The organism is Streptomyces sp. SAS_281, from assembly GCF_052542855.1.
Genome location: NZ_JBMNDO010000071.1, coordinates 1 through 40,529, shown reverse-complemented (window position 1 = coordinate 40,529; position 40,529 = coordinate 1). Strand labels below are relative to the sequence as shown.

Here is a 40,529-nt window from a genome sequence, read left to right as displayed (position 1 = left end):
CCCCCCCCCCCCCCCCCCCCCCCCCCCGCCGGTGAGCGGGTGTCAGCCGGCCGGCACCGTGACGGTGCCCGTCCCCTCCGCCGCCGCCCCCGTCGCCTCGGCCACCACGCGGTACGGGCGGTCGATGCGCTCGGAGGTCACCGTGAGGGTGTCCCCGTCGCGTGCCACCCGGAAGGTGGCGGCGGTGGCGCCCGCGTGGTCCGGCACCGTCACCGTCGTACCGGCCCCCTCCGCGCCGCCCCCGAAGACGCGCAGCGTGAGTCCGTCCAGCCAGTCGCCGTCCGGACGCTGGTCGTCGCCGCCCCAGGGCAGGACCGCGCCGGGCCGGACGAGGACCGGGAGGCTGTCGAAGCCGTGGGTCTCGTGGCGCCAGACGGGACCGGTGACCGTCTCGCCGGTGAGCAGATGGGTCCAGGTGCCCTCGGGGACGTAGTACTCCACCTGCCCGTCCTCCGTGAAGACCGGGGCGACCAGCAGGTCGGGGCCGAGCATGTACTGCCGGTCCAGGGGGCGGGTGGCCGGGTCCTCCGGGAATTCGAGGAGCATGGGCCGCATCACCGGGACGCCCGTGCGGTGGGCGGTGGCGGCGGCACCGTACAGGTACGGCATGAGCCGGTGCTTGAGCAGGGTGAACTTCCGGGCGACGTCCACCGCTTCCTCGCCGAACTCCCACGGCACCCGGTAGGAGACGTTGCCGTGCAGCCGGCTGTGCGAGGAGAGCAGGCCGAAGGCGAGCCAGCGCTTGAAGACCGCCGGGTCCGGGGTGCCCTCGAAGCCGCCGATGTCGTGGCTCCAGAAGCCGAACCCGGAGAGCGAGAGGGACAGGCCGCCGCGCAGGGACTCGGCCATCGCCGTGAACGAGGCGAAGCAGTCGCCGCCCCAGTGCACGGGGAACTGCTGGCCGCCGGCCGTGGCGGAGCGGGCGAAGAGGACCGCCTCGCCGTGGCCGCGCTCCTTCTCCAGGAGCTCGAAGACCGTCTGGTTGTAGACCTGCGCGTAGTAGTTGTGCATCCGCTCGGGGTCCGAGCCGTCGTGCCAGACGACATCGGTCGGGACGCGCTCGCCGAAGTCCGTCTTGAAGCAGTCGACGCCCTGGTCGAGCAGCAGCCGCAGCTTGCCGGTGAACCACTCGCGCGCGGCGGGGCTGGTGAAGTCGACCAGGGCCATGCCGGGCTGCCACAGGTCCCACTGCCAGACGTCACCGTTGGGGCGCCGGACCAGGTGGCCGAGTTCGGCGCCCTCCGCGAACAGCGCCGACTTCTGGGCGATGTACGGGTTGATCCACATGCTGATCCGCAGCCCGCGCTCCTTGAGCCGGGCGAGCATGCCCTCCGGGTCGGGGAAGACGTCCGGGTCCCAGAGGAAGTCCGACCACTGGTACTCGCGCATCCAGAAGCAGTCGAAGTGGAAGACGGAGAGCGGGATGTCGCGTTCCGCCATGCCGTCCACGAACGAGGTGACGGTCTCCTCGTCGTACGCCGTGCAGAAGGACGTCGTCAGCCACAGGCCGAACGACCAGGCCGGGGGCAAGGCCGGGCGGCCGGTGAGCGCGGTGTAGCGGGCCAGCACCTCCTTGGGCGTCGGACCGGCGACGATGTAGTACTCCAGCGACTGGTCCTCGACGCTGAACTGCACCTGCCCCACCGACTCGGAGCCGACCTCGAAGGAGACCTTGCCGGGGTGGTTGACGAAGACGCCGTAGCCGCGCGAGGAGAGGTAGAACGGGATGTTCTTGTAGGCCAGTTCGCTGCTGGTGCCGCCGTCCGCCTGCCAGATGTCGACGCTCTGGCCGTTCTTCACGTACGGGGTGAAGCGCTCGCCGAGCCCGTAGACGTTCTCGCCGACGTCCAGGGCGAGCTGGGTGATCATGTGGTGGGCGCCGTCGGGGGTGGTGGCGAAGGCGGTGCCCTTGGCGTCGGCACCGGTCAGGCGGCGTCCTCCGGCGTCGGCGAAGGTGAGACCGAAGGGCCCGTCGGCGTCCATGCGCAACGTCAGCGGGCCGCTGGTGAGTTCGGTGACGCCTCCGTCCTGCCGGGTGCGGGCGCCGGAGCCCGCCGGGTCGAGTCCGGGGAAGGCGAAGTCCGGGCCCCGGCGCGCCCTCCCGGCGTGGTGCGTGACGCGGACGCCGATGATCCCCTCTGCCGGGGAGAAGCAGTCGACGGTGATGAGCGGGGTGTTGAGGGTGTCGCCGCGCGCGGCCACCGGTTTCACCGCCGCGTAGGCGGTGAAACGGTCGGCGCTGACGCGCAGGTCGCGGATCTCGGTCGCGTAGGAGGCGCGTACGCCCTCACGCATGAGCCAGAAGCCGTCGGTGAACTTCATGCGGACTCCTTGCCGGGGGCAATGGGAGGGGGAACGGGGAGGCTGCGATGCGTCACGCGCCGGCCCCGGTGAAGCCGAGCCGGGCCAGCCGGACCGTGCCGCGCAGGGCGACGCGCAGGTCGCCGACGCCGGAGGCGGTCAGTCCGGCGTGCAGGGTGCGGTGGTCGTACGGTCCGTCCGTGGCGGGAACCGGGACGGTGACGGTGGAACCGCCGACGGTGATCAGGACGACCCCCTCACCCGAGGCGACCACCTCGACCCCGCTCGTACCGGCACCGAAGTCGCACCGGCGGTACAGGAGTTCGTTGGACTCGGCGGTGGCGGTGACCGCGTCGCCGTCCGTCTTCGCCCGGTCCACGATCGTGGTGCCCAGCTGCTCGTCGTAGTCGGCCGCCTCCAGACCCCGGCCCAGGACCGGGCGCGGCCCGGCCGGTTCGCCGTCGACGGTGACGACTGCGAGGCACCGGATGTCCGTGCTGGAGGCGCCCGCCCGGATCTCGTAGGCGCCGGGCTCGACGGTCCAGCGGCCGTGCGCCACGTCCCAGTGGCCCAGCTCCTCCACCGGCACGGTGAACGCGACGCGCTCCGCCGCCCCGGGAGCCAGGTGCAGCCTGCGGTGCCCGACGAGCTGGCGCAGCGGCCGGGGCACGGAGGGAGCCACCGCCCGTACGTACAGCTGGGCGACCTCGTCGGAGGCGACGGAACCGGTGTTGGTGACGGTCAGCGAGACGTGCAGCAGGTCCCCCTCGCGTGCGGCGGTCAGGTCGCTGTACGTGAAGTCGCTGTAGGTGAGCCCGTGCCCGAAGGGGTAGAGCGGGGTGCCCTCGTAGTAGAGGTAGGTCTGCCGTGAGCCGATGATGTCGTAGTCCAGGAGGCCGGGCAGCTCCGCGTCGGAGGCGTACCAGGTCTGCGGGAGCCGGCCGGCCGGGGAGACGTCGCCGGCGAGCACGCGGGCGAGCGCGGTGCCCGCCGCCTGGCCGCCGTGCGCGGTCCACAGCAGCGCGGGCAGCGTGGCGGCGGCGTCGGCCAGGGCGTACGGGTAGGCGGAGGTGACCGCCAGGACCGTACGCGGGTTGGCGGCGTGGGCGGCGCGCCAGAGGCGTTGCTGCTGGGCGGGCAGGTCGAGGGTGGCGCGGTCCTCGGTCTCGCGGCCGTTGATGTGCGGGTCGTTGCCGACGACCACGATCACGGTGTCGGCGGCGGCTGCCGCGCGGGCGACGGCGTCCTCGCCGCGCTCGGTCACCTCGGTCTCGAAGACGGTGCCCGGGGCGGCGGAATTCTCCTCGTCCGGGGCGGCAACCTTTACGCCGTCGGCGGCGACTGAGACATACCCACCCGTTCCGATGTGCAGAAGGCGGTGACCGCCGGCATGCCCTTCCACCGCCTCCCGCCGGAAGGTCTCCTGGACGACCCAGCCGCCCGGCTCGTCCGCGGAGGCGCGTACATACCCGTCCTCGGCGACCGAGAGGTAGCGGCCGCCCGGCTCCCGCAGGGTGATCACACCGCCGCCCCAGTCCACGAGTGCCAGCTCGGACGGGGTGTCGGCGCAGGTCAGCGGCGGCAGATCGGTGCGTCCCGCGAGCAGGGCCGGGTCGAGGGCGCCCTCCGCGCCGCGCGCCGCGTCCCCGGCCGGGTCCGCCTCGGGGATGTGCAGCCAGCCGTCCGCGCACTTGACGCGGACCAGGTCGGCGCCCTCGGCGTGGATCACCCGGTCGGCGCCGAAGCGCTCGCGGATGCCGTCGAGCGGGGTGGAGCGGTGGATCAGGGTGCCGCTGTACCAGTCGAGCTTGCAGGCGTCCGCGAGGAGCCCGACGACGGCGACGGTCCGGCCGGCGTCCGGGTCGAGCGGCAGCAGCCCGTCGTTCTTGAGGAGTACGGCCGCCTGCTCGGCGGCCTCCAGGGCGAGCGCCCGGTGCTCCGCGGTGTCGAGGGCGTCGGTGTCCGCGTAGGGGTCGGTCTCCGGGTCGAACTCGCCGAGGGCGAAGCGCATGTGGAGCAGGCGGCGGACGGCGGTGTCGATGTCGTGCTCGTCGATGAGGCCGCGCTTCAGGGCGCCCTGGATCCGGCCGGTCATGACGGAGGAGTCCTGGCCGTGGTCGGTGAAGCTGTCGACGCCGGCGCGCAGGGCGGCGGCGGTCGCCTCCTCGTGGGTGTCGAAGTAGTGCTCGGAGTCGACCAGGTTGCTCGGTGCTCCGGCGTCGGAGCAGACGGCGAGGGGCTGTTCGGTCCAGGTGCGCAGGTGCTGGGAGAGCAGCGGCGACACATGGTTGGGGCGGCCGTTCACCAGGTTGTACGCGGGCATCACCCCGGCCACCGCGCCCGCCCGGACGGCGTCGCGGAAGGCCCTGAGGTCGTATTCGTGCAGCACCCTCGGGCGGACCGAGGAGGACGAGGTGTCCCGGTCGGTCTCGTTGTTGTGGGCGAGCCAGTGCTTGAGGACGGGGGCGGTCCGCCAGTAGTGCGGGTGGTCGCCGCGCAGGCCCCGGGTGTACGCGACCGCGATGGCGGAGGTCAGCCCGGCGTCCTCGCTGTACCCCTCCTCGCCGCGCCCCCACAGCGGGTGGCGCAGGAGGTTGACGGTGGGGGCCCAGACGTTGAGCCCGACCCGGTCGTCATGGGCGCGCTTGGTGCGGACCTCGTCGCCGACGGCCTCGCCGACGCGGCGAACCAGATCGTCGTTCCAGGTGGCGCCGAGGCCGACGGCCTGGGGGAAGACCGTGGCCTGCCCCATCCAGGCGACTCCGTGCAGGGCCTCCTGGCCGGTGCGGAAGGCGGCGAGCCCGAGCCGGTCGACCGCCGGGGCGAACTGGTGCAGCATCGCGACGCGCTCGTCGGGGGTCAGGCGCCGGAGCAGGTCGTCGACGCGCTCCGCGAAGGGCAGTCGCGAATCGCGGAAGGGCTGCGGTTGTTCCGTCACGTGCGGGTCCTTCGTCAAAGGTGGGAGGTATGGCGGTGCCGGCGCGTCGTGCGGGCCACTGAGCAGCCTCGGACGATCTTTCGAAGCGCTTCGATGCTCAACGGCCAACCCCGCGCATGTCAAGGGCCGGTGACGGACCTCCGCTTCCGGTTCTCCCGCCCTGCCTCGGGAAACGGTTCGGAAACGCATCGGAGGATTCCGGCAACGAAGTCTTGTGCGACTCAGACCCTTCACTTAACCTCGCTGCAACATCGAAGCGCTTCGACATTGCTTCGATGGGGCGCCCGGCGCCCTGGATTTCCCGGGACGGCGACTCGTTCAGCCGCCGCCCAGTTGAACCGCTTCACCTGGGGCCGGTGACACCGGCTCAGCCAGTAACGCTCCACCTCAGACACAGGAACCGAACGGCGGTCGCCCCGCCGCGTGTCGTCCTGGTGCGCCTCGAAGGGTTGACGCAATGACGCCGAATTCCTCCCCCTCCGCCTCGTCCCCGAGCCGGAGAAGCTTCCTCGCCACGGGCGCGGTGGCGGCCGTCGCCGTGGCCGGCGGGGTACCGCTGCTCGCCGCGTGCGGCGGTTCCGGCTCCGGCGCCGGGAGCAAGGAGGGCACGACCACGGGCAAGGCCCTCAAGAAGGTCGTGCCGAGCTACGTGCCGCTGAACCTGGTCCAGCCCGACGTCCCCGGCGTCAACGGTTCGAGCCCCGGCTTCACCAAGCTCCCCGACCCGCTGGTGGTCTCGGTCAAGTCGGTGCCGGGCAAGGGCTCGAAGTTCCGGGTCATGACCCCGCTCTGGGGCACGGTCCCCAAGAAGAACAACCCGTACTACACGGCCGTGAACAAGGCGGTCGGGGCGACGCTCGACTTCGACCCGCAGGACGGCAACACGTACCAGGACAAGATCGGCGCGGTCCTCGCCGGTTCGGACATCCCGGACGTCATGACGATCCCCGGCTGGAACATGCAGGGGCAGATCCGCAACGCCATCACCGCGAAGTTCGCCGACCTCTCCCCGTACCTCGCGGGTGACGCCGTCAAGAAGTACCCCAACCTGGCCAACATCCCCACCGGCGCCTGGCAGTACTCGGTCTTCGGCGGCAAGCTGCGCGGCCTGCCCATGCCGACACCGATCATCGGGAACGCGATCTTCTACCGCAAGGACCTCATCGGCTCCGGTGCCGTGCCGGCGAGCGCGGACGACCTGCTGGCCTTCGGCAAGGAGTACACCGCCCCCAAGAAGAAGGTGTGGGCCTTCGACGATCTGTGGGTCTGCATCCAGAGGATATTCGGGCTGCTCCCGGACGCGCCGCACTACTGGCAGTTGGAAGACGGCAAGCTGGTCCACAAGGTCGAGACGCAGGCGTACCGGGAGGCGCTGGCCTTCGCCCGCAAGCTCCACGACGGCGGGTACGTCCACCCGGACGCCGAGGCCGGCAAGGACGCCGACTCCAAGATCCGCTTCACCAGCGGACACGTCGTCATGTACAACGACGGCACGGGCGGCTGGAAGGGCATGGTCACCGAACAGGCCAGCGCCAACCCGAAGTTCGACATGCAGGCGCTGGACTTCTTCAGCCCCGACGGGGGCAAGCCGACCCTGTGGCAGGACGACCCGGCGGGCATCTTCACCTTCCTCAGCAAGAATCTGTCCAAGGAGAAGATCGAGGAATTCCTCGCGATCGCCGACTACGCGGCCGCGCCGTTCGGCACCGAGGAGTTCATGCTCACCAACTACGGCGTCAAGGGCACCCACTACACCATCAAGGACGGGAGCCCGACGTACACCCCGCAGGGTGTCGAGGAGGCGCAGCCCTCCACGTTCCTGTTCGTGGCCTCGCCGCCCACCTCCATCGCCTACCCGGACCAGCCGCAGCTGGCCAAGGACTACGCCGGCTGGATGGCGCGCCAGGCGCCGCACATCAAGAAGCCCCTCTTCTTCGGCATGCAGGTGGTCGAACCGCAGCGCTACGCCTCCCTGTACACCCCCTTCGACGACCTCCAGAAGGACATCCGCCGGGGGCGCAAGAAGGTCAGCGACGTCGAGGACGCGGTGAACACCTGGAAGAAGAGCGGCGGCGACAAGCTGCGCGACTGGTACCAGGACATCCTCGACAAGAACGGCTCCGGCAACTGACGCGTACGTACGAGAACGAAGGGGCCGCCGGGCACCGACAGTCCGGCGGCCGGGGTCAGGAGCACGACATGGGGAGCACAGGGTGAAGGCACGGGCCACGGTCGCGGCCGACCCGGGCGGCACCGCCGGCGGGGCGAGCGCCCCGGCCGCCGGGAGCGGCACCGGGGACGGTGACGGCGAGGAGACGAGGAGCGCGGACAGGTCCCGGGCCGGGGGCGTCTCCGGACCCCGGAAGGAACAGGGTGGTATCACCTGGCGGCAGCGGCTGCGGCGGGACCGCACGCTGATCCTGATGACGATGCCGGCCATCGCGCTGCTGCTGGTCTTCAACTACATCCCGCTGCTCGGGAACATCGTCGCCTTCCAGGACTACGACGTGTACGACCTGGGCATCACGGGCAGCCCGTTCGTCGGGTTCGACAACTTCACCCGGATCTTCGAGGACTACCGCTTCTGGGAAGTCCTCGTGAACACGCTGGTCATCTTCGTGACCCAGCTGGTCCTGTTCTTCCCCATCCCGATCGCCATCGCTCTGCTGCTCAACACGATCATGAGCGCGCGGGTCCGGGCCTGGGTCCAGGCGGTCGTCTATCTGCCGCACTTCTTCTCCTGGGTGCTCGTCGTCACCGTCTTCCAGCAGATGTTCGGCGGCGCCGGGCTGGTCGCCCAGTGGCTGCGGGAGCACGGCCACGAGGGCTTCGACCTGATGACCGACCCCGGGTTCTTCAAGTTCCTGGTCAGCGCGCAGGCCGTGTGGAAGGACGCCGGCTGGGGCGTCATCGTCTTCCTGGCCGCGCTCGCCGCCGTCAACACCGACCTGTACGAGGCCGCGGCCGTGGACGGTGCCGGACGCTGGCGCCGCATGTGGCACGTCACGCTGCCCGCGCTGCGCCCGGTCATCGCGTTGCTGCTCGTCCTGCGGGTGGGCAGCGCGCTCAACCTCGACTTCGAGCAGATCCTGCTCCAGCGCGACCAGGTGGGCGCGGGGGCCTCGGAAATCCTGGACACCTACATCTGGTGGACGGGCATCAAGACCGGCGACTTCGGCTACGCCGCCGCCGCCGGCATCTTCAAGGGGCTGTTCAGCGTCGCCATGGTGCTGGGTGCCAACAAGGTCGCCCACATGCTGGGCGAGCAGGGGGTGTACTCCAAGAAATGACAACTCTCCTGGACCAGCGGGCGGACCCGGCGCCCCGTACCGAGACACGCCTCCAGCGCGCCCTGCGCATCGAACCGCGCCCCGTGTGGGAGGAGGAGCCGACGAAGGCCGGCCTCGCCTTCAAGGGCTTCGGGCTCGTCGCGATCTGCGCGGTCATCATCATCCCGATCTGGGTGGTCCTGGTGACCAGCCTCTCCGACACCAGGACCATCAACGACGCGGGCGGCCTGGTCGTCTGGCCGAAGCACATCACGTTCGTCGCGTACAAGGAGCTGCTGAGCGGGGGTGCGGTGACCCGTGCCGCCGCCGTCAGCGTCGGCCTCACCGTCGTCGGCACGGCCGTCAGCATGGTCGTCTCGGTCCTCTGCGCCTACGGGCTCAGCCGCCGCGACTCGTACGCGCACCGGCCCCTGCTCATGACGCTGATGGCGACCATGTTCTTCGGTGCCGGGCTCATTCCCACGTATCTGCTGGTCACCGGCATCGGGCTGAGCAACAGCTACTGGTCCATGATCCTGCCCAGCGCGATCAGCGTGTTCAACGTGCTGGTGCTGCGCGGCTTCTTCATGGACACCGCGCCGGAACTCATCGACGCGGCCCGCATCGACGGGGCCGGCGAGTGGCGCATCCTGCTCCAGATCATCATGCCGCTGTCGCGGGCGGTGATCGCCGTGATCTCGCTGTTCTACGCGGTCGGTTACTGGAGCCAGTGGTTCAACGCGATGCTCTACATCCAGGACAGCGACAAGTACCCGTTGCAGATGATCCTGCGTCAGCTGGTCCTCCAGCACCAGGTGCCGCCGGGTGCGATGGGCGCGGCCGTGAGCAACGGGCAGATCAACAGCCTCGCCGTGCAGATGGCGGTGATGATCCTCGCGCTGATCCCGGTCGCGGTGCTGTCGCCGTTCGTCCAGAAGCACTTCCAGAAGGGCATGCTGACCGGCGCCGTGAAGGGCTGACCGGCCGGCCCCCGCTCCTCCCCCCTCCCCCGCTCTCGGAAGGTGTCCGCCATGCGCGCTTCGTCCGTGCCCACGCCCCGCCGCAGAACCGTGCTCGCCACGACGGCCGTCGTCGCCGCCGCCACCGCCCTCCCCACCGCCGGCACCGCGTCGGCCGAAGAGCGCCGGCACGGCGGCCGGCACCAGCCCCACCGGTGGCGGACGGCGGCGATCGGCGGCACCGGATTCGTCACCGGGCTGCTGTTCCACCCCTCGGTGAAGGGCCTGGCCTATGCCCGGACCGACATCGGCGGCGCCTACCGCTGGGACGCGGTGAAGGCCCGCTGGACCCCGCTCACCGACCACATCGGCTGGGACGACTGGAACCTCCTCGGCATCGAGGCCATGGCCGTCGACCCCGCCCACCCGGACCGCCTCTACCTGGCCTGCGGCACGTACGCGCAGTCCTGGGCCTCCCCCGGCGCGGTGCTGCGGTCCGACGACCGGGGCGCGACCTGGGAGCGGACCGACCTGACCGTGCGGCTCGGCGCCAACGAGGACGGGCGCGGCGCGGGCGAGCGGCTGCTCGTCGACCCCCGCGACAGCGGGGCGCTGTGGCTGGGCACCCGGCACGACGGGCTGCTGCACTCCACGGACCGGGGAGCGACCTGGGCGCCGGCCGCCTTCCCCGCCACCCCATCGGAGACCGGCCAGGGTGTGACGTTCCTCGTCGCGGCGGGCCGGAGGGTCTACGCGGGCTGGGGCGACGGCGGCGGCGCGCTCTACCGGACGGACGGCAGGGGCGGCTGGGAGGCGGTCCCCGGTCAGCCGTCCGGGAGTGCGGCGGTGAAGGTCCCGGTGCGGGCCGCGTACGACGCCCGGGGGCGGGCGCTCTACGTGACCTACGCGGACGCCCCGGGGCCCAACGGGCAGTCCGACGGTTCGGTCCACCGGCTCGACACGGTGACGGGGGTCTGGAACGAGGTGACCCCGGTCCGGCCCGACGCCGCCGCCGGGGACGGCTTCGGGTACGGCGGGGTCGCGGTCGACGCGCGCCGGGCCGGCACGCTGGTCGTCACCACCAACAACCGGTGGGCCCTGGTCGACACGGTGTTCCGCTCCACGGACGGCGGCAGGAGCTGGACCTCCCTGAAGGACACCGCCGTCCTGGACGTCTCGGAGACGCCGTTCCTGCGCTGGGGCGCGGAGCCCAAGTTCGGCTGGTGGACGCAGGCCGTCGCCGTCGACCCCTTCGACTCGCACCACATCGTGTTCGGGACCGGGGCGACCGTCTTCGGGACGCGCGACCTCGTCCACTGGGCACCGGAGATCCGGGGCCTGGAGGAGTCGTCGGTGCGCTTCCTCGTCGCCCCGCCCGGCAAGGGGGCCCGGCTCCTGAGCGGCCTCGGCGACGTGGGGGTGATGTACCACGACTCGCTGACCGCGTCCCCGTCCCGGGGCATGGCCGCGAACCCGGTCTTCGGCACGACCACCGGCCTCGCGGCCGCCGCGCTGAAGCCCTCGTACGTGGTGCGCACCGGCTGGCCTTCCGGCTCCGACGCGGCCGGCGCCTTCTCGCACGACGGCGGCCGGAGCTGGCAGCCGTTCGCCGCCCAGCCCGCGATCGCGCCCTCCGCGCCCGGACCCGTCGCGGTCTCGGCGGACGGCTCGACGCTGCTCTGGTCGTTCGTCCACTGGGACGGCACCAAGTACCCCGCGCACCGGTCCTCCGACGGCGGTGCGAGCTGGGCGGAGGTGGCGACCTTCCCCAAGGGCGGCGCCCCGGTCGCGGACCCGCTCGACCCCCGGCGCTTCTACGTGTACGACACCGACACGGGCACCGTCCTCGTCTCCGTGGACGCGGGGGCGACCTTCACCAGGGGCGCGACCGGTCTCCCCTCGGGCGACGCGCAGTTCAGGATGGCGGCGGCGCCCGGGCGCGGCGGCGACCTGTGGCTGTCCGCGAAGGACAACGGGCTGTTCCGCTCCACCGACGGCGGGCGGACCTTCGCCGCCGTGCCCGGCTGCCAGGCGTCCCACGCGCTGGGGTTCGGCAGGGCCGCGCCGGTGCGGGGCCGCAGGCGGCCGGGGGCGGGCTACCCGGCCGTCTTCCAGACGGGCAGGGTCGCGGACACGTACGACGGTGTCGCGGTGCTGCGCTCGGACGACGCGGGCCGGTCGTGGGTGCGGATCAACGACGACTCCCACCAGTGGGGCTGGACCGGCGAAGTGATCACCGGCGACCCCCGAGTCCACGGCCGTGTCTACCTGGGCACCAACGGCCGCGGCATCCAGTACGCAGAACCCCAGTAAGAAACCGGAGACGCCATGCCGTCCCTGCGCGACGCGGCCCGTGGCCGCATCCTCTTCGGAGGCGACTACAACCCCGAGCAGTGGCCCGAGGAGGTGTGGGAGGACGACGTCCGGCTGATGAAGGAGGCCGGGGTCAACTCCGTCACCCTCGGCGTCTTCTCCTGGGCGAGGATCGAACCCCGCCCCGGCGCCCGCGAGTTCGGCTGGCTGGACCGGCTGATGGACCTGATGCACGCCCACGGCATCGGCGTCGTGCTCGCGACGCCGACCGCGTCCCCGCCGCCCTGGATGGGGGCGCGCCACCCGGAGACCCTGCCGCGCGCGGAGGACGGGTCCATCGTCTGGTACGGCTCGCGCCAGCAGTTCTGCCCCAGCTCGCCGGTCTACCGCCGTTACGCCGCCGCGCTCACCGAGGACCTGGCCGCGCGGTACGCGGAGCACCCGGCGCTCACCGTGTGGCACATCAACAACGAGTACTGCACGCACTGCTGGTGCGACGAGACGGCGGGCCACTTCCGCCGCTGGCTGCGCGAGCGGTACGGGACGCTCGACGCGCTCAACGAGGCGTGGGGCACGGCGTTCTGGAGCCAGCGCTACGACGCGTGGACGGAGATCCTGCCGCCGCGCAAGGCGCAGTACATGAGGAACCCCACCCAGGTACTGGACTTCAAACGCTTCACGTCCGACGCGCTCATGGAGTGCTTCACCGCCGAGCGGGACATCGTCGCGCGGCACACCCCGCACATCCCGGTGACGACGAACTTCATGCCGCTGTGGTCCGGGCAGGACGCCTGGGCCTGGTCGGCCGAGGAGGACATCGTCTCGGTCGATGTCTACCCGGACCCGCGCGACCCGTGGGGCGGCCAGTACAACGCCATGCTGGCCGACATGACGCGCTCACAGGCCGCCGGCCCGTGGATGCTGATGGAACAGGCGGCCGGCGCGGTGAACTGGCGGGGCGTCAACCATCCGAAGCCGGAGGGGCTGAACCGGCTCTGGTCGCTCCAGTCGGTGGCGCGCGGCGCGGACGCGATCTGCTACTTCCAGTGGCGGCAGTCCCGGCAGGGCTCCGAGAAGTTCCACTCCGGGATGCTCGGCCACGCCGGTGAGCGGGGCCGCGCCTTCCGCGAGACCCGGCAGCTGGGCGGTGAACTCGCCGCGATCGGCTCCGCCGTGTCCGGTACGGGCGTGAGTGCCGAGGTCGCCGTCCTGCACGACTGGGACGCCTGGTGGGCGGGCGGCCAGGAAGGCAGCCCGTCCGCGCTCCTCGATTACGCGGAGGTGATCCGGCGCTGGCACCGCGCCCTGTGGGAGAACGGCACGCCCACGGACTTCGCCCGTCCCGACGCCGACCTGAGCCGCTACAAGGCGGTCCTCGTCCCGCACCTCTACCTGCTCGACGACACGGCGATCGACAACCTCGTGGCGTACGCGCGGGGCGGCGGGCGCCTGGTGTGCGGGTTCTTCAGCGGCATCGCGGACGTGGACGACCGCGTCCGGCCGGGCGGCATGGACGCCCGCCTGCGCGAGCTGTTCGGGATCGCCGTCCTGCACGAGTGGTGGCCGCTGGACGCGGACGAGGCCGTGGAGTGCGACGGATTCCGGGGCACCCTCTGGTCCGAGGAGCTGGAGGCGGCCGAGGGCACCGAAGTGCTGGCCGCCTACCGCGACGGCGAGCTCGCCGGGCTGCCCGCGGTGCTGCGCCGGGGCGGCGCGGTCTACGTGTCCACGCTCCCCGAGCCCCCGGCGCTGCGGACCCTGCTGGCCGACGTGGTCCGGGACGCCGGGGTGGAGCCGGTCCTCGCCGGGCTGCCCGAAGGGGTGGAGGCGGTGCGCCGGGGCGAGCTGCTCTTCCTGCTGCACCACCGCCGCGAGATGGTCACCGTCGCCGTGCCCGGGAGGTACGTGGACCTGCTCACCGGGCGAACGGTGACGGAGCGGATCGCGCTCGGCCGCTACGGCGTCGCGGTGCTGCGGAGATCCGCGCCGTGACCGGCCGCACGGACATCGACTCCACCTGGGAGCCGCGCCCCGCCGCCCGCTGGGAGGACGCCTACCTCGGCGGCAACGGCCGGCACGGTGCCATGGTGTACGGCGACCCGGCCGACGACCGCGTGATCGTCAACCACCACACCCTGGTCCGGCCCAACGGCAGTCAGCACGTCCGGCCGCCCGAGCTCGCGGACCGGCTGGACCGGCTCCAGAGCGCACTGCTCGCCGGGGAGACCCTGGCCGCGGAACACTTCGGCGCGGGCCGGCCGCTGGTGTGGGTGCAGCCCTTCCACCCGGCCTTCCAGACCCGCGTGCGGCCGCTGCCCGGGAACGCCGCCGACCCGGCCGCGGCGTACCGCAGGTCGGTCGACTTCGCCACGGGTGAGATCAGCGCCGACTGCGAATCGTGGCGCAGCCGGGTCTTCGTCTCGCGCGCCGACGACGTGATCGTCCAGTACGTCACCGGGCCGGGGCTGGCCGTGGACGTGGCGCTCGACCACGCCCTGCCGGGCGCCCCGCCCCGTCTGGCCGTCGGCCGCAGCACCGTGCTCACCCCCGACGGGGCCCGGCTCACGCTGCGCGCGGGCTACCCCGACAGCGACCTCGCGTACACCGGTGCGACGGTGCTCCGCACGGAGGGCGGGCGGGTGTCGGTGGCGGGCGAGGGCGTCCGGGTCGAGGGGGCGAGGAGCCTGTTGCTGCTCACTCGGGTGCGCCGGCACACGGGCCACCTGGACCTCGCGGCGGAGTGCGCCGCGCTGCCCGGTGACGGGTACGACGCGCTGCTGTCCCGGCATGTGGCGCTGCACCGGCCGGCCTTCGGGCGGGCGGCGCTCACCCTGGACGCGGACCCGGCCGAACGGGCGCTGCCCGGCTCCGAGCTGGTGCGGCGTCCGGACAGCCCGGCCCTGCTGGAGCGGCTGTGCTCGGCGGGCCGCTACCACCTGCTGTCCGCGTCCGGGGCCCTGCCGCCCCGGCTGACCGGGCTCTGGACGGGTGACTGGGACACCGCCTGGTCGGGGGCGTTCACGACGAACGCCAACCTGAACCTCCAGATCGCCTCGGCCGCGGCGGCGGCGCTGCCCGAGGTGTCCGAGGCCCATGCGGCGCTGGTGTACGGGCAGCTCGCGGACTGGCGGGAGAACGCCCGGGCGATCTTCGGGGCGCGGGGCATCGTGGCTCCGTCGCACACGGACGGCGAGTCCGGGCACACCCGCCACTACCAGCGCGCCTACCCGCTGCATCTGTGGACGGCCGGCGCGGACTGGCTGCTGGAGCCGCTGATCGAGCACGCGGAGACGACGGGGGCCGAGGACCCCCGGCTGACGGCGGCGCTGCACGAAACAGCCCTGTTCTACGAGGACTTCCTCACCCGGACGGGCCCCGACGGACGGGTGGCCGTCGTGCCCTCGTACTCGCCGGAGAACCGTCCGGCCAACGCCAGCTGGGGCACGGTCGACGCGACGATGGACCTCGCGGCGGCCCGCCATGCGCTCACCGCGTCCGCCGACCGCTCCCCCGACGGCGCGGCGGCCGAGCGCCGCCGTGCGCTGGCGGACCGGCTCGCCGACTACCGGGTCAACGAGGACGGCGCGCTCGCCGAGTGGGCGTGGCCGGGCCTGATGGAGACGTACGACCACCGCCACCTCAGCCACCTGTATCCGGTGTGGCCGCTGGACGCGATCAACCCGTATGACACGCCCGGGCTGGCCGCCGCCGCGCACCGGGCGCTCGAACTGCGGGGCGCGGAGAACGACTCGGCCCACGGCCATCTGCACCACGCCCTGATCGCGACCCGGCTGCGGGACGGGGCGCGGGCCTCGGCGGCGGTCCGCTCGGTGCTGGCGGGTGACTTCTTCCACGACTCGCTGATGAGCGCCCACTACCCGGCCCGCGATGTGTACAACGCGGACGCTGCGCACGCCCTGCCCGCGGCCGTGATCGAGTCACTGGTCCAGTCGGCCCCGCACCGCCTGGTCCTGCTGCCCGCACCGCTCGCGGGCTGCCCGGCCGGTGAACTGCGCGGTGTCCGGGCCCGGTTCGGCGCGACCCTGGACCTGCGCTGGTGGGCGGACGGCACCGCGACGGCGGTAATGCGCCCGGACCGGGACGCCCGCGTCGAGGTCCGTACGGGCGACGCGCACACCCTCACCGAAGCCTCCGCCGGCTCCCCCTCGGCTCTTCTGGAGCTGACGGCCGGCGTGGACCGCGTCCTGGAACTCCGGCCGCGGTAGCACCTCCCCCCCACCCACCATGGAAGGACGACCATGGCACAACGCACCCTCAGCAGGCTGGCCCTGACCCCGGCGGTGGCGCTGGCGGCCCTCGTCGGCTTCGCCGCCGCCCCCGCCCAGGCGGCCGTCTGGTCCTCGTCGGACCAGTGGGGCACGTACACCACCTCCGACCACTACACCCTGTACAACAACATCTGGGGCTCCGGCGCGGGTGCCCAGTCCATCTGGGCCAATTCCTCGTCGAACTGGGGCGTCTGGGCGGACCACCCGAACACCGGCGGCATCAAGTCGTACCCGAACGCCAAGAAGGTGGTGAACAAGCCGATCGGCTCGCTGTCGTCGCTCACCAGCACGTACAACGTCACCGTCCCGTCGTCCGGCGCGTACAACACCTCGTACGACATCTGGGACAGCGACTACGACTACGAGGTCATGCTCTGGGTCAACTACAACGGTGCCGTGGGCCCGCTGGGCACCTCGCAGGGCAATGTGACGCTGGGCGGGCACACCTGGACCGTCTACAAGGGCGACAACGGCTCCAACCAGGTGTTCTCGTTCCTGCGCACCTCGGACTCCACCTCGGGAACGGTGAACATCCTGCCGATCCTGAAGTGGATCAAGGACACCAAGGGCTGGTGGGGCAACGAGACCATCGGTGACGTCCAGTTCGGCTACGAGATCACCTCGTCGGCCGGCGGGCTCGACTTCCGCACGAACGGGTTCGGCGTCTCGGCGAGCTGACCCGCGCGGCTGAGGAGCCGGCCCCCGCCCGGGGGCCGGCTCACACGTCACACCGGGGCCGGCCCCGTGCTCTCACGCAGCGTCAGTTCCGGTGCGAGCAGCTCGACTTCGTCGGTGCCCCGGCCGGTCAGTTTGGCGACGACGTGCTCGACGGAGCGGCGGCCCATCTCCTGGGCCGGCAGGGCGACGGAGGTCAGCCGCACCGATGCCTGGGTGGCCACCTGCTCGGGGCAGATCGCCACCACCGACACGTCCTCGGGGACGGCCCGGCCCTGCTGGCGCAGCAGGTTGAGCAGGGGCTCCACGGCCGCCTCGTTCTGCACGATGAAGCCGGTGGTGCCGGGGCGCTCGTCGAATATCCGGGACAGGGTCTGGGCCATCGCCGCGTACCCGCCCTCGCAGGGCCGGTGCAGGATGCGCACGCCGGTCTCCTGTGCCTTGGCGCGTATCCCGTCGACGGTGCGCTCGGCGAATCCGGTGTGGCGCTCGTAGACCGCGGCGGCCTCGCCGATGACGGCGATCTCGCGGTGCCCGAGGCCGGCCAGGTGCTCCACGCAGAGGGCCCCGGTCGCCTCGAAGTCGAGGTCCACGCAGGTCAGCCCGGCGGTGTCGGCGGGCAGGCCGATGAGCACGGCGGCCCGGTCGGTCTCGCGCAGCAGGGGCAGCCGCTCGTCGTGCAGTTCGACGTCCATCAGGATCATCGCGTCGGCCAGTGAGCTGCCGGCGATCCGCCGCACCGCCGCGGGCCCCTCCTCGCCGGTGAGGAGCAGGACGTCGTAGCCGTGGGTGCGGGCGGTGGTGGCGACCGCGATGGCGATCTCCATCATCACGGGCACGTACATGTCGGTGCGCAGCGGCACCATCAGCGCGATGATGTTCGACCGGCTGCTGGCGAGCGCCCGGGCCCCGGCGTTGGGGTGGTAGCCGAGCTGCTGGATGCTGCGTTCGACGCGCTCACGGGTGGCGACGGAGATGGAGCGCTTCCCGCTGAGGACGTAGCTCACCGTGCTCGCGGAGACTCCGGCGTGCTGCGCGACCTCGGCCAGGGTGACCATGCGGCTCTCCCTCACCGATGAGATGTGGCGAAGCGCTTCGACTCCGCTCTCCCCACCTGTGACGCGGAGAGACAGCGCGAGCCTAGCCCTGCCGTGACGGCATGTCCAGACCACTGTCGAAGCGCTTCGATACCTTTGTGCGCGTCGACTACCGCAACGATATGCCCGCCGCCCGCCGTCCCGTCACACCGGCTCAGCCGCCGAGCACAACGGGGAAGGACTCCATGTCGTTCCGCGCCATCACCGGGAGGCTGCGCAGCCGGCAGCCCGACGGGGACGACCGGTCCGCGGTCGTCCCGGCGCATCGCGCGGTGGACGCTCCGGGGCTCGGCCCGGAAGCCGGGGTCCCCGGAGCGGCACGGCGCCGGCGTGTGGCGGGCAGCCGGACGGGGCGCTCCGGGGCGCCGGCGCGGGCTCGGCCGGGGAGGGGCGCTCATAGATCCCGGCTCCGGTGGCGGGCGACTGCACGCGCCACGATCACGCGATCAACTCTCGTTCACTAGAAGGATTTTATGGGTTCCAGGACGGTCGTTCGCGATCAACCCCGGACCGTGGACGGTCGGACCGGCCGGTCCGCACGCAGCCTCACCCGGTGCGCAGCCCCGGATCGCTCAGCCCGGGCGCGCCCGTCTCGACGTGCCCGGCGAAGCGCCGCAGGAAGGTGGCGTCCACATCGCTCGTGACGGTGACGTCGTACCAGCGCTTGCTGCGGCGCAGGTCGAGCGTCTGCGCGACGGTCTGCCCCGGTCGCACGGTGACCGTCCGCACCTCTCCCCCGTACGCGGCGGCGCTGCGCAGGGTCAGCCGGACGGAGCCGGTGCCGGTGTGGGTGAACGTGAGTTCGAGGTTGCCGGTCGCGGTGTGGTGACGTGCCGTCACCTCGGGCCCCGCCGCCTTGCCGGGGCTGCGGAAGGAACGCAGGAAGCCGTTCGGTCCGTGGACGGTGAGGTCGGTGACGCCCTTGGAGTACGCGGTGTTCCAGGAGTCCGCGACCGAGGCGCCCGCGTGCGTGGTGTAGGTCCAGGGCCCGTCCGTGCGGTTGCCGGAGGTGACGAGGAACTGCGCGCCGGCCGCCGGTCCCCCGCCGAAGGTGAGCCGGAACGTGCCGGTGGCCGGGTCGGCCGCGCCGTCCACCAGGGGCGCGTAGGGCAGGGGGCGGGTCGGGCGCGACCCGGGCTCCTGCTTCGGCACCGCACCGGTGGCGGGCGGGACGGGCACGTAGTCGGGGTGCCGGTCGCCGTCCGGGGGCTCGTAGGCGGCGGTGGACGGCAGCCCGGGCGAGGAGGGGTCCGTACGCCGGAAGTCGAAGGCGGAGGTCAGGTCGCCGCAGACGGCCCGCCGCCAGGGCGAGATGTTGGGCTCGTGGACCCCGAAGCGCCGCTCCATGAACCGGATGACGGAGGTGTGGTCGAAAACCTCCGAGCAGGCGTAGCCACCGGTGCTCCACGGCGACACCACGGTCATCGGCACCCGCTGGCCGAGCCCGTAAGGACCCGCCGCGTACCGCAGGTCGCCCGGGAAGTAGTCGGCGGCGGTCTCCACGGTGGACAGCCCCTGCGCGGGCCCGGACGGGACGTACGGCGGGACCACGTGGTCGAAGAACCCGTCGTTCTCGTCGTACGTGATGAAGAGGGCGGTACGGCCCCAGACCTCCGGGTCCGAGGTCAGCGCGTCCAGGACCTGCGCGATGTACCAGGCGCCGTAGTTCGCGGGCCAGTTGGGGTGCTCGCTGTACGCCTCGGGCGCCACGATCCAGGACACCGAGGGCAGCGTGCCGGCCCTGATGTCGGCCTTCAGGTCGTCCAGCAGACCGCCCCCGTTCTTCAGGTCGCTGCCGGTGCGGGCCTTGTCGTACAGGGCGTCGCCGGGCCGGGCGTCGCGGTAGGAGTCGAAGTACAGCAGCGAGTTGTCGCCGTAGGTGCCCCGGTACGCGTCCCCGATCCAGCCCCAGGACCCGGCGGCGTCCAGGCCGTCGCCGATGTCCTGGTACACCTTCCACGACACCCCGGCCTCCTCCAGGCGCTCCGGATAGGTCGTCCAGCCGTACCCCCGCTCGTCGTTGCCCAGCTCGGGCCCGCCGCCGGCGCCGTCGTTGCCGGTGTACCCGCTCCACAGGTAGTAGCGGTTGGGGTCGGTCGAGCCGATGAACGAGCAGTGGTAGGCGTCGCAGACGGTGAACGCGTCGGCGAGGGCGTAGTGGAACGGGATGTCCTCCCGGGTGAGGTGGGCCATCGTGGTCGCCGTCTTGGCGGGCACCCACCGGTCGTAGGCCCCCTTGTTGAACGCCCGGTGGCCGCCCGCCCAGTCGTGGTTGAGGTCCTGGAGGAACTGCATCCCGAGGGCGTCGGCCGGCGGCCGGAACGGCAGCACCTCCTGGCCGGCCGCATCCGTCTGGTGCCAGACCGGCTTGCCGCTGGGCAGGGTGACCGGGCGCGGGTCGCCGTAGCCGCGTACGCCTTTCATCGTCCCGAAGTAGTGGTCGAAGGAACGGTTCTCCTGCATCAGGACGACGATGTGCTCGACGTCCTCGATGGTGCCCGTGCGCCCCCGCGCGGGAAGGGTCGCGGCGCGGGCGATGCTGCTCGACAGGGCGGTGAGGGCGACGGAGCCCCCGGCGAGCTTCAGGAGCCCGCGGCGGTCGATTTCTGCCATGGATGGATGCCTTCGCGGTGGGGGGATGTGGGGTGGAAAGCGACTGGAGTGTTCCAGACCCGCCGGTCTCCGCGTAAGACCCTTGCCGTGTGCACGGAGCGACGCCGGGCGGAACAGTCGGCGAACCTACCCACCGGGGCCGGGTCCATTCCCCGGGCATCCCGGAAACCGAGCGGCGGCCCGGGCCCGTTACGACACGCTCGCGGAGATCACGCGCGACGCCGGAACCGGTGGTGCGTGAGCCCCGTCCGGCCGGAACGGCGGTGTGGAGCACCGGTGCCGGGGCCCTTCGCCCGGCGGCGGGTCGAGCGGTGACGTGTACGTGCCGCCCGTCACGAGGCCCGCGTCGGCCATGCGGTCGTACTCGGTCAGGATGAGGTCCCTGGTGCGGTAGCCGCCGTACCGGGCCTCGTCCTTGCGCCGGACGATGGGGAAGGTGTCCAGGATGTACGCGGTGTCGGCACGGCCGATCCCGTACAGGTGGAAGAAGAACGCGTCGAGTTCCGCGCGGATCCGGCTGCGGCGGTCCTCGTCCCAGCGGAACGGGCCGCGCGTGTCGCCCAGGGCCACGGCGAAGGGGGTCATGTCGTTCGCGGTGCAGGTGAGTTCCAGGACGCGCGGGATCAGGAAGTCCGTGTGGCGGTCGGCGGTCTCCGGGGGCAGGACGGGGAGTTGGCGGATGTAGAAGAAGTTGAGGTTGAGTCCCGCGGCCTTCTGGCGGGTGACGTAGTCGTAGACGAAGGAGTTGAAGTGGGCCACCAGGGCGGCGCTGTCGCGTGAGCTCCTGGTGTGCAGCAGGAAGACGGAGTCGCCGATCGCCGCCGGGGGCAGGATCGCGGAGATCATGGTGCGCTGGTTGGTGGGGCTGCTGATACGGAGGAAGGCGAGACGGCCGGGCGGGGTGCCGGACGGTGTCTCGGCGCGGTCCACCCAGTTGCCGGGGAGGGCCAGCCGGGACGGGGAGGCCCAGGCGGCGGAGGTCAGGTAGGCGGGCTGGTTCTGGCGCTTGACGGCGGTGGCGCTCTTGACCACGTCGGCCGCGCGGTGGTTGTAGGCGTCGACCATCTTGGCCTCGTACAGCGGGAGCATGATCCGCTCGCCGTTGACGTAGTGGTTTCCGGCCGCCTGCCAGCCGGTGGCCGTCAGCTCCTCGCGGGTGCGGAAGCGGTGCGAGTCGTTGGCCATGTGGAACATCGTGCCGAAGGCGACGCCCCACGGGTTGCCCTCCGGGGCGCCCTCATCGATCAGGACGGGGAGTCGCGCGTAGATGCCGAGGGTGATCTCGGCGTCACGGCGGGTCCGGAAGACCGGGCAGGTCCCCGTGTTCGGGTTGAGGAGCATGATCTCCTCGGGCGTGAGGACGAACACGCGCTCCTCATCGGCCAGTTCGGCCGGGTCGCGGAGGAAGAAGGCGAACCTGGCGGCGGGTTCGCGCAGGGCCCGGCCGGTCAGGGACAGGATGCTGAACTTGAACGAGCGGTGGACGTCGGGAAAGACGGGCGCGGCGTTCTCGAAGTCGTACAGCGCGGCGAGCGTGCCCCTGTCGACCAGGTCCTTGAAGTAGAAGCGGGTCGTCGCGTCCGTGGCGATGCCCGTCGGCACGATCATGCCCATCCGGCCGCGCGGGCCGGTCAGCGCAAGGCCCGCCTCGGCGAACACCGCGTACGTGTTGATGTCGCCGCGCCCGGTGAGCGGGTACCGTCCGCCGTTGCGCAGGAAGTGGCTCGTCCCCTCCGCCGTGCGCTTGGCCGCTTCGAACGCGGTGTGCAGGGCGGTGCGGCCCGGGTCCTCCTTCAGCGCCGCGATCAGGCGTTTGCGGGCGGCGGCGGTCTTCGCGGCGGCGATCTCCGCGTCGTGCTGGGCGAAGAACTCCTGCTCCTGGAGCTTGATGCGCTCCCAGGGCGGATTGCCCAGGACGCAGTCGAAGCCGCCGGTGCCGTCCGCGCCGAAGACCTCGGGGAACTCCAGGTGCCAGTGGAAGAAGCGGTACCGGTCCCGCAGCCGCGCGATCTCCTCGTGGGTCGGCCGGGGCGCGCCCCGCAGGTCGCGGAGGACCGCGTCGGTCACCGCCGGCGGCGCGTCGGCCGTCCTGCGCCACAGGAACGCCGCGCACCAGGCGTCGGCGGCGTCGTGCCCCGGTTCCGGGTCCCGGCCGCCCGAGGCCGTCCGCTCGGCCCTGTTCCGCTTCCTCAGGGCCCCGGCATGCGCGCGGTCGTCGCCCGCGAGCGGGGTGAACGCGGCGTCCGGGACACCGCGCCGCAGCAGGTCCGGCACCGCGCCGATCAGGGCGTTGCCGTGCTTGACGCGGGCGTCGAGGAAGGTGAGCGGCCGGCCGGGCTCCGGGGCCTCCAGCCACAGGGCCATCCTGGCCAGTTCGACGGCCATGGGGTCCAGGTCCACGCCGTGCACGCAGTGGGCGACGACCTGGTGGAGCACGTCGCGGAACGGCTCCGCCGTGCGTCCGCGCACGGCCTCGACGCGCCGGGCGATGCGGCGGGCCGCCGCGACCAGGAAGTGGCCGGAGCCGCAGGCCGGGTCGCAGACGGTGAGCGCGAGCAGCTCCCGGGCGGCGGCCTCGCCCGGGTCGGCGGCGCCCGATGCCTCGCCGCGTGCGACGGCGGCGTCGAGGACCGGGTCGAGGGTGGCGTCGAGCAGGCACTCCACCAGGGCGGCCGGGGTGTAGTAGGAGCCCGACGTCTTACGGGCGTTGCCCGCCACCCCGACCAGCGCGAAGGACCGGTCCGCCGCGTCGATCCGGGGCACGAGCTGGAGGAGCGACTCGTGGACGGAGCCCAGTTCCTCCGCTTCCAGGCGGCCGAAGTCGACCTCCCGGGCGCGCCGCGTACCCGGATCCGGGGCTTCCGACAACTGGCGCACCGCGGTGAGCAGGTCCTCGTCGGACAGGGCGAGCCCGTGCAGCGGGGCGTCGGCCTCCGTCGCGGTGAACATGCCGCCGAGCCCGGGCAGGCCGAGGCCGGGGTCCCCGTCCGGAGCGCCGAGGGCGTCGAGGACGGTGCGCAGCGCCGCGTACGGACTCCCGTGCTCCGCGGCGCCGCGCGCGTGGGCGCGCAGGCGGGCGGTGGAGAAGCGCGTCGCGTATCGCGCTCTGGCCCGGGAGGTCGCTTCCGGGGACAGCAGGGCGCCGCGGTCCTCGGTGACGAAGAGGAAGAGGAGCCGGAAGACGAGGCGCAGCAGGGCGTGGTGCAGGGCGGGGGCGTCCGCGTGTGCGCGCAGCGCCGTGTTGGCGGGGTGGCGCAGGAAGCCGGTGCCGAGGGTGGTGAGCGCGGCGCGCACCCCCGGGCGGAGCCGGTCCGGGGTCCGGCTGCTGGGGAGGGCGGGCATCAGACGGACTTCCCGGCGGTGACGGTGGGGAGCGGAGACGGCGACCGAAATCGTATCCGAGGCGGTCGGCGTGCGGGGGCCGCCCGCCCGGTGTTGGCTATCCTGACGCCCGTTGCGGATGTGATCACGGACGGACGACAGGGCCGGGGGGCCACGGGCGCGGACGGCGCGTCCGGCGAGGGGAGAGTCACGTGCAGGGTGCCGCGAGCCGGGGGGCGGCCAGGAAGGCCGAGCAGGCGTGGAACCAGGGGATGGCCCTCATGCGGCAGGGGGACGGCACGGGCGCCGCCGCGCAGTTCGCGCTCGCCACACGGCACGACCCGAGCGCCGCCGACGCCTGGCTGGGCCTGCATGTGACCGGCACGGACCAGAAGGCTGCGCTGGACGGCCTGCTGCGCTCCTCGGCGCGGTTCGGGGCGCTGCGGTCGAAGTACCAGTCGCCGTTCCGGTCCACCTTCCAGATCGGTCACTACGTCACCTTCCGGCTGGAGACCTCCCGCGACCTGTGGCTGGCGGCCATGTCGGCGTTCCTGGACGACCGGCGGCTGGACGAGGCGTGGAAGGGACTCTCCACGGCGCTGCTGGACTGCGACGAGACCCGGTTCATCTGCACCCGGTACGCGTTCCTGAAGGAGGACTGGCCGCTCGTCCTGAGGTACGCGCCCGGGATCGGTGACGCGTTCCTGCGCGACGAGGCCCAGTTGTACGTGGGCTGCTCGCTGTTCGCCCAGGGGGTCTGCCACGAGTCGCTGAACGTGCTGTCCGCGCTGCCGGGCAAGCTGGAACGGGGCAGCAGGTTCGATGCCGAGGTGAAGTACTTCATGGGGCGGTCACTGGAGGCGCTGGGCCGCGAGGAGGAGGCGCTGCAGCGGTACCAGTACGCGTTCCGGTGCGCGCCCGACCTGCTCGACGTGGAGTCGCGCGCCCAGGCCCGCCCGGTGGGCAAGACGGCCCCGGCACCCGCGTCCCCGGTCGCGGCGACGGCGGGCGGGGGCCCGTCGGGCGCCGGTTCCGGCGGCGAGGGCGACGGCGGGCTGTCGGCCGAGGACCGGGCCCGGGTGCTCGCCGAGGCGCAGCGGGCGCTCGACGCCATGATCGGCTTGCAGCCGGTGAAGCGCCAGGTGCTCACGCTGATCGCGCAGCTGCGGATGTCCGCGCTGCGCGAGGAGCAGGGTCTGCCCGGCGGGGCCCGCCCCCGGCACTTCGTCTTCGCGGGGCCGCCCGGCACCGGCAAGACGACCGTGGCCCGCATCATCGGCCAGGTCTTCGCCGGGCTCGGGCTGCTGAGTTCGGGGCATGTCGTGGAGGCCCAGCGCGCCGACCTGGTCGGACAGCACCTGGGGTCGACGGCCCTCAAGACCAACGCGGTCATCGACTCGGCGCTGAACGGGGTGCTGTTCATCGACGAGGCGTACTCGCTCAACATCACCGGGCTCAACGGCGGCGACGCCTTCGGCAAGGAGGCGACCCAGGTCCTGCTGAAACGGGCCGAGGACGACCGGGACCGGCTCGTCGTCGTACTCGCCGGATATCGGGACGAGATGTCGGAGCTGCTCGCCACCAACCCGGGACTGGTCTCCCGGTTCAACACCCGCGTCGACTTCCCCTCGTACTCCGCCGAGGAACTGTCCAGGATCGCCCGGTCCGTGCTGGCGTCGCAGGGCGACGAACCGGACGCGGGCGCGCTCGACGTCCTGGATTCTCTGTGCACGGCGATCGTGGACGGCGGCAAGGCCGATCTGGTGGGCAACGCCCGGTTCGCCCGCGAGCTGTGCGCGAAGGCGTCCGCGCAGCGCGATCTGCGGCTGTACTCCGCGCACACCGACTCCACGCCGACCCGGGAGGAGATGGTCACCGTCCTCGCCTGGGACATCGTCGCCGCGCACGACGAGCTGATGGAGGCCCACCGGGACGCGGAGGAGGCGTAGGCCCTGTCTACGATCGATCGCGTGTGCGCACATGTGGTCGTTGCCGAGGACGACGAGAACCAGGCCGAGCTCCTCCGCCGTTACCTCGAACGGGAGGGCCACCGGGTGACCGTCGCGCCCGACGGTCTCGCGGCTCTCGACGCGGTCCGGCACCGCGAACCCGATCTGCTGGTCCTCGACGTGATGATGCCCCGGGCCGACGGCCTGGACGTCGTACGCGTGCTGCGCGCGGAGCACCGGGAGCTGCCGGTCCTGATGCTGACCGCCCGCACCACGGAGGACGATCTGCTGCTCGGCCTCGATCTGGGCGCCGACGACTACATGACCAAGCCCTACAGCCCGCGCGAGCTGATGGCCCGGGTGCGCACGCTGTTGCGCCGCAGCCGACGGGGCACGGGCGGCGAGCCGGAGGATGCCGGGGTGCTGCGGGTGGGGGTGCTGGTCGTCGATCCGGTCCGGCACGTGGTCTCGGTGGACGGGCGTGCCGTGGAGTGCACCCCGGGCGAGTTCCGGATCCTCGCCGCGCTCGCCGCCGAGCCGGACCGGGTGTTCTCCCGGCAGCAGCTGCTCGGCGAACTGCACGGTTTCGACCGCTACATCAGTGACCGGACCGTCGATGTGCACGTGATGAACCTGCGCAAGAAGATCGAACCGGCCCCGCGCCGGCCCGTCCGGCTGCTGACCGTCTTCGGTGTCGGCTACAAGCTGACGGACCCGGCGAAGGCGGCGGCCCGTGCGGCGACTTCGTAGCCCGGGGCGTCCGGGAGCGGGCGGCGCACGGCGGCGCGTGCCGCTGCGCAAGAGCCTCTTCGCCCGGCTGCTGGCGGTCTCCGCCCTGGTAGCGGCCTGTTCGGTGGCGGCGACCGCCTGGCTCGCCGTGCAGACGACCTCGGGCGCGATCCGCCAGGAGCAGGGCCAGAATCTGGCCGCCGACGCCCGGATCTACCACCGTCTGCTCGGTTACGCGGCGGCTCATCCGACCTGGGACGGTGTCGGGGCCACGGTGCGCGAGCTGGCGGAGCAGTCCGGGCGGCGGATCGCGTTGACGACCCAGGCCCGCGCCCCGCTGGCGGACTCGGCGGACCCGGGCGCGGCGGCGCTCCCGGCGCAGGCGTCGGCGGTGGTCGATCCGCTGTCCGTGGACACCGCGCTGTCGGCGGGCGCCGGGGCGACGGGCACCACCACGGACCGGGTCGACCCGCGCGCGGTGGGGCCGTTCCGGCTGCCCGCGGCGGAGCGGTCCCGGCTGCGGAGGACGGCCGAGCGGGGCGTGGCCTGCCTGGGCGACTACGGGATCGCCGCCGATGTGGTGGCCGGTACGAGCGGCCGTCCGCTGATCCAGGTGGTGGGCGGCAACGACCCCGACCGTATCCGGGGCACCGGCTGCGCCGTGGACGCGCTGGACACCCCGACGGCCACGGAGCGGAAGGCGCTGAAGGCGCTCAACCGGCTGGCCGACGCCTGTCTGGAGCGCCAGGGCCGCGACGGCGTCCACCTCACGCTGGGCCTCTCCTGGGGTCAGGCGGCCGAGCCCGTACCGGCGGAGGCGGTGCCGGTGCCCGCGGCTCCGATGGCCACGATGCCGCCGACCGTCATGCCGAGCGCGGTGCCGTCCGCGGCACCCCGCACGGCGCCGCGCGACCTGCCCAGTACGGTGCCGGGCCCCGGCGGCGAGCAGACGGCCGCCACCGGCGGGAACGACCGGGCCGTCGCCTCCTGCGTGGGCACGGCCCGCCGGGAGCAGCTGAGTTCGTACGTGGCCTCACCCGCCCTGCTGTTCATCGGCGACCCGGGTGGCGCGACCGTGCCCGGTTTCGACCTCTCACCGGCGAACACGGCGCGGATCGCGGGCGCGGCGGCTCTGGTGCTGGCCCTGACCGTGGGCGCGTCGGTGCTCGTCGGCGCCCGTCTCGTGCGCCCGCTGCGGGCGCTGACGGGGGCCGCCCAGCGGATGCGGGACGGGGAGGACACCGCGCCGGTGGTGGTCGCCGCGGACAACGAGATCGGGCGGCTCGCCGCCACGTTCAACGACATGTCCGCCCACCGCGCCCGCCTGGAGGCGCAGCGCAAGGCCATGGTCAGCGACGTCGCCCACGAACTGCGCACCCCGCTCAGCAACATCCGGGGCTGGCTGGAGGCGGCGCAGGACGGGGTGGCGGACCCGGACCCGGAGTTCATCGCTTTCCTGCACACGGAGGCGGTCCAGCTCCAGCACATCATCGACGACCTCCAGGACCTGGCGCAGGCCGACGCGGGTGCGCTGCGGCTGCACCCCGAACCGGTGGACGCGGCGGAGCTGTTGGGGCAGGTCGCCGCCGCGCACCAGGCCCGGGCCGACGCGGCGGGCGTCGCGCTGGGCGTCCGGCCGCCGGACCGCCCACTGCCACCGCTGACGGCCGACCCGGTCCGGCTGCGGCAGGCGGTGGGCAACCTGGTGTCGAACGCGGTGCGCCACACCCCGGCGGGCGGGGAGGTCACGCTGCGGGCGTACGGCTCCGAGGACGGGGACGCGGTGCTCGTGGACGTCGCCGACACGGGCGGCGGCATCCCGGCCGGCGACCTGGTCCGCGTCTTCGACCGGTTCTGGCGCGGCGAGAAGTCCCGCTCCCGGCGCACGGGTGGCAGCGGCCTGGGCCTGGCGATCGTGCGGAAGCTGGCGGAGGCGCACGGCGGCACGGCCACGGCGGTGAGCACCCCCGGCGAGGGCTCGGTGTTCACGCTCCGCCTCCCGGCAGGCGAGGCGGCCCCTGGTGCTCCGGTCGACCCTGATGCGATGAACACAACGATCTGACAGCTTCCTCACAACTTGGCGCGAGCCTGTCCGCATGCCTCGCGCCGCGGTGCGCACCCGCTCCGCGGCCGCCCCTGAGGCCCATCCGGAACGGAGCCCTGCCCATGCCCCTGCGTACCACCCTGCGCACCGCACTCCTCGCCGCCGTCGCGGCCGGTGCGGTCTGCGTACCCGCCACCGCCGCCTTCGCCGACTCCTCGCCGGCGCCCTCGACGGCGGCGACCGAGCCGACCGTGGCGCCGTCGGCCGCGCCGTCCGCCGTGCCGTCGGCCGAACCGACGGAGGCGCCCTCGGCGGTGCCCTCCGCGGCGCCGCGCGGCGGCGTCGCCGCCGGTGAGCGGCCGGCCGGCTCCTCGGGCAGCGGAACGACCGCGCTCGCGGGCTCCGCGGCGGCCGCGCTGCTGCTGGGCGGCGCCGGGACGGTCGTCGTCCGCCGCCGCACCGCCCGCCGCGACGGCTGACCCGTCCGCGGCCGATGAGTCACAGTGGGGCCGCCCCTCTCGACCCGGGCGGCGCCACTGCCGTACGTACGACCTCTGGAGCCCTGTCCCATGCGCCGCACCGCCCTCCCCGTCGCCGCCGTCCTGGCCCTCGCCGCGCTCGCGGCGCTGACCGGCTGCTCCGGTGACCCCGCCCCACGGCCCGCGAAGGCCCCCGCGTCGTCAGCGGCCGCCGAGGCCCCCGCCCCCAGCGCCACCGCCACCGCCGAGCCGCCCGCCCATGTCTCCATCCCGTCCCTGGGCGTGGACAGCGACATCATGCGGCTCGGCCTCAACCCGGACCGCTCGGTCGAGGTCCCGCCGGCCGACCAGGGCATGACGACCGGCTGGTACACGGGGAGCGCCGTGCCCGGCGAGCCCGGCGCGGCGGTGCTGATCGGCCACAACGACACCCGCTTCGGCCGGGCCGTCTTCCACGACCTGAAGAAGATCGCCAAGGGGGCGGAGATCGTGGTCCGCGATGCCCGGGGCGCGGACACCCGCTTCGAGGTCACCGCCCGCGAGACGGTGCGCAAGAACGCCTTCCCGACGGCCCGCGTCTACGGCCGCACCACGGAACGGGCTCTGCGCCTGATCACCTGCGACGGCGCGTTCGACGCCGCCGGGCACCCGGTGGACAACCTCATCGTGTACGCGAAGCGGATGTGACCGGGGCGCCGGACGCCTTCAGCCCCGGCGCTTCGCCAGCCGCTGCCGCCGCGCCTCGTACAGGACGATGGACGCCGCGTTCGAGGCGTTGAGGGAGCTGGCCGAGCCCGTCATCGGGATGCTGACGACGTGGTCGCAGCGCTCGCGCCAGGCGTTGCTGAGGCCCGCCGTCTCGTTGCCGATGAGGAGCAGGACGGGCTGGGTCAGGTCGAACTCGGAGGCGTCGCACTCGCCGTCCTCGTCGGTGCCGACGACGACCACGGGGCGTCCCCGGTCGCGCTCGGCGTCCAGCCAGTCGCCGACCTCGCGGTGGGAGGGGGTGCGGACGACGGGAAGGGCGAAGAAGGAGCCGGTCGTCGCGCGGACCGCCTTCGGGTCGTACGGGTCGGCCGCGTGCCCCGTCACGATGAGCCCGCGGGCGCCGAAGGCGTCGGCGGAGCGGACGATGCTGCCGATGTTGCCGGGCTGCGTCGGGCGGTCGAAGACGAGGCCGAGGAAGTCCTCGTCGACCCGGATGCGGGTCAGGTCGTCCGGCTCCATCCCGACCACGGCCAGGACCTCGGGGGCGCCCTCGGCCTTCTCGCTCAGCTCCGCGAGCAGGTCGGGGGCCATGGCGATGCGTTCCGTGCTGATCCCGCGCACCAGCTCCTCCGCCCAGCGGGAGAGCGGGCGGCTCGCGTCGTACAGGAGGGAGCGGATGGTCCAGCCGTGCTCGACGGCCATGGTGATCGGCCGGACGCCCTGGACGATGAACTCGCCGGCGCGTCCGCGCTTGGTCCGGTTGGTGAGCAGCGTCTGGAACTGCTGAAAGCGGGCGTTGCGGGTCGTGATCCGCTGCACAGCCACCGGGGGTTCCTCCAAGGGGTGATCGGCCGCTCCGGCGGTGGCGCGGGGCCGCCCCGGAAACCAGAAATTCCCACGGTTCGCGATGAACCGTGGGAACTGGATGAGTGTCCGAGGGGGGACTTGAACCCCCACGCCCGATAAAGGGCACTAGCACCTCAAGCTAGCGCGTCTGCCATTCCGCCACCCGGACCAGGTGATCCGCCCCGGTTTCCCGCGGCGACAAAGAAAACAATACCAGGGGTTTGGGGTGCGTTTCACCTGGATATCGGGTGGCCCGCCGGGGAACATTGCGCTGGTCAGTGCGGTGCGGGCGGCTCCGGGGAGTGTTTCGGCCCGGGGCCGCTCCCGGCCCGTACGGACCGTCGCCGCGTACGTACGGACCGTGCCGCCGGAGGGTCGGCGGCGCGTTCCGCCGGTGGCCGGGCGGGGCGGGTTACTTTCGCCTGCATGAGTGATCGAGGATCCCGTCCTCCCCGCACGCTGTCGCCGCTGCGCGAACACCTGCGCGAGACGTTCTGGTTCGCCCCGGCTCTGACGCTGGTCTGCGCGTGCGTGCTCTGGTTCGCCGCCTCGGCACTGGACGAGCGGATCATCGCGTACCTGCGCGAGGAGCAGGCGTACGACGAGATCGCGGACCTGGTGAAGGTCGCCGAGGACACCAAGCAGATCGTCGTCACGGTCAGCTCGGCGATGATGACCTTCATCGGTGTGGTGTTCAGCATCTCGCTGGTCGCGGTGCAGATGGCGAGCGGCCAGCTCACGCCCCGGGTGGTGCGGATCTTCGTACGGAGCCGCATCAGCAAGCTGACGCTGTCGGTGTTCCTCGCGACGTTCGTGTTCTCGCTGCTGGTCCTCAGCTCGTACGAGAGCGAGACCGACCCGCGCCGGGTCACCTCGCTGCCGTTCGTGCAGAGCGTGCTGACCGCCCTGCTCGTCGGGCTGAGCCTGCTCCTCTTCATCGCGTACGTGAGCTCCACGCTGCGCCTGATGCAGAACGGGCCGGTCCTCGACCGCATCACCCGGGACACCTTCCGGGTACTGGGCCGGATGCCCGCCGGCCGCCCGGGCGAGGAGCCGCTGCCCGAGGAGACCGGGCAGATCCTGTACGAGGGGCGGGCCGGGGTGCTCCGCGATGTCAACGTGGCCCGGCTGGTCCGGGCCGCCCGGCGCCAGGGCGTGGTGCTCCGGCTGATCCCCCGGCTCGGGGACTTCGTGGTGCCGGGAACGCCGGTGCTCGCCGTGCACGGCGGGGCGGCGCCGGCCCGGCGCACCCTGCGGTACACGGTGTCGGTGGGTGTCGAGCGCACCCTGCACCAAGACCTGGCGTTCGGGCTGCGCCAGCTGTCGGACATCGCGCTGCGGGCGCTGTCCGCCGCGGTGAACGACCCGACGACGGCCGTGCAGTGCCTGGACCGGATCGTGCAGTTCCTGGCGGCGGCGGTGCGGCTGCCGCTGGGCACCGTGCACCACCGCGACCGCCGAGGCGCGGTGCGGCTGGTGCAGGACGTGCCGGGGTGGGAGGACCTGGTGGACCTGGGCTTCGAGGAGGTGCGCCGGTGCGCGGCGGGCGCCCCGCAGGTGACCCGGCGGATGCTCGCCGGGATCGACGACCTGGTGCCGCTGGCCGGGCCGGACCGGCGGGGGCCGCTCGTCCGGCACCGCACACTCCTCGTACAGGCGGTGGAGCGCGCGGTGCCGGACGCCGACGAGCGGGCGTTCTCGCTGCTGCCGGACCGGCAGGGCATCGGCTGACGCCGCCGCGCCGGGCCTCTCCCTACTTGCGCAGCGCCGCGATGCCCTCGTAGCCGATCCGCGCGTGGTTCAGGGACTGCGCGGGGTCGGCCGGGCTCGGTGCGTTGTCCTGCTCGACCATCGGGTTGCGGTACTGGGCCTGCCCGACGCGGGAGAAGAACGTCCGGTAGTCGATGACTCCGGTGCCGAACGGGACCATGTCGTAGCCGTCGCCGCTGCTGGTGTTGGCGACGCCGTCCTTGGCGTGGAACAGCGGGTAGCGCTTGTTGTTGCGGCGGACCAGGGCCGCCGGGTCGAAGACGTTCTCCCGCTGCGATCCGTCGAGGGCGGTGTAGGTGTGGAACTTGTACTGGGCGACGTGCGCCCAGAAGACGTCCATCTCCAGCCAGACGGCCTTCGGGTCGGTGACCTCCAGGAAGTACTCGAGCTTGCGGACGCCGGAGCTGCGGGTGGGCCGTCCCTGCGCGTCCAGCGGCCCGCCGTCGAGCAGGAAGCCGTAGGCCGCGTCGTGGTTGTGCGTGTACAGCTTGATGCCCGCACCGCGCGCGATCCGACCCAGGGCGTTCCATTTGTCGGCGGCCACGTCCCAGTCGGCCCGGTAGGCGCTGCCGGTGGGGTCGCCGCCGGTGCCCATGTGCTCCATGCCGAGGATGTTCGCTATCTCCAGGTTCCGCTTGAACTCGTCCAGGTCGCTCTGGTTCAGGGGCCAGGACGACGGGATGAAGCCGTGGTTGCCCTGCGCGCGCAGGCCGTACTCGTCCAGCCACGAGCGCAGCAGCTTCGCGCCCTCGACCGTTTGGAGGTTGCTGCCGCCGGGCGCGTTGGCGTGCTGGCCGTATCCGGCGAACTCGACCTGCCGGTAGCCGAAGCGGGCCAGCTGCTTGAAGACCTCGCGGAAGCCCGAGGGGAGGCCGGTGCTGAGCGGGTCCCGGCCCGTGGCGTCGCGCACGGTGTACAGGATGATGCCCCTCTTGTCCGCCGGGACGAGAGCCTGCCCGTGCCCGTGCCCGTGCCCGGGGTGGGCGGCGGGCTGGGCGAAGGCGGGCGGAGCGCCGAAGGCGGGGGCGGCGATCGCCGTCGCGGCGGCGGCGGTGCAGGTGCTGAGGAAGCGCCGGCGGCTGACTCCGAGGCTGCGGCGCAGTCCGCCGTCCGTTTCGGATGCGTCGTTGTACACGGTCATGGTGTGTCCTACCTTCGATCGGAACTCGGCCGGTCCCCGGGGAGTCCGGCCAGCGTGAGGAGCAGGGACTTCACTTCGGTGGCCCGGACGGGTCCGGTGAACGCGTGGGGGGTGGAGCAGAGGATGAGCGGCCCTTCTTCGTCGCTCGGGGGGAGGCGGCCGTGGCTGCCCCGGATGGGTGAGGGATCGAGCGGCACGACCGCCAGGCGGTAGCGCATGCCGAGCTTCTTGCGGGCGATGGCCGTGGCCGCCTTGACCCGGACGTACGGGTCCTCGGGGTCCATGAAGAGCTCGACCGGGTCGTAGCCGGGTTTGCGGTGGATCTCGACGAGCTGCGCGAAGTCGGGCGCGCGGTCGTCGTCGAGCCAGTAGTAGTACGTGAACCAGGCGTCCGGGTCGGCGACGGCGACCAGCTCTCCGGAGCGGGGGTGGTCCAGACCGTGTGCCTTCTTCCCCTCGTCGTCGAGGAGGAGGCCTACGCCCGGGAGTCCGGCCAAGGCTTCGCGGGCGGCTTCGAGGTCTTCGGGCCGGCGTACGTAGATGTGCGCGATCTGGTGGTCGGCGACGGCGAATGCCCTCGATGTCATCGGGTCCAGGTACTCCATGCCGTCCTGGGTGTGGACCTCCAGGAGTCCGGCGCGGCGCAGCGCCCGGTTGATGTCGACGGGCCGGTCGACCCGGGTGATGCCGTATTCGGAGAGGGCGACGACGGTGCGCCCCTCGCGGCGGGCGTCGTCCAGGAGCGGGGCCACCGCGCGGTCCAGATCGGCCGCGGCCCGGAAGGCGCGCGGGTCGTCGGGGCCGTAGCGCTGGAGGTCGTAGTCGAGGTGCGGGAGATAGCACAGGGCGAGGTCGGGGTGGCGGGTGTCCAGGATGTGGCGGGTGGCGTCGATGATCCACTGGGAGGAGACCAGGTCGGCGCCGGGCCCCCAGAAGTGGAAGAGGGGGAACGTGCCGAGCTTCTCGGTGAGTTCGTCGTGCAGGGCCGGCGGGCGGGTGTAGCAGTCGGGTTCCTTGCGGCCGTCGGCGTAGTAGACGGGGCGGGGCGTGACGGTGTAGTCGGTGTCGGCGCCCATGGCGTACCACCAGCAGACGTTGGCCACCGTGTAACCGGGATGGGCGCGGCGGGCGGCGTCCCAGAGCTTGTCGCCGGCGACGAGTCCGTTGTGCTGGCGCCACAGCAGGACGTCACCGAGTTCGCGGAAGTACCAGCCGTTGGCGACGATGCCGTGCTCGGCGGGGGTGGTGCCGGTGAGGAAGGTGGACTGGGCGGCGCAGGTGACGGCGGGCAGGACGGTGCCGAGCGGGGCCCGGGTGCCGGACTGTCCGAGAGCCTTGAGGTGGGGCATGTGGTCGAGGAGGCGGGGGGTGAGCCCGACGACGTCGAGGACGAGGAGGGGGGTGGGCGGGGCGGCCGCCCCGGCGGTGGTCATGGCAGCTCCTTGAGGCCGAGGTCGGTCAGGAGGTCGCGGGCGAGGGCGAGTTCGGCGGCGATGCCCTCGGCGAGCTGGGTGCGGGTACGGGGGCGCAGTCCGGCGGGAAGCGCCTGCCAGGTGTACGTCTCGACCTCCAGGTGCCGGGTGAGCGGTCTGGCGCCGCCGACGAGCCGGCCCAGCGTGGCGCGGAGGACGGGGAGCGTGGAGGTGAGCGGGGGTGCGGGCGGTGCGTGCAGCGGTACGTGGAAGTGGGCGCGCCACGGGGTGCTGTCGCCGAGGATCTCCCCGGTGACGGCTTCGCCGAGGTCGTCGGTGCCGCGCAGTCCGGCGGCGGTTGCGGTCCGGGTCTGGTGGAGGAAGCGCGGTTCGGCGAAGGCCGCGAGGGCGGTGCGCACCTCGGGGAGATGGGGGTGTTCGGCGTGCAGGGCGGCGGACAGTTGCGCCTTGACGGTGGGGATCCCGGCCTCGGTGAGGGCGTCGAGGGCGGTGTCCGGGTCTTCGAAGGACGTGGCGAGATGACAGGTGTCGATGCAGACGCCGATGCGCGGGTGGCCGACGGCGGTGAGGGGGGCGATGGCGTCGGCGGTGGTCTCGACGGTGCATCCGGGTTCGGGTTCGAGGCCGATCCGGATGGACTTGCCGGTGATGTCGGCTAGTGCGTCGAGGTGTGCGCCGAGGGTGGTGAGCGCGTCGAGTGCGGTGCGGGCCGCTTCGGGATCGCCCGAGTACGGGGTGCGCCAGGCCAGGGGCAGGGTGGAGATGGTGCCCTCGGTGACGTCGTCGGGCAGGAGCGCCGCGAGCAGCCGGGCCAGGTCGGTGGTGTGGGTGAGCCGTTCCGGGTCCGTCCAGTCCGGCTTGTAGACCCGGTACTTGACTTCTTCGGCGCCGAAGCCCTCGTACGGGAAGCCGTTGAGGGTGACGACTTCGAGGCCGCGGCGGTCGAGCTCGGTGCGCAGGCGACGCAGTTGCGAGGGATCGTCGACGAGGGTGCGGGCGGCGTCCCGGGCGAGCCAGAGGCCGATGCCGATGCGGTCGCGCCCGAGCCTCCTGCGTACGGGTTCGCAGTGGTCGCGGAGTTGGGCGAGGACGCCGTCCATGGTTTCGGCGGGGTGGACGTTGGTGCAGTACGCGAGGTGGACGACGGTTCCGTCGGGGTGGCGGAAGCGCATGGCGTCATTCCCCTCCACGCAGAATGGAGTTGCCCTCGTGGAGTGGTCGCGGTGAGGGGGTTTCGAGGTGGAGGCGGCCGCTCCGGCCGTAGAAGGTGACGGGGTTGCGCCAGAGGACCTGGTCGACGTCGTCGTCGGTGAATCCGGCGGCGAGCATGGCGTCGGCCACCCGGCGGGTCTTCAGCGGGTCGCTCCTGCCCCAGTCGGCGGCGGAGTTGACGAGAACCTTCTCGGTACCGTGGCGCTTGAGGATCGCGATCATGCGGTCCTCGTCCATCTTGGTGTCGGGGTAGATGGAGAAGCCCGCCCAGCAGCCGCTGCCGAGGGCCTCCTTCACGGTGGTCTCGTTGAGGTGGTCGAGCAGCACCGCCTCGGGGTCGAGGTGGGATTCGCGGACGACGTCGATGGTGCGGCGCAGGCCGGTGAGCTTGTCGCGGTGCGGGGTGTGGACGAGGGCGGGCAGGCCGTGGTCGGCGGCGAGCTGGAGCTGGGCGGCCAGTGCGTGGTCCTCGGCCGGGGTCATCGAGTCGTAGCCGATCTCCCCGACGGCGACGACGGAGTCCTTGACGAGGTAGCGGGGCAGGACGTCGAGGACGGGGGTGCAGCGGGGGTCGTTCGCCTCCTTGGGGTTGAGGGCGAGCGTGCAGTGGTGGGCGATGCCGTACTGGGCGGCGCGGAAGGGCTCCCACCCGAGGAGGCCGTCGAAGTAGTCGAGGAAGCTGGCCGGCGAGGTGCGGGGCTGGCCGAGCCAGAAAGAGGGTTCGACGAGCGCGCGGACCCCGGCGTCGTACATCGCCTGATAATCGTCCGTGGTGCGGGAGGTCATGTGGATGTGGGGGTCGAAGATGCGCATCAGGACTCCTGCGTCGAGGCCGTGGGGGGCGTGGGAGCGGTGGTGCCGGGTGCCGTGAGGGCGAGGACGTGGTGCAGGCCGGCGGGGACGGGGCGGCCGGCCGCGATGCGTTCGGACGCGAAATCGCCCAGCATGCGGGCGAGTTCGGCGTCGCCGCGTGATCTTCGGGCCAGGCCGTCGACGGCTTCGACGGGGACGCCGGTGAACAGGCACTTCAGGACGGCGTGGCGCCAGTCGTGCGGACCGAGGTGGGCTCCGGCGTACGGTCCGACGGCTGCGGTGACGAGGGTGGTGTCGTTGGTGCGCAGGGCGTCCTCGACGAGGGGCAGGGCGGCCGGGCCGGGATCCAGTGCGGGCAGGGCCAGCAGAACGGCCCGGCGTTCGGCGGCGGTGCCCTGTTCGTAGAGGCGGGTCAGGGCCGGCAGGCCGGCGCGGGCCTCGACGAGCAGCAGGACGCGTACGGAGTCGGCGTGTTCGAGTCCGCAGTGCCGGCCGGCGGCGGCGTACCTCAGCTCCCACGGGGGTACGGCGTGGCTGTCCGCGGGTGCGGTGTCCCGGTGGGCTGCGGCGTGGGCCGCCTCGGCGAGGGCCTCGTCGAGCCAGGCGCGCGCGGCTCCGCCGAGCAGGGTGTCGAGTTCCTCGCGGGTCAGGAGCGGGGTGTTGGAGGTGGGCGTCACGGCGTGCTCCCTTCGGCGGTCTCAGCGGTGGGCCGGACGGTGCTTGTTCAGGAAGTCGAGTGAGGAGCGGGCCAGTTCGGGGCCCGCGTGGGAGTGGCGGGGCAGTTCGACGACGGTGAGCCCGTCGTACCCACTGCTTTCGAGGGCGGCGAGTACGGGCGGGAAGTCGATCTCGCCGTCGCCGAAGGGAAGGTGTTCGTGGACGCCCCGCCGCATGTCCTCGATCTGTACATGGCGCAGCCAGGGGGCGGCGTCGTGCACGCAGTCGACGGGCGGTGCGGGCTCCAGGCACTGGCAGTGGCCGATGTCGAGGGTGAGGCCGAGGGGTTCGGGGTCGCCGCTGAGCGCCCGGAGGTGGTGGAAGCCGGCGAGGTCGGCGAGGAGGTGCCCGGGCTCGGGCTCGATCGCCAGGGGGACCCCGTGGCGCTCGGCGGCGCGGAGGACCGGGGCGAGGGCGCCGGTGAGCCGCTGCCAGGCGGCGTCGGCTGCCGTGTCCGGGGGCGTGAGCCCGCTGAAGCAGTGCACGGCGTGGGCGCCGAGGTCGGCGGCCACCTCGACGGCCCGGACGAGGAGCGCGGTCCTGGCCGCGCGGGCATCGGGATCCGGGTCCAGGAGTGACGGACCGTGCTTGCGGCGCGGGTCCAGGACGTAGCGGGCGCCGGTCTCGACGGTGACGCCGAGCCCCAGCCGCTGGAGCCGGGCCGCGACGTGGCGGGTGCGGGCGGCGAGGTCCGGGGCCATCGGGTCGAGGTGCATGTGGTCGAGGGTCAGGCCGACACCGTCGTAGCCGAGGTCGGCGAGGAGGGCGAGGGCGTCGTCCAGCCGGAGGTCGGTGAGCCCGTTGGTGCCGTAGCCGAGGCGGAGGGTCATGTGGGGCTCACCTTCCGGGCGAGGGCGCGGGCGAGCGGGACGAGGCCCATGACGGCGAGCGCGGACCCGGTTGCTCCGGCGCGTGCGGCGAGGGCTGCCTGGAGCGGGATCATCGCCCGGATGCCGCTGCCGACGGCGCGCTGGGTGAGGGGCGGCGACGGGTTGAGCGCGGCGTGCGTGAGGGGGCGTGCGGCGGTGCGGAGGTAGGCACCGGTGAGCGCGGTGAGGAGGAGCCCGCCGGGGGCGCCGCGCGAGGCCCGCCGTTCGCGCGTCATGGCGGCGCCGATCCCGGCGGCGGCCGTGAGCGCGGTGACGGGTGCGGTGGTGGAGCCGCCCCGCGCCTCGTGGCGCGAGACAGCGGTGACCGCGTAGGTGTGCGCGCCGAGCAGGGCGGCGGCGGGCAGGGCGGCGCGGACGGCTCGCAGCGCCGGACCCTGCCCGGTGGCCGTCGCTCCCAGCAGCAGGTCCAGGCCCCGCGCCGCCGCCATCGCGGCCGGGCCCGCCGGGGTGTGCTTGAGGCGGAGGTCGTAGGCCCAGACGGTGGCCGCCAGGCCGGTGGCCACGCCCAGGGCCGGGCGGCCCGCGCGGGCGGCGAGCACGGTGCCGGCCACGGTCAGGGCGCCCGCCGCGGTGAGGGCCGCGCCGGGTGTGATCCGGCCCGAGGGGATGGGCCGGTGCGGGCGGTCGACGGCGTCCTCGTCGCGGTCGGCCCAGTCGTTGAGCGCCATGCCGGCCTCGTACAGGCAGAGTGAGGCGCCCATCGCCAGGGCCGTGGAGCGGCCGGGGCGCCGGCCGGTGGCTGCGGCGCCCGCGAGGGCGTCGCCGGGAACGGTGAACAGTGCGGAGATGCGCAGGAGTTCCGCCCAGTCGCGGGCCGTCACCGGTCACCCCGGAGCCGCTCGCCGAAGGCCAGCAGCGCCAGGTACTGCTCGGAGAGTGCGGCCGGTCCGCCGTCCGGGTCCTTGAAATAGAAGCCGAGTTCGGGTCGGGGGCCGGTCAGGCCCACCTCCTGGGATCGGGCCAGCAGCCGGGCCAGGTCGAGGACCAGGGGCGCGGCCAGGGCGGAGTCGCAGCCCTGCCAGGTGGTCTGGAGCACCATGCGGGCTCCGAGGAACCCGTCGAAGGCGATGTGGTCCCAGGCGGTCTTCCAGTCGCCGAGTGCCGGGACGTCATCGATGTGGACCTCGCCCTCGGGGGCGGCGCCCAGCGTGTCGGCGAGGACGCGTTCCTTGCCGGCGTTCTTCGCCGCGGCCGCGGCCGGGTCGGCGAGCGCGGCCCCGTCGCCGCCGCCCAGCAGGTTGGTCCCGGACCAGGCCCGTACGGGCAGGGCGCGCTGGACGAACATCGGGGCGAGCACGGAGCGCAGCAGGGTCTGGCCCGTCTTGCCGTCGCGGCCGGCGTGCGGCAGACCGGAAGCGGCGACGGCGTCCCGGAGGGCGGGTGCGCCCAGGCCGGTGGAGGGGGTGAAGTTCACGTACGGGCAGCCGGCCCGGAGCGCGGCGGCCGCGTAGAGCGAGCTGGCGGGCAGCCGTACGGCGTCGGGGGCGGGTGCGGGCTCGGTGGAGGAGACGTTGACGACGACGGTTCTGGCCAGGTGGTTGCGCCTGTTGAAGTCCATGAGGTCGGCGGTGAACGCGGCGATGAGTTCCTCGTCGGTGCGGGTGTCGCCGGGCAGAGGCCCACCGATGCGTATCTCCGCTTCGGCGGCGCCGAGTTCGGCCCGTACGGCCGAAGGGAGACCGTGCGGGAGCACTCCCCCGGCGGCCAGTGCCTCGGCCCGTTTGGGGAGGGGGCAGTCCAGGGTGTCGTGGCCGCCGAAGACGAGGGAGGTGAGGGGTGGCAGGCCGCTGTCGGCGAAGGGAGCGGTCTCGGTGATCATGCCGGCCGCGGGGTGGAGTCCCGCCGCGACCGCCGCGCACCCCGCTGTGGCGGTGGTGGCGACGGAGCCGTGTGCTCCGATGAACCAGACTCCGGTACGAACGGCGGTTGCTGACACGTGCTGCCTCCCTGGCTGGGGGTCCTGGCTGGGCCGGTCCGGTGGCGCTGTACAGGAGAGGGAGGGCGGAGGGGGGGCCTGCGGGCC

General features: G+C 72.9%; 27 protein-coding genes and 1 tRNA gene. 13 read left to right on the top strand and 15 right to left on the bottom strand.

The genetic code is table 11. The features are described from left to right. Window positions 1-42: 42 nt before the first annotated feature. Both yicI and ACN6LM_RS24555 read right to left on the bottom strand, forming a co-directional pair. Window positions 43-2,322: an alpha-xylosidase gene (gene yicI / locus ACN6LM_RS24560; RefSeq protein ID WP_445067539.1), complete on the bottom strand. Its 2,280-nt coding sequence runs from the start codon at window positions 2,320-2,322 to the stop codon at window positions 43-45. Between the two features lie 52 nt (window positions 2,323-2,374). Beyond that, the gene (locus tag ACN6LM_RS24555) at window positions 2,375-5,239 is read right to left on the bottom strand and encodes a glycoside hydrolase family 3 C-terminal domain-containing protein (RefSeq protein WP_445067538.1); all 2,865 of its coding nucleotides are present in this window, start codon (window positions 5,237-5,239) and stop codon (window positions 2,375-2,377) included. A 523-nt stretch (window positions 5,240-5,762) separates the two neighbouring features. Between ACN6LM_RS24555 and ACN6LM_RS24550 the strand changes: the two genes are divergently transcribed. From ACN6LM_RS24550 to ACN6LM_RS24520, 7 genes are all read left to right on the top strand, one after another. After that, a complete protein-coding gene (locus ACN6LM_RS24550) occupies window positions 5,763-7,370 on the top strand; it encodes an extracellular solute-binding protein (RefSeq protein ID WP_445067541.1) in 1,608 nt (535 codons plus the stop codon). An 82-nt stretch (window positions 7,371-7,452) separates the two neighbouring features. Continuing rightward, window positions 7,453-8,529 (top strand): ABC transporter permease, encoded by a 1,077-nt coding sequence (locus ACN6LM_RS24545; protein WP_445067537.1) that lies wholly within the window; start codon window positions 7,453-7,455, stop codon window positions 8,527-8,529. Next, a complete protein-coding gene (locus ACN6LM_RS24540; RefSeq protein ID WP_445067536.1) occupies window positions 8,526-9,488 on the top strand; it encodes a carbohydrate ABC transporter permease in 963 nt (320 codons plus the stop codon). Before ACN6LM_RS24545 ends, ACN6LM_RS24540 begins: the two co-directional genes overlap by 4 nt. A gap of 51 nt (window positions 9,489-9,539) precedes the next feature. Next, window positions 9,540-11,780 (top strand): WD40/YVTN/BNR-like repeat-containing protein, encoded by a 2,241-nt coding sequence (locus ACN6LM_RS24535; RefSeq protein ID WP_445067535.1) that lies wholly within the window; start codon window positions 9,540-9,542, stop codon window positions 11,778-11,780. 15 nt (window positions 11,781-11,795) lie between these two features. After that, complete coding sequence (locus ACN6LM_RS24530; protein WP_445067534.1) at window positions 11,796-13,772, top strand: beta-galactosidase; 1,977 nt, start codon at window positions 11,796-11,798, stop codon at window positions 13,770-13,772. Beyond that, window positions 13,769-16,006 carry a glycosyl hydrolase family 95 catalytic domain-containing protein gene (locus ACN6LM_RS24525; RefSeq protein WP_445067533.1) on the top strand — a complete coding sequence of 746 codons (2,238 nt, stop codon included), beginning with the start codon at window positions 13,769-13,771 and terminating at the stop codon, window positions 16,004-16,006. Before ACN6LM_RS24530 ends, ACN6LM_RS24525 begins: the two co-directional genes overlap by 4 nt. Before the next feature lie 33 nt (window positions 16,007-16,039). After that, the gene (locus tag ACN6LM_RS24520; protein ID WP_445067532.1) at window positions 16,040-16,747 is read left to right on the top strand and encodes a glycoside hydrolase family 12 protein; all 708 of its coding nucleotides are present in this window, start codon (window positions 16,040-16,042) and stop codon (window positions 16,745-16,747) included. A 47-nt stretch (window positions 16,748-16,794) separates the two neighbouring features. On the opposite strand, the gene ACN6LM_RS24515 is transcribed toward ACN6LM_RS24520, so the two are convergent. The 3 genes from ACN6LM_RS24515 to ACN6LM_RS24505 all read right to left on the bottom strand — a co-directional run bounded on the left by ACN6LM_RS24515 (window position 16,795) and on the right by ACN6LM_RS24505 (window position 23,796). After that, window positions 16,795-17,817 carry a LacI family DNA-binding transcriptional regulator gene (locus ACN6LM_RS24515; protein WP_445067531.1) on the bottom strand — a complete coding sequence of 341 codons (1,023 nt, stop codon included), beginning with the start codon at window positions 17,815-17,817 and terminating at the stop codon, window positions 16,795-16,797. Between the two features lie 570 nt (window positions 17,818-18,387). Then, a complete protein-coding gene (locus ACN6LM_RS24510; RefSeq protein WP_445067530.1) occupies window positions 18,388-20,454 on the bottom strand; it encodes a phosphocholine-specific phospholipase C in 2,067 nt (688 codons plus the stop codon). A gap of 189 nt (window positions 20,455-20,643) precedes the next feature. Continuing rightward, on the bottom strand, window positions 20,644-23,796 hold the full coding sequence (locus tag ACN6LM_RS24505) for an Eco57I restriction-modification methylase domain-containing protein (RefSeq protein WP_445067529.1): 3,153 nt from the start codon (window positions 23,794-23,796) through the stop codon (window positions 20,644-20,646). Window positions 23,797-23,987: 191 nt separating this feature from the next. On the opposite strand from ACN6LM_RS24505, the gene ACN6LM_RS24500 reads away from it, so the two are divergent. The 5 genes from ACN6LM_RS24500 (at window position 23,988) to ACN6LM_RS24480 (ending at window position 29,663) form a co-directional block, all read left to right on the top strand. Further along, window positions 23,988-25,724, top strand: coding sequence for an AAA family ATPase (locus ACN6LM_RS24500; RefSeq protein ID WP_445067528.1), 1,737 nt, complete (start codon window positions 23,988-23,990; stop codon window positions 25,722-25,724). A 21-nt stretch (window positions 25,725-25,745) separates the two neighbouring features. Next, on the top strand, window positions 25,746-26,474 hold the full coding sequence (locus ACN6LM_RS24495; protein WP_445067527.1) for a response regulator transcription factor: 729 nt from the start codon (window positions 25,746-25,748) through the stop codon (window positions 26,472-26,474). Further along, window positions 26,458-28,515 carry a sensor histidine kinase gene (locus ACN6LM_RS24490; protein ID WP_445067526.1) on the top strand — a complete coding sequence of 686 codons (2,058 nt, stop codon included), beginning with the start codon at window positions 26,458-26,460 and terminating at the stop codon, window positions 28,513-28,515. Before ACN6LM_RS24495 ends, ACN6LM_RS24490 begins: the two co-directional genes overlap by 17 nt. Window positions 28,516-28,619: 104 nt before the next feature. Continuing rightward, entirely contained in the window at window positions 28,620-28,976 is a 357-nt protein-coding gene (locus ACN6LM_RS24485) for a sortase-dependent protein (RefSeq protein WP_445067525.1), read from the top strand. 90 nt (window positions 28,977-29,066) lie between these two features. Then, complete coding sequence (locus tag ACN6LM_RS24480; protein WP_445067524.1) at window positions 29,067-29,663, top strand: class F sortase; 597 nt, start codon at window positions 29,067-29,069, stop codon at window positions 29,661-29,663. A gap of 18 nt (window positions 29,664-29,681) precedes the next feature. Here ACN6LM_RS24480 and ACN6LM_RS24475 read toward each other — a convergent pair whose 3' ends face one another. After that, window positions 29,682-30,503: an RNA methyltransferase gene (locus ACN6LM_RS24475; protein WP_445067540.1), complete on the bottom strand. Its 822-nt coding sequence runs from the start codon at window positions 30,501-30,503 to the stop codon at window positions 29,682-29,684. A gap of 111 nt (window positions 30,504-30,614) precedes the next feature. After that, window positions 30,615-30,699 (bottom strand) — tRNA-Leu (locus tag ACN6LM_RS24470). A gap of 257 nt (window positions 30,700-30,956) precedes the next feature. On the opposite strand from ACN6LM_RS24470, the gene ACN6LM_RS24465 reads away from it, so the two are divergent. After that, entirely contained in the window at window positions 30,957-32,261 is a 1,305-nt protein-coding gene (locus tag ACN6LM_RS24465; RefSeq protein ID WP_445067523.1) for a DUF2254 domain-containing protein, read from the top strand. A gap of 22 nt (window positions 32,262-32,283) precedes the next feature. Here the strand turns inward: ACN6LM_RS24465 and ACN6LM_RS24460 are convergent, their stop codons facing one another. The 8 genes from ACN6LM_RS24460 to ACN6LM_RS24425 are packed head-to-tail and all read right to left on the bottom strand — an operon-like array spanning window position 32,284 to window position 40,442. Beyond that, window positions 32,284-33,441: a sugar phosphate isomerase/epimerase family protein gene (locus tag ACN6LM_RS24460; protein ID WP_445067522.1), complete on the bottom strand. Its 1,158-nt coding sequence runs from the start codon at window positions 33,439-33,441 to the stop codon at window positions 32,284-32,286. Window positions 33,442-33,449: 8 nt separating this feature from the next. Beyond that, window positions 33,450-34,874, bottom strand: a complete 1,425-nt coding sequence (locus ACN6LM_RS24455) for an alkaline phosphatase family protein (protein WP_445067521.1) — start codon at window positions 34,872-34,874, stop codon at window positions 33,450-33,452. After that, complete coding sequence (eboE, locus tag ACN6LM_RS24450; protein ID WP_445067520.1) at window positions 34,871-36,046, bottom strand: metabolite traffic protein EboE; 1,176 nt, start codon at window positions 36,044-36,046, stop codon at window positions 34,871-34,873. Before eboE ends, ACN6LM_RS24455 begins: the two co-directional genes overlap by 4 nt. Before the next feature lie 4 nt (window positions 36,047-36,050). Then, window positions 36,051-36,899 carry a TatD family hydrolase gene (locus ACN6LM_RS24445; RefSeq protein ID WP_445067519.1) on the bottom strand — a complete coding sequence of 283 codons (849 nt, stop codon included), beginning with the start codon at window positions 36,897-36,899 and terminating at the stop codon, window positions 36,051-36,053. Further along, on the bottom strand, window positions 36,899-37,576 hold the full coding sequence (locus ACN6LM_RS24440) for an EboA domain-containing protein (RefSeq protein ID WP_445067518.1): 678 nt from the start codon (window positions 37,574-37,576) through the stop codon (window positions 36,899-36,901). The genes ACN6LM_RS24445 and ACN6LM_RS24440 overlap by 1 nt, the downstream gene beginning before the upstream one ends. A 21-nt stretch (window positions 37,577-37,597) precedes the next feature. Continuing rightward, window positions 37,598-38,446 (bottom strand): sugar phosphate isomerase/epimerase family protein, encoded by an 849-nt coding sequence (locus ACN6LM_RS24435; protein ID WP_445067517.1) that lies wholly within the window; start codon window positions 38,444-38,446, stop codon window positions 37,598-37,600. Beyond that, a complete protein-coding gene (locus tag ACN6LM_RS24430; RefSeq protein ID WP_445067516.1) occupies window positions 38,443-39,327 on the bottom strand; it encodes an SCO3242 family prenyltransferase in 885 nt (294 codons plus the stop codon). Before ACN6LM_RS24430 ends, ACN6LM_RS24435 begins: the two co-directional genes overlap by 4 nt. Beyond that, window positions 39,324-40,442 (bottom strand): inositol-3-phosphate synthase, encoded by a 1,119-nt coding sequence (locus ACN6LM_RS24425; protein WP_445067515.1) that lies wholly within the window; start codon window positions 40,440-40,442, stop codon window positions 39,324-39,326. The genes ACN6LM_RS24430 and ACN6LM_RS24425 overlap by 4 nt, the downstream gene beginning before the upstream one ends. Between the last annotated feature and the right edge of the window lie 87 nt (window positions 40,443-40,529).

Excerpts from the sequence above, each read along its gene's own strand:
- ACN6LM_RS24505 (WP_445067529.1), bottom strand. The coding sequence starts at position 23,796 with ATGCCCGCCCTCCCCAGCAGCCGGACCCCGGACCGGCTCCGCCCGGGG.
- yicI (WP_445067539.1), bottom strand. The coding sequence starts at position 2,322 with ATGAAGTTCACCGACGGCTTCTGGCTCATGCGTGAGGGCGTACGCGCC.
- ACN6LM_RS24465 (WP_445067523.1), top strand. The coding sequence starts at position 30,957 with ATGAGTGATCGAGGATCCCGTCCTCCCCGCACGCTGTCGCCGCTGCGC.
- ACN6LM_RS24460 (WP_445067522.1), bottom strand. The coding sequence starts at position 33,441 with ATGACCGTGTACAACGACGCATCCGAAACGGACGGCGGACTGCGCCGC.
- ACN6LM_RS24530 (WP_445067534.1), top strand. The coding sequence starts at position 11,796 with ATGCCGTCCCTGCGCGACGCGGCCCGTGGCCGCATCCTCTTCGGAGGC.
- ACN6LM_RS24455 (WP_445067521.1), bottom strand. The coding sequence starts at position 34,874 with ATGACCACCGCCGGGGCGGCCGCCCCGCCCACCCCCCTCCTCGTCCTC.
- ACN6LM_RS24535 (WP_445067535.1), top strand. The coding sequence starts at position 9,540 with ATGCGCGCTTCGTCCGTGCCCACGCCCCGCCGCAGAACCGTGCTCGCC.
- ACN6LM_RS24435 (WP_445067517.1), bottom strand. The coding sequence starts at position 38,446 with ATGACCCTCCGCCTCGGCTACGGCACCAACGGGCTCACCGACCTCCGG.
- ACN6LM_RS24540 (WP_445067536.1), top strand. The coding sequence starts at position 8,526 with ATGACAACTCTCCTGGACCAGCGGGCGGACCCGGCGCCCCGTACCGAG.
- ACN6LM_RS24510 (WP_445067530.1), bottom strand. The coding sequence starts at position 20,454 with ATGGCAGAAATCGACCGCCGCGGGCTCCTGAAGCTCGCCGGGGGCTCC.
- ACN6LM_RS24480 (WP_445067524.1), top strand. The coding sequence starts at position 29,067 with ATGCGCCGCACCGCCCTCCCCGTCGCCGCCGTCCTGGCCCTCGCCGCG.
- eboE (WP_445067520.1), bottom strand. The coding sequence starts at position 36,046 with ATGCGCTTCCGCCACCCCGACGGAACCGTCGTCCACCTCGCGTACTGC.
- ACN6LM_RS24520 (WP_445067532.1), top strand. The coding sequence starts at position 16,040 with ATGGCACAACGCACCCTCAGCAGGCTGGCCCTGACCCCGGCGGTGGCG.
- ACN6LM_RS24485 (WP_445067525.1), top strand. The coding sequence starts at position 28,620 with ATGCCCCTGCGTACCACCCTGCGCACCGCACTCCTCGCCGCCGTCGCG.
- ACN6LM_RS24445 (WP_445067519.1), bottom strand. The coding sequence starts at position 36,899 with ATGCGCATCTTCGACCCCCACATCCACATGACCTCCCGCACCACGGAC.